The following is a 54973-nucleotide window of genomic DNA, read 5'->3' as shown; positions in this document are numbered from 1 at the left end:
CTGTTGCATTCGCGCCATGGCACGCCGAGCATTTGGCGTCGAATGCCACTTTGCCGACGGCCGCAAATTCGCTTAGCTGGTCCGGCAGAGTGACGTTTTCGATTGGGTCTCCTTGCTCCAGTGCTGACGTATCGGGCGGCGTCATCGAGTGACCTGTTGGTTGCTGATTTAAGTTGTAGACGAACGCGGCGGCGCCTGCGATCACTACTCCGCCGATCAAGAGTGTAAGTTTATCCATCTCTGTTCTTCACATGATTGTCAGTTCTTAGGTTCAACGCGCGCAAAAAAAATCGGCCTGACCAAGGTCAGATCAGTTTTACCTGAGTGCCCACAGTGGCCAGTTCGAACAATTCCGCAATCTGCTCGTTGTACAAGCCAATGCAGCCGTTGGAGGATCTTCTCCCGATCTTGCGCGTGTCGTTGGTGCCGTGGATCCGGTAGTATTGCCAGCTCAAATAAAGTGCATGTGTCCCCAGAGGATTCTCCGGACCCGGGCCCACATAATCGGGCCAAGCGGGGTTGCGCTTTTTCATTGCTGGTGTCGGTCGCCAAGACGGCCCTTCGACCTTGCGAGTAACTGTGGTGTAGCCCAGCCTTGTAAGGTCTTCCGTCAGCGGTACGCTGGTTGGATACATTCGGTAGACGCTTTCGTCTTCCGACCAATATTGCAGGACCTTGGACTGTGTATCGGACAGGATCACACCATTCTTAAGCGTATCAAAGTGGTCCTGCCATTTAGCAACGCGGAATGAGGAAACATTGCGGCGCGTCCCCTCAGTTGCCGTTGATTGGGCCCAAACGGCCGGTGCTGGAAAAAGCGTCGTCGCAGCAAACGCGGCAATCACTCCACGTCGCGTAACAACCTTTCCTTCTTTGCTCCGTTTCATGCCTGCCATCCCAAAGTTTATTCTTTTTTTCCGACTCAAATAACTCGTATGCCCGGTTCCTGCGCTGGAAGGTCAACACGCAAATGACATTTCATATGGGATGTCTCGTCTGAATTGTCGTTGCCGTTGGCGCAGGGATATTTCCTTAGAAGGCGGACCCAAATCATCAAGTCATTGTGGAAAAGCAATTTTTCTTGGACGTAACTCCAGGCTGCTTTAAGCAAAACCTGACTTTCTTGAATCAACCGAACACAAAAAAGCAACGCTAACAATTGCTTAGTTCTTGGTGAATTGATGTGATCACCCGTCGATGCGAGGGTAGCAGGCACTACAAATGACAATCACAGTGGACTAAACACCATGTCCTTCAGGAAAGCTTTCCAAGCACTGGCCGCACTTTTGTTCATCGGCGCTTGTACCGAAACAACGTCAATATCTGCAGATAGCGAGCCCGGAACGCTTTCCCAAGTTCCTGACGCCGTAGCCCAGATTGCTGCTCCGGGCCAGGACCTGAACGCAGTGAAAATCATGCCTGAGGACGGTTGCTATTGGTATCGCTATGTTGGGCCAGTTGAAACAACCTACCTACCACTTAGGACTATTGAAGGGCGCCCAATCTGTACGCGCGCCTGACAAGCGCCTGTCAGCTGGTCGCGGTCAGAAGCCGCTCGGGAGGGTAGAGATGAGCCGTGGACCCTGGCCTGACACGATCATAAAGCCCGATGATATGTGGCATCGCCATCCTTACGCAGCCAGAACTTGCGCGACCTCCGATAGATCTTGGATAAGGCGTTCCGTGAATTCGCAGGTATGTGTCGCGACCACCTTCGAACAGATAAAACGCCCTTGATCCCAATGGGTTTGTCGGCCCACCGGGCACACCATCTGCGAATTGCGCATATTCATCAGGGTCGCGCTCAATCATTTCGGCTGTAGGAGTCCAACGCGGCCATTTGGCCTTTCGCTTGATCGTGTAGACTCCGGGCTCGTAAAGATTGCCTCGGGCAATGGCTACGCCGTAACGCATTGCTGTGCCACCGTCTTCGATGAAATACAGATATCGTGCCACCGCGTCGACATGAATGTCACCCGGAGTAAGTGGTCGATTGGTTTGCACACGCTGAGGCAGGAAACGTGGGTGTAAACCCCAGGGATTGGATGTTGCGGGATCAAAATTGGCTGGAGTTACTTGCGCATCCCACTCCGACCATTGCGAGGCCGCCGCCGACGTCACTCCAAAAACCGGCTGAGAGAAAATGGCGAGCGAGGCTGCAACAAAATGTCGTCTGGTCAGCATTGATAGCGCTCCTATTGGCTGGTTGGTGTCTGGAGTTAGTACCCAGGGGATTAGACAATCCGCGACGGGGGAAGATTTGTCCATTCAATTATTCGTTCGATATCGCTTCGACCCACCCGCGAGTTTTCAAGGCTTAAAGTGACCTAGGCAGCTTCGTGTTTAACCTGAAACTTCACCAGGCGTCGGGACGACAATGCCTGCTGTTCATACCCCTAAAAACTTCCCTGTTCCGGCCGTGTCTATGCACCAAGTAAGGCCCAAGCAAATGCTGGACTGGTTTGACAGCGTCAAATTCGCTTCGCGCCAAAACAGCTTGACCTTCCATCGTGGGAAGGCGTTAGCAGAGGTCTCCAATCCAAATTTTGGAGTTGAATGTGAAAGAAAAACAGACTGCAAACGCGCCGCAGGCGTCAGTACCGGTTAGCGGCGGCAAGATAATGAAATGGGGCATGATGGTATGTTGCATTGCCATGATAACGCCGATCGCTCTCTACTTGATCGCCGGCGGGACGGTTGGTGGGCTTTCTGACTCCTTGGGTCTTTTCGCACCGTTGATCCTGTGCCTCGGAGCCCATTTCTTTATGCACAAGGCGATGGAAAAATCCTGTCATTCGAACAAATCTGAATCGGAAAGACCAAAGGCAACAGACGCCGCGGTCGGACCGAACCCAGTACACCGGCAATAATCTTCAATCATGAAGCTTTGGTGCTCAAGGTTGGCCGCCATGTCGCTGGCCGCTCTTTCGCTGGCGGCTTGCGCACCACGCCCTAAACTATGCCCGCTGCAACCGCCGCAGCCTGAATACGCCCTGCCCCAAGGTTGCCGGGTTCAATGGGAGGGCGCGGATGGCGGGGCCTATTTCATCTGCGAAGACGGGCGCGAAGGTTTCGTGAGCTGATCGTGGGGATGTGACATTCCGGCTCGTTGACCCTCCAGCGCTGGAATCTGGCAGAGACGGGTGCAAAACAACCGATGGCAACGCGCAATGGCAAGAACACTCCTAAATTTATGTATTATGATCTTGGGGTTAATCTTTGGCCAGACTTCCGCCGGGACAAGCCTTGCAGCTACATCCCAAGCGTATGAATCAGAGCCCCTGGTCGCACACATAATTACCGCGCAGGACGGGATCGCGCCTGACGTCAAGACGATCACTGCAGGACTGCATCTGAAACTGGGCGAAGATTGGAAAACCTACTGGAAGTCGCCTGGTGAGGTGGGAATTCCGCCCAAGATCACTTGGAACGGCTCGCAAAACGTCAGCGACGTACAGTTTCACTGGCCCGCGCCGATCCGTTTTCGCGCCTTCGGGATCGAGAATTTCGGGTACAAGGACGAAGTGGTCTTTCCGCTGACCGTCACACTCGAGAACCCCGGAGCGCCAGTTGACTTGAAGGCCGCTGTGACAACGCTGATCTGTTCCGATATCTGTGTGCCGGTCGAGTTTTCGCTGGACTTGTCGCTGACTCAGGGAACGGGTCGGGATCAGGACTCGGCCCGGCTTATAAATGCCTTTCTGTCGCGGGTGCCAACCACGGGAAACACAAGCGGAATGAAGTCCGACGCCGCGACCCTGGATACCGAGTCCGAGATGCTGACGCTGAATTTCACCAGCGACCTGCCCTTTGATGCGCCTGATGTCTTTCCCGACATGGGACGTGACACCGCGTTTGGTGCACCCGACATCCGGCTCGCTGGCGACAGGCGTCAGCTATGGGTGCAGTTCCCGGTCCTCGCTCTGGCACAGGACCCCCCCGCCTTGTCCGTCACGGTTACCGACACCAACCGCGTGGCCGAGTTTTCGCCCCGTACCGACGCTCCCCCTACCCCGCCACCATATGAGATCGCGGCCGCCGAAACTTCAGCCAGCGCGCTGGTCTGGATCATTTTGCTGGCGGTGGGCGGCGGGTTGATTCTGAATGTCATGCCCTGCGTACTGCCAGTGCTTTCGATCAAGCTTTCCTCGGCGGTAAAGGCTCGCGACCGCTCTGCGGCTCAGATTCGCGCCGGGTTCCTGGCTTCGGCAGCCGGAATCCTGACATTCATGTGGCTGTTGGCGGCTATCACCATTGCGGCGCGGTCGCTGGGCTATTCCGTCGGCTGGGGCATCCAGTTCCAGAATCCGCTTTTCCTTGCGGTGATGATCGTGGTGCTGGCGGTTTTTGCAACCAGCCTCGCGGGCTTGTTCGAGATCACGCTGCCGCAGTCGCTGAACACCCGGCTTGCCCATGTCGAAAAGGGCCGCGTGTCGCTGGTCGGGGATTTCCTGACCGGAGCCTTCTCAGCAGTTCTGGCGACGCCCTGCTCGGCCCCCTTCCTCGGCACGGCGGTGGCCTTTGCCCTGACCGGCCGACCGGTGGATATCGTGGCGATCTTCACCGCAATGGGGGTCGGGCTGGCCATTCCTTACCTGCTGGTTGCAGTGCACCCGAAACTTACCGCCGCTCTGCCTAAACCGGGGCGTTGGATGGTGGGATTAAAATGGGCCCTGTCGGCGGCACTGCTGACCACGATCGGCTGGTTGGTCTGGGTGATGGTCGGGGTGGCCGGAGACACTGCTGCAACTGCTACCGTGCTGGCTGCAACTGTTCTGGTCCTGTTGATCTGGAAAAGTACGATGATGCCACCCGTTTTGCGCTGGACAGCCCTGTTGCTGACGCTGACCGCAGCGTTTGCCGCACCGGTTGCGATTGCCGGCAAAGACCGGTCCAGGCTGCTTGAACCAGCCGGAGAGATCCCTTGGATTACCTTCAGCCGCCCCGAAATCGCCCGCCTTGTGTCGCGCGGCGAGGTGGTTTTCGTCGATGTCACAGCCGACTGGTGTCTGACCTGCAAGGCCAACAAAGCGCTGGTGCTGGAACGCGGCGAGGTTCTGGCAACACTGCAATCGGACAAAGCAATTCCGATGCAGGCCGACTGGACCCGCCCCGACGATGTGATCGCCCGTTTCCTTGAGGACAATGGACGGTTCGGGATCCCCTTCAACATCGTCTACGGCCCGTCGGCCCCCGAAGGCATCGCCCTGCCAGAGATCTTGACCACGAACGCCATTCTCGACGCGATGGAACAGGCCGCGCCGATTGCGGGCGGAGCCGTGGAAAGCGGATCCTGACCCCGGAGTTCACATATCCCGGACGCGGTTGCTCTGCTGCGCTAAACGCATGGTCTCGTGCTCTTCCATATCCAGTATCGCCTGAAAGAGTTCGCGTGCCTCGGGTATCTCGGCACGCCCGTGCAAATACCGATATAAGTCGATCACCTGATTGTGAAGATCGAAGACCGCTTCGCAGATCTCATCGACGCTCATCTGTGCGAACGGCCTGTCGCAGGCGCGATGTGGGTCGATCGGCTCATTGCCCAAATAGTCATATACCCAGGTGTTGAGCGCTTTGGGATCGGCTCGTTTCACGAAACCATCGACGATTTTCTCCAGAGCAGCCTCATGATCGGCGAGGTAGGTAAGCAACATCCTGGCCAGCTCCTGCTCTGACTGTGTCGAACAGTGGGCCAAACATTCGGCGAGCCAATGATGCATTTCCCGCGTCCAGACAATTAGATCAGAAAACGTTTCAACTTTCATGGTCTCAACCTCCTAAAGATCGGCATGCGATAGCCTAAACCGGAATTTTCCAGATGGCTCACTGGGCATCAGCGCGAAGTCGGCGCCGGCCCGATCCACGCCGGGCTGCGGGAATCAACCCCCCAGTTCCAGCAATGCCCGGTCGATTGCCACCTTGCGCGGATCCCCCTGCGGCAGGTCATCCGCCAGATCCCTTGCCCTGCCATAGGCGTTCCGGGCGCCGTCGGTCTCGCCCAGCACCGAATAGGCGTTGCCCAGCCGCATCCAGCCGTCCAGATCGCCTGGGTTTTCCTGCATCCGGCTCGCAAGCCGTTCGACCATCGAGCGGATGAAGGCCTGCCGGTCTTCGTCTGACATCTCCTCGGCCGCCGCCACCTGATCGGCAGTTGGGCCGGGCATGGAAGGGGCAAAAGCCGCCAGATTCACCGGAGCCCGTCCGATCGACGGGGCGATGCGGTTAAGCTGGGCCACAAAACTCTCCATCCATGGCCGGAACTCCTCTTCGGCGTCCATCCGCGTCTTCAGTAGGTCATAGGCCTTATCAGGCGATCCAGCCTGCTCCAGACCAATGGCTTTGTAGAATGTCGCTGCTGGGTTCGATGGGTCCAGTTCCAAGGCTCGTTCAAACGCCCGATCGGCCTTGGGCGTAACGACACCGTCATCGGCATAGACCAACGCCTCGCCATATTGCGACACCAGCGCTGAATTCGCATTGGGTCGGTCCAGCAACCCCTCGAACGCGTCTGCGGCATCTCCAAAGCGTCCCATACGCATATAGGTCTGAGCCAACAACACCCATCCCTCGGTTGGCCCGCCGGTTTCATCCGCCTCAAGCCGCGACTTCAGGCGCACGGCAAGGTCGGCGATTTCACGGGCTTCGGCCTGCTCCCCCTCGCGTTGGGCAAATGGCTGGCTGGGGATGTAGGGACTACCCAGTTGCCAATAAAGACCGGCTCCGAGCGCTGGAACTACCAGCGCGGCAAGTAAAATCAGCGCACGCCCGGAATGGCCCATTATCGCTTTGTCGTCCGATTGCCGGTCAATCGCCTTCAGGCGACGTTCTATCTCGGCTCTGGCGGCCTTGGCCTCTTCGGCTGAGATAATTCCTCGTTCCAGGTCCTTCTCCACTTCGCCGATCTGGTCGGAAAAGATGGCAGAGGCGCTTTCGCGTCTCGACAAGTCCGAGGTCTTGCGCCCCAGGCCGGAGAGGGCGAGCGTCAGAAACACCGCCACGGCCATGAATGAAAAGATAATCCAGATCATGCGTGCGGCTCCGTGAGTGAATGGTTTTCGGGATTCCGTTCTTCGCTCGCGCCGCGTTCCGTCTCTTGTTTTCGCGACTTCCGATATCGGCGCGCATTTTGGGTCAATACCGCTGCAGTCGCGATACCACCCAGCCCCAGGATGACGATAGGCGCAACCCACAGAATGTAAGTTGATGGCTTCCATGGCGGGTTGAACAGAACATAGTCGCCATAACGCGCAACCAGAAAGTCCATAACCTGCTGGTCCGTGTCGCCTGCCACCAGCCGTTCGCGCACAAGCAGACGAAGGTCGCGCGCCACGCCAGCGTTAGAACTGTCGATGTCTTGGTTCTGGCACACCACGCATCGCACCTGTTTCGAAATCGCCCGGGCCCGCTCTTCCAATACCGGATCTGCAAGTATCTCGTCGGGCTCAACCGCGAATGCCGGCTGCGACACCAGCATCGCCAGAGTGACCGCGGTAATTACAATGCGACGTATCATGACGCCTCTCCTCCGGCCGCCCGCGCCTGATCCAGCGCGGTGCGCATCTTTGAAATTGCCTCGTCGCCCAGCACCGGGCCGACAAAACGGAATACGACCTTGCCCGCGCCATCAATCACAAAGGTCTCCGGCACGCCGGAAATCCCCCATTCGATCCCGGCTCGGCCGTCCAGGTCGGAACCGATGCGCTCATAAGGGTTGCCCAGATCGTCGAGCCATTTCCGCGCGTCCTGCGGCTTGTCTTTGTAGTTAATGCCCATCAGGCGAATGCCCTCATCGCGTACCATACGCGTCAGCACCGCATGTTCGGCCCGGCAGGGCACGCACCAGGACGCAAACACGTTGACCACGATCGGAGCTGACCCGTCATTTTCCACCAGATCGGTACTGGACAGCCCGTGGGTATCCAGCCCTTCGACCGGCGGCAAGTCGAACTCAGGCACCGGCTGCGAGATCAAAACAGACGGGATTTCGTTTGGATCGCGATCGGGATTCAGTCCCCATAGCAGGAAGGCACCCAGGATGCCGGCAATCGTAATTGGGAACAGTGCAAATAGACGTTTCATTGCCCTACTCCGCCGCCACCGCAACGGAGCTCTGCCCAGTCCGTTTTCGTGGTGCACCGACGCGTAGACGCCGATCGGAGAGTGACAAGACACCACCAAATGCTAACAATCCTGAACCTATCCAGATCCAGACCACCAATGGCTCATACAAGATACGCAGGGTCCATTTGCTCTGTTCTGATTCCGCCGCCGGTTCCGATATTGAGGCGTAAAGGTCCCCTGCCAACGTCGTTCGAATTGCTGACTCGGTCGTACTGGTACCCGCCACGAGATAGGCCCTGCGCTCGGGTTGAAGCGTGGTGACATAAGCGCCATCGCGAAATACCGTCAGTGTGGCCGCGCGAGACAGATAGTTCGGACCGCGAAGCTGTTCCACACCGTCAAAACGCACGTCGAACCCTGCTATCTCAATCTGTGTTCCGGGCTCGGCAAAAGTCACGACCTCGGATTTCCAAGCGCTGGACCCGATAAAGCCGATCATACAGACAGCCAACCCCGCATGGGCCACGACCATGCCGTAATGAGAACGCGGTAGGCTGCGGGCCCGACGCAGGGACTCGGCCAACGGTGCCTCACCCAGCTTAATTCGGCTGGCCCACTCTGTCAGCACAGCGCCCAGCAACCAAACCGCAAGGCCGATCGACACTACCGCCAAGGCTGGGCCGCCGGTATCCAGATACCACACAAGCAACGCTACGAGCAGGCTAACCCCGGCCACCCATTTGAGCCGGGACAGAACACCGCGCAAATCCGCCCGCTTCCATGACAACAGCGGCCCAATCCCCATTACAACGACTAGAACCAGCATGATCGGCACGAAACTGGCGTTGTAATAAGGTGGTCCAACCGAAATCTTTTCACCTGTCACAGCCTCAAGCAAAAGCGGATAAAGCGTACCGAATAGAACCGTCGCCGTTGCGGTGGCCAGCAGCAGGTTGTTAATAAGCAAACCGGCCTCGCGGCTGATCGGGGCAAAAAGACCGCCGCCCTCCATCTCCGGTGCGCGTATGGCAAACAGCGTCAATGAACCACCGATCGCGACAGCCAACAGCGCCAAGATGTAAATGCCGCGTTCGGGATCGACCGAAAACGCATGGACCGATGTAAGCAAGCCTGAGCGGACAATGAATGTCCCCAACAAGGACAACGAGAAGGTCAAAACGGCCAGTAGGATCGTCCAACTTTTGAAGCTGCCGCGCTTTTCGGTCACAATGGCCGAATGGAACAGCGCTGTGCCAGCAAGCCAGGGCATAAACGAGACATTCTCGACCGGATCCCAGAACCACCAGCCGCCCCAACCCAGTTCGTAATAGGCCCACCAGCTGCCCAGAACGATACCAAGTGTCAGAAACACCCAGGCCGCCAATGTCCAGGGTCGGACCCACCGCGCCCATGCCGGATCGACCCGCCCCTCAATCAGGGCAGCCACGGCGAAAGAAAATACGATAGAGAAGCCGACGTAACCCAGGTATAGGAACGGCGGGTGCATAGCCAGGCCGACATCCTGCAACAGCGGATTTAAATCCTGACCATCCAGCGGTGCCGGAAACACCCGGTCAAACGGGTTCGAGGTGAACAGCATGAATGACAGGAACCCCGCGCTGATCCAGGCCTGCACTGCCAGAGTGCGCGCCTTGAGTTTCAGTGGGATGTTCCGAGCCAACAGAGACACACCCAGCCCGAAAATCACCAATATCAGAATCCACAACAGCAGCGACCCTTCGTGGCTACCCCAGGTCGCAGCCACCTTGAAAAGCATCGGTTTCAGCGAATGAGAATTGCTGGCCACATTTAGCACAGTGAAATCGCTGACCACGAAGGACCACATCAGAGCGGCGAAGGCGATAGCAACCAGCGCTGTCAGTAGGACCGAGGTCGCAGATGCCGATCGCATCCACATGACATTGTTCCGTGCTGCTCCAATCAAGGGAAATACGCTTTGCACCAAGGACACGGCCAGGGCAAGCGCCAGGGCGAACTGCCCGATTTCCGGTATCATTCCAATCCCTCCGGATTTCCGGTTTTGCGGCCTTGTCCGACAATCCAGCGCTGGAGGGTCAAGCGCATTATTGCCGCACCCCCTTCGGCTGATGCATGCTTGACGAGCGCAAATCTGGCCGGCGGCCTTGACCTTCCAGCGCTGGAGACCCCCACCATTTCGACTTCACCGATGGACGTACCGAACACTTTGTTTTCAGGGCAGGGACTCAGGAAACAAACGAACACGAGGGCATCATGACACGGAGCAACAGCAAGATTACGTGCGTCTGGCAACGCCTCCAGGCTGTAATACTGGCTGGGGGGCTGAGCCTTGGGTCAACTGCCATGGCCCAACCGGAAACCCGTCCGGCTGACAACGTGGCGATGAACCCGCAAGCCTCCAGCAACATGTCAGGTATGGGAAGCATGTCCAGGATGATGCGCCCCGACGCGGTGCCGCCAACGGGTGTCGTTGGCGGTATGCATCCACCCGAGGGTGTTTTGATGCCTGTGTTCTCTTACATGAACATGGAGATGGACGGAAATCGTACCGGAACGCAGTCGCTGTCTACCTCGAACGTTCTGTCGCAGTATCCGATCGCGCCGCTCAGCATGAGCATGAACATGGCGATGGTCGGCCTGATGTACGGTGTGACCGACGAGATCTCGGTGATGGCGATGCTGCCCTATACCCGCAAGACGATGAAGCACCAGACCCGCATGGGCCAGACCTTTAAGACCAGGGCACAGGGGTTTGGCGATCTGAAGATCATCGGCGGATATGATATCTACAAATCCGACGGGCAGGTGCTGGAACTATCTCTTGGCCTCAGTCTGCCGACTGGCTCGATAGACGAGACCGACACCACGCCAGCTGGGCCGGACCAGCTGCTGCCCTACCCCATGCAACTGGGTTCAGGCACCTACGACCTGCTGCCGGGCGTCACCTATACGGGCCAGAACGCGGATTGGTCTTGGGGCGCCCAGCTGGCCGCCGTGATCCGGATGGGTGAGAATGATGCCGGTTACACCTTGGGTGACGTCTATTCAGCAACAGTTTGGGGTGCACGGCGCTGGAATGACCAGTTCAGCTCCTCGTTGCGGGTGGTCGGCGACATCGTGGAAAACATTGACGGGTCGGATGCGCGCCTGAACCCAGGCATGGTGCCCACCGCTGATCCGACCCTGCGCGGCGGCCAGTTTCTGAGTATCGGAATCGGAGTGAATTACCTTGTGCCGGGGTCGGGCGTTTTGGCGGGCACGCGCCTGGGTATCGAGGGCGTGATCCCTGTGTATCAAGATCTGGATGGGCCCCAGCTTGAACGCGATTACGCAGTCTCCTTCGCGATACGCAGGGCGTTCTGACCCTTCAGCCCCAAACCGACTGTAAACGGACAATCAGCGCCGCCGCGGTGGTCAGAACGACCACTGACACCGCCATCAGTAGCAGGGCCAATGTCACAGGTCCGCCGCGCCCAGGTACGCGACGTGCCAGTTGGGCTGCAAATCCAGTACCGTGGGCGATCTGGCTCTGAACGACGGATAGGTATAGCGGCAGCGCTCCGACCAGCGTGGCGTACAGGTAAACGCCTGAGATGTTCTCGAAGTAGGCGGAGCGTACCAGCGTCGGACCGACTACCCGCAACGCCACTACGGGATCACCGCCGAAAGACCCGAACCAGTCTGCCGAAAGCGCGTAGATCAGCGCGTGCAGCGCGATGAACAGGACGGCCCGTAGCAGCAGGTCAATTAGCAGATACCGGGCCGGGATGGCCCCCCTGCCCCGCGCCCTTACCCCAACGGCGAAAAGAAAAAAGCTGAGATAATTTAAAAGGAAAACGACCGGCAACCCATTCGTCACCACCTGACGCAAAAACCGAACAAACGCGGGACCACTGTTCAGGAGGTGCGTCGCAAAGCCCGGCGTGCGCAAAACGAAGATGGCCAACAGCGGAAACAACGCAAGGCAACTGACGATCAGCGTGTTTCTGGCAAACTTCCAGAAAGGCAATTCAGTGGCAAAATATCTGTTCATTTCATTTAGTTTGCCAACGGTTCCAGCGCAATGTCGATGCCAATTGGTTTACAGACCTGCGACAGAACCTCCGATTTTATTATTCCGCAAGCCCTCTACCTACTTTACGCGCAAAATCTGTTACTTTTGCTCGTTACTTTTGTTGCGCTATCAGTTTCAAGTTACACTCGATAAGTATCCCTTATCATGACTGATTGATTTCGCCGGAAAATGCGCGCAGAATGTGCCTCATGAAGCCCCTTGCGCCTTACCTCCCCAGCCCCTCCCCAGCCCTCTCCGCAGAAGATCAGGAGGCGCTCACCGATCTTTATGTGCGCGGCACGCCAGCCAATACGCTGCGCGCTTATGAGCGCGACCTGCTCTATATCACCGCCTGGAAGTCCGCGCGGTTCGCAGCGACGCTGGACTGGCCGGAATCTGAGGCCACCGCTCTCACCTTCATTCTCGATCACGCTCGCGATCTGAATGACGCACCAGAAACGGATGTGGCGCGCGAAACCGCAGAAGCGCTGATTACTCAGGGGCTGCGGAAGTCCCTCGCCTGTCCTGCCCCTTCGACGCTGGACCGGCGCATCGCCTCCTGGCTTGCCTTTCATCGAATGAAGAACCTGACCAGTCCTTTCGGTGCGCCGCAGGTGAAGCAGGCCCGTGCCAAGGCGCGCCGGGCTACAGCCCGGCCCCCTGCCCCAAAATCGCAGCACCCGATTACCCGCGATGTTCTCGAGCAGTTGCTGACCACCTGCCGGGGGTCGCGGCGCGATTGCCGCGACCGGGCGATCCTGATGCTGGGTTGGGCTTCGGGCGGGCGGCGAAGGTCCGAGATCACCGGATTGATGCGGGAAGATGTGTCCTTGAAAGAGTTCGAGGCCAAGGGTCTGGTGTGGATCTCGCTGCTGGAAACCAAGACCACCCAAAAGAGGGAAACCCCGCGGCTGGTGCTCAAGACCCGCGCGGCACAGGCGCTGGTGCATTGGATCGAGGTGGGCCAGATCAGGGATGGGCCGCTCTTCCGACCCATCTCCAAGGCTGACCGGGTGCTCAAGCGCCGCCTCAGCCCGGATGCGATCTACCAGATTGTTCGGCACCGGTTGAAACTGGCGAGGCTGCCCGAAGGCTTCGCCTCGCCCCACGGGCTGCGCTCGGGTTTTCTGACCCAGGCCGCACTGGACGGTGCCCCGATCCAGGCCGCCATGCGCCTGTCCCTACACCGCTCCATGGCACAGGCGCAGAAATACTACGATGACGTCGATATCGCCGAAAACCCGGCCGCAGACCTGTTGGGGTAAGCTGGTGCTAAACGAAGAAAGCGGTAACCCGTGGGTTACCGCCATTAAAATTAAGAAATCTGAGCATGGGTAACCCGCGGGTTACTACTCGTTCAAAACAGCTTCGAAAGCCTCAACCGCTCTCTGGAGCTTTGACCGGTCAATCGAACTAAAGTCCTGACCAGACAATATCCTGCACTCTCCCTTGCGCGCAGTGATTTTTGAAGCGCCCACGTGGAACTCATACTTCACGCTCTCAACCTTCTCACGCCGCTTGCCGCTAGCTGGTTCAGCATCAGAACTTGCCACGAAAGCATCAAGTATTTCGTTTTGCTCACCGGCTGTGGATGCGCGCACTAACACATCTCTTAATGCAGCAGCTGAAGCCGATGACGCTCGAAGTTTCCGCGCAACCTCAACGCCAAGGTTTCTGGAAACACTCTTTGGAAACGGCAACGCACCCTCAAGTTCACTGAGCAGGTAAACAAAGCTACGAATATAGGAGCGTTTCATCTTGTGCAGGGATGAGTACAGCCTTCCGACCAAAGCTTCTGCATCCCCTGCCCCCAACTCTGAATCTTTAGAAGCAAGAATTGCCACTTGCGCCATCTCAGCAAACGTCAAGTCTTCCCGAACAACGTTCTCTTCAACCATGTCAATATAGAGGTCGATGCGATCACTCTGGGATTTGGCAACTCGCGCCGTAACACTGGAAAAGCGTTCATCACCGGTCTCTTCATAAAGCTGCTTAAGAGCAGTTACTCGTCTCCAACCTTTTTTGAGTTGGAAGCGTCCATCTGAATCCTTATAAAGCTCTATGGGCTCCTTCTGGCCGCGTTCCTGAATTGAAGCCTTGAGTTCATCCATCTCGTCGGAACTTGCGACAGCCGAAAGATCCAAGCGATCTCGTGGCAGATCTGTCGTATGAATTTCATTGATGCCAACCGCAACCAAGACTCGCCCCTCATCACGAGCTTTACGATACTCCTTAGCATCGGAGGCATTTTGCCGTCGCTGTTCGACACGGTTCTCAGTGCTTTCATTTAGGCTGTTTGCTGTCTCGCGAACCGCAGCCCCCATCGGCCCCACTTCGCGGCGGCGTGTTTTCTTGAGGTCATCTTCATCAATTGGAGTGAAGCCAAATTTATTCCCGCTCATTCTACCCGCTCCTCAATTTTAGTACGTGCCTCCCAAGCCCTTAGGACGACATCCCTAAATTCGCTGTATGCATTATCAAATGACTGACGCGCCCGTTTCCATGTGTCCCGAGTCATCTGTCTGTAGTCCTGCTCGTAAACAGACATCTGGAACCTACCAGATTGCTCGACCGCACGTGTCATTTCGATGGGATTTTGACAGACATCGGCGCCGAAGACATTTTTGAAAGCATCCATCATCGCGACGTGCAAAGAGTTGCTAGCCTCGAAGCGAGTCATGAGAACACGTATGTCATCGAACCTTTTAGGAAGCGTGATACCAGCATCCTGTGCAATACGTTCGAACCCGCTGGTTATGTCTTCCAAGGCATCGCCAAGCTGACCAAGATAACTCGTTGTGCTGTCATACTCCCAATAACCAGGACCAGACGGAATATAGAGGATGTCAGCAGCAAAGGCCGCATTCAAAGACTGGTATCCAATTGCCGGCGGGCAATCGAAAACAATCAAATCATATTGGTCGTCAGGCAACTCATCGAGATATCTTGCTACGCATCCAAAAAAACTCCATGCCTTATGAATGGACCTGTACTGAGCGGACGCAAATTCAACGAAGGCCGCGTTCGCACAGCTCGGGATGATGTCGATCGTCGACCAAGAAGTTCTTTGAATGAAGTCTTGTACACGTTGCGCGCCAATCGACTGAACATCTTCAGGCAATTCGTCGGCAGTAGGGTAGGGGCAATCTGCGGGATCATCATATTCGTCCGCGATCCGGTTCGCCTCACGGCAGAGATCGCGGCACATAATGCCCCAGACAGTATTCCACTCTCTAACTTCAGCCAGACCCATCGAATGCGTGAGTGTCGCCTGGGGGTCGAAATCCACCACCAGAACACGGTAACCATCAAGCGCGGCCGCATTCGCCAAGTGCTGGGCAACGACAGTTTTGCCGACACCACCCTTAAAGTTCGAAACCGCTACTCTCATAGCCCGGCCTGCCGGCCTTTGAGGCAGAAGGCTTTTACCTCTAAATCTCAGGCGCCGTCTCAACTCATTTATCTCAGCCAGAGAAAACCATCTTTGCCGCCCATCATCTTCAGTCGCCCCTTGCGGAAGAGACGGATCTTCGGCCAACTTCTTTCTCAAGGTGTCCGCCGGGACATCAAACATGAACTGGCTAATTTCCCAGATCGAGAATGGTCGAAGCACTTTCTCGTCAGCGGGCGAGAAAGTAGCGCGGCGGACGGCAGCCTGTTGGGCCAGGCTTCGTTCGTTCATAGCTTGAAGGTCGGTGTGGTCACGCATGGTGCTGCTCTTGTTATATCACGGATGTCTTCTAATAACGCGATTTTGGAAAACTGCAAAACGTAAAGAATGGAATTTCCGCTTTTTCGCCTCCGACTCGGTAAAAACGGGAGGTATTTCGAAAGCGAAGCTATGTTTTGGTGACAGGCAGCGACCAATTACCAGATATATGGTGACACTCGACCCCCAATATGGTGACAGCATAGTGTCACCTATAACCTATTAACCGAATTTTCTTTTGATTTTGAAGAAAGAGGCGGTCATCCTGTTTTTCAAAGCCCGTTGACAAACTACGGGATTTCATCACACTGAACCCAATTGATGGAATCGGTCAGCGAAACCGATCCGCTCGAGGCACAGTGGCAGTATCAAAATGGAAATAAAACGATTTACAGGATTTCAGGCCGGTTCTCAGAAGTACGATCTTTTGACTGCAATCTCTGTTGCGGGATTGAATGGCACACCCGGTTTTCAATGTTCGATGATGCGGCTCATTGCGTTGATAACGGCCCGATACAACTGGCGCACTGATGAGCTGACGGTCGGACAAAAAGAAATGGCCCGCCTCTGGTCTGTGGACGAACGAACCGTCAAGAGAGAAATTAAGCGATTGACGGATTCAAGTATACTTCTCCAGCTTAGGCCTGGGGTTAGAGGCCGCGTCGCAGCGTACCGACTCAACTACACGGAAATTTACCGTCTGAGCGAACCGGTTTGGCGAAATGTTGGTTCTGATTTTGTATCGCGCATGGAGACACAAACTCCAAAACCGACCGAAAAGGTTGTTCATGTACAATTTGGCCAAGAAAAACCAGAAGCTGTTGAACATGAGGGACAAGACCTTCAGGATCCGTGGGGCAGGGCGCTTCGGCGCCTATCAGAGTCTGAAGCACTATTGTTTAAAAGTTGGTACTGCGATCTCAAATTTGTTGAAATACAAGATCAGACAATCACCTTGCGCGCACCCAGCAAGTTCATCGCACAGTACATTCAATCTCACCATTTGAAACCTTTACTTGGAGCGGTCCAGCTCGAGTTCGGGCGAATTCAGAAAGTGTGTTTGCTCGGCTAACAATCCAGATTTGTAAGTCGCACGCTGTGCCGTGAGACAACCGAAATTGCTGATTTCAACCGTTGAGTTTGGCCTCGAACATCCCGATGGTTTTCAGAATGTTGTCGAACAAGGGGGGATCCCCGATGATCATTTCTTGCATCCCCACATAGTCCCGGCGCAGCGCTGCTTTCAGCTCAGGGTTCGGTAGCAATCTTAGTGATCCGGGCCTGGCATTCTCGTAGTTAGCCCAAGCCGCTTTGAAGAAGACGGACTTATGGTGTGCAACCTGATCCAGCAAATCGATCTGTTCGATAGCGCGAGAATGGGTCTCGTGTTTGATCAACTGAGCCATGTCGTAATAATGGCGCGACATACGGTCAGCCAGAGGTTTGGTGATGTCCTGATGATAGAGCATATGCAGGATCGTGGCTTTCTCCCAGAATGTGCGTTCAACACCCAAGACCTTCACATCGACGTCGCTCGCCTCCAACAGGTCTGGAAATGCCTGATGCACATAAGGTGATATCCTGCGGGACTCGGCTGGAAGGTGAACCCCACGGGCGCCAAATTCGAACCGCACTACCGGCTGGATGTAGCCGCTGGCCGCACTTGTCTCGGATGGATAGGCGAAAAGCAAGGTTTGTGCATCATTAGGATCGACCGAGAGGGAAAAGTGCTGATCAAGCACGGCGCCAAACTTGATCTTGGTTTCTTTCAGAAGCGGTCCTGAGACTACTTTGGTGGCCGTATCCTGAAGCTCCTGCAGCAGTTGCTTTTGTTTTTTGCCTGAAAGGGCAGGGTGCTCGGGGTCACGTGTGCCGTCGAAACCGAGCTGTGCCCGGTCGAGAGACAGATCCACGTCTTCTGAGAACCGATGGATGATGTCATAGACCTTGGATAGCGATGTCCCACCCTTGAAGATCATGTGAGTGCCAAAAGAGGGCAGGGCGAATAGATGTTTCAGCGACCAGCAGACCCAGAAATCCTTCTCAACGATTGCCTTGGAAATGCCAAGCTTTGCGGCCGTTTCCTGAAACGCTTCTTCACGGTTCTTTGGAGTATCGTTGGCAAACTGGTCCAAGATCAGACCCATGCCACGATTTGCTGCACTACCGGGTGCATCCAGGCCGGAACATATCTACTTTGTCTTGCGAGCAATGCGCGGTCCTTAACATCCAGATTGCGGGCCAGCGTGTCGACAACACGGCTATCCACCCGGTTTTTGCCAACATAGCGTAACGCCTGAAATACGGCGCCGGTTTTCTGGCCTGCACCAACTAGCGTTTTGGATGATGCATTCCGGAACTGGATGACTTGTCGACCAACTGTCTTGGTGCGGGTCGGGCCGTCGGTCATGTAAGTCGGCTTGGACGGCACTTGGGTCGACAGCCCCAACTGGTTGGCTGCCATGGCAGGGGAGGGCTGTAGAACCTGATTGTCTTTGCGTGCAATCGCTTTGGCAATGTCATCGGCTGACGGAGACAACAGCCCTAATCGGGCGCTCTTTCTCGGATAGTCATAAAGCCCACGCGTTAACCGTCGGATCATCCCTTGATCTGCCAAACGCGACAATGCCTGATCCACACTTGCGCGGGAGCCAATATCCAGAAAGTCGGTTGGCGCAAAGATTGCGCCCCGGCCTTTTCCGATGATGCGTTGTCTAATCGATGAAGTGATCATAGTTTTCTCCTTGTCAGAAAATATAATACTTTTTTCTGACTTACAAGTTAGCAGAGTATCTGGGTGATTTTGTAAGTTGAGCGGGAAGTGGAAGTTCGCTGCAGTCGCTACGCATGCTCGCAGGAAATGCGGAAGCTGACGTTTAGATAGCTTCCCAAGCGAGCATCTTTCTGTCCCGCCGCAAGGCGGCTCCGAGTTCGTACTTCATATGAATGGTCCATGCCGAAACTGGCGCAATGGGCGGGAAACGAACCTTCGTCGTGTCAATCCCGAACTCCGCTATGCGGCCTAAGCCGAGCTAGAGCTTGTCCACGCCGGTCATATTGATTGAATTCCGAAAGTGTGGAAACGTTCATATGGTAGACGCGTTAACGGCGATATTTCACATGAAGCGTATCCTGTTCTCAGTTGTGTTTTGTTTTCTGCCTGCGATGGTGCTGGCGGACAAAGTTGCCTTGGTAATTGGCAATGCGAACTACCAACATGTCAGCAATCTCAAAAACCCGTCGAATGATGCGATCGACATTGCAGAGGCATTGCGCAGGATCGGGTTTGAGGTCACAACAGGTCTTGATCTGGATTACCGCGACATGCGCCTTGCCATACGTGACTTTGGAGAAAAGGCAAAAAACGCCGAGTCGGTCATCGTATACTTCGCCGGCCACGGCATCGAGTTGGACAACACGAACTTCCTGATCCCTGTCAGTGCGGAACTGCGGAGCGACCGTGACATCGAACTCGAGGCAATCCGCCTCAACACATTGATTAGCTCCATCGCGGGCGCACCCGGCTTGAAGATCGTGTTGGTTGACGCCTGCCGCAACAATCCATTCCTCGCGACTATGGAGCGCACAAACAGCACCCGCTCAATTGGACGCGGACTTGCACGTATCGATCCGGGAGGTGTGTTGGTTGGATATGCTGCAAGGAGCGGAACGCTGGCGCTTGACGGCGATGGCCGCAACAGCCCCTATGCTCAGGCTCTGCTCAACCACATCGAGGAACCCGGACTTGAGATTGGCAAGTTGTTTCGGCGAGTCCGCGACAGGGTTTACACTCTGACAGAAGGCTATCAGGAGCCATTTACTTATGGCTCGCTTCCCGCCAGAGACATTTTTCTTGTTCCAGATGCGGCTGCAGGCTCGACGCCAGAGGAAGAAATTGAGCGTGTCGAAGACCAGATTTATGCGGACTTTGAACTTGCGCGTTCGCTCGGAAGGCTTGATGCGATCGAGATGTTTCTGGAGCGATACGAAGGCGAAAGGGATCATTTTGCAGTCGCGCTCGCCCTTTCGTTGCGGGACGACTTGCTTGCTGAGCACCAGAAGGACGAAGTGCCGGGCAACAGTAGTACTGCGCGAGACAAAGTAGCAGCTCTTGTGCCGACATCGCCTCAAAGCGCGAAGGATGATACAGAGACGCGCAGCCTGATCCGTGATATACAAACTGAGCTAAATCGCGTTGGCTGCAGCGCTGGCACAGCGGACGGTGTTGCGGGCCCACGCACGAGATCTGCTTTCTCTCGGTATATCAGCGCTAGAGAGAATCTTGGACTGACGCCTGAGAGCCTCGAGACCAGTGAAACTCTTGCCGCACTTCGAGGAGAGCAAGGAAGAGTCTGTAATCAGTTGGTCGCGCCGTCTTTCGCGACTTTTGATGGTGACTACATTGTCTTAATCAGACGCAGATGGGACGATGATTATTGGCAAACAACCAGTCGGCCCGACAAGGCCTATTTCCCCGGAAAAATCGAGCCACTTGCAGCCTTGCGCATCAATCGCAATGGAGACAAGCTGACCTTGCTATCTGCCCAAGGCTTTGCGGCCGAAGGGCCTTGGTTTAGGGACTTCACTGGCAAATTCGATGACTCCGGTCAGTTGAAATTGCGCTTCACATTGAGTTCGCATTTCGGGCAGGCGACACCCTATAAGGTCAATATAAGCGTCAAACTGCCCGAAGGACTTTCGCCAGGAAGAAGGCTTGTCTACGAGCCGCGCAGGATTGACGGGCAGTTTTTTCTGAATTTTCTAATACGCCGTGTCAGTTGAAACTTTAAAGCGATGTCCTTGCCTGCTCCGCAAGAAGACCGTCGCTCTGGGCTCCTCGTCGCTGTTCGCCGCAGATTTCGCCAAGGTCTTGTTTGGGCCGTCCGCGAAGACGGCCCAAGTTGTTAGATTTCAATGGCCTCTGCGATCGCAAGCGCATCTTCCAGCTCAACACCGAGATACCGGACGGTGCTGTCCATCTTGGTGTGCCCAAGTAGCAGCTGGACCGCCCGCAGGTTGCCGGTCTTCTTGTAGATCTGTGTGACTTTTGTCCTCCGCATCGAATGCGTTCCGTATGCACTGGCCTCCAGACCGATCGACGTGACCCAATCCCGGACGATCCGGGCGTACTGGCGTGTCGAGATGTGCAAGCGTTCATGGAAACGACCCGGCCATAGGTACTCCGAGCCGACCATGAGCTCATCTTCCATCCACTTTTCAACCGAGGCGCGTGTGCCTTCGGAGATTTCAAAACGAACCGGCTTCTGCGTTTTGCTTTGCAACACCGAAGCTCGTTCCTTGATCTGGCCGGACGCCATCACGTCGACGACTTTCATCTTCACGAGATCGCAGCCACGCAGTTTGCTGTCGATTGCCATATTGAACAGCGCCAGGTCCCGATGGTTCTCGGCGAGTTCAAGTCGAACACGGATTGCCCAGACGTGTTTTGGTTTCAGTGGCCGTTTTTGCCCAACGATGCGCCCTTTGTTCCAAGCCGGGCGAAGCGCACGAATGGCCGGTAAGTTTGGTGTTTCCATGACTGATCCTCCGATCCGCCATGCCCTCCCACAACGACAACCTGACGTTGACGATGCCTCCATATCACGGGATGCTGCGTCGCATCCGAGGTCGGGGCTGAGCCCAAATTGACCAATTCTGTCGTCAGGATCAATTGGCGCATACTGTCAAGAAGCTGCCACTCAAATTCGCGGATCAACGCAAAGCGAGTGAGAGTTTGCGGTCCGCACGTTCCACCAAATGCTTCAATCGGTGGCAGTTAACTTCGGGTCAGACGAAGATCGCTTCAGACGCCATATGTGCAAGATCGAACCCAGATGAATGCTGCACCAATGCGCGAATTGCGAGATTTTCCAGGCTCTGATGCTCAGGAAACGGGAGTGTGAATCCTACGGGGCAAAAGAATCCTTGACCAATTCCAACATCAGCTCTAGTAAAACTGAAATGACGTTTTGCTAGATGAAACGATTGCGAATGATTATGTGGAGCCGCGCATGTCGCGAAGCCACAAACCAACCAACAGTTCGGGAGGAGCCTGACATGATGAAAGATAACCAAAAACTGAAGCTCACCACGGCGCTAGTGGCAGGTGGCCTGGCCATTGCTTCGCCTGCCTTTGCCGAGGGAGAGGTCGTGTTTGCGTCCTGGGGAGGCTCGTTTCAGGATGCCTTGCGCTCAGCCATGCTGGAACCTGCCGCTGGTGCGCTGAATATCACTGTCAAGGAAGATACGACAAACGGCATTCAGGACGTGCGCGCGCAGATCACGGCGGGTGCCGTTGCATGGGACGTTACAGAACAGGATTTGCCTTCGTGTGAAACCCTGAGCCGGGAAGGCAGCCTTGAGCCGATCGACTATTCGATTGTTGACACCACAGGCATTCCGAAAGAGCTGATCCATGACAATTACATCGGCTTCATCAACTTCACCAAGGTGATTGCCTATCGCAAGGATGCATTTGGCGACAATGGCCCGTCCAATTGGGCAGAGTTCTGGGATCTGGAAAACTTCCCCGGCAAGCGCGGTATGCACGGCAAGGTGAACTATAACCTCGAAGCCGCGCTCATGGCGGATGGTGTGCCGATGGCCGAGATCTATGACACGTTGGCCACGAATGAGGGCAAGGCGCGCGCATGGGACAAGCTGGGTGAGATTGCCCCCGAAGTTACCGTTTGGTATCGCGGCGGGTCGCAATCGGCGCAGTTGCTGCGTGACGGCGAAGTGGACGTGATCCATATGGGCCATAACCGCGTAGAAAGCGTGATCGCGTCGGGCATTGATGTGGCCTATGCCTTTGATGGCGGCACGATGGACGTGGACTGCTTGTTGGTTCCCAAGGGGGCTCCGAATAAAGACAACGCGATGCGCCTTATCAACGAATTGCTGAGCGCCGAAGCACAGGCGAGGCTGGCGGTGACCATGCCGTTGGGTCCGGTGAATTCGGGTGCCTTCGGCACCGGGATAATCTCGGATGAGATGGCAGTGAAGGTCAACACACATCCCGACAACTATGGCAAGCAGCTTCTGGTCGATCCGAACTTTTACATCGGCCAGCTGGGCGAGTTGACCGAAGAGTTTGACACGCTGATCCAACAGTAAAAAATATCTGGGCGCGGCACATCTTGTGCTGCGCCCATTTTTGTCAGGTTAGGAGCCCCCATGTCACCTGCAGCCCACTCCCTTCCCATCGATATATCCAACCTGTGCAAGGCCTACGGATCGGTCAAAGCGCTGAATGACGTGTCTTTGAACATCGCCGCGGGCGAGTTCCTGACATTGCTGGGGCCATCAGGCTCCGGCAAGACGACGCTTTTGATGGCGCTGGCCGGATTTGTGCGTCCTGATGGCGGGTCGATCCGGTTTGGCGAACAGGAAATGATTGCAACGCCGCCCCACAAGCGCGGCCTTGGCATGGTGTTCCAAAGCTATGCGTTGTTTCCGTTCATGACGGTCGCAGAAAACGTGGCTTATCCGTTGAAAATTCGCGGGGTGTCCAAAAGCGATCAGAAGGCCCGCGCCGAGCGCGCGCTGGAGACCGTGCAGCTGGGCGGTTATGGCGACCGGCGCATCACGCAATTATCCGGGGGACAAAGACAGCGCGTGGCCCTTGCCCGCGCCATGGTTTTTGAGCCGCAGATCATTCTGATGGATGAGCCGTTGTCAGCGCTCGACAAGAAGTTGCGCGAACATATGCAAATCGAATTGAAGGCGCTGCATGAAAAGCTGGATGCAACTGTCGTTTACGTGACCCATGACCAGCGCGAAGCCCTGACGATGTCGGACCGGATTGCAGTGGTCAATCATGGGCGGATCGAACAGATCGCGACGCCTGAGCGGCTCTATCGCCAGCCGCATAGTTTCTTTGTGGCGGATTTTATCGGGGAATCCATTTCCCTGCCGGTTAGTGTAGCGAATGACACGGCGCAGCTTGGCGAGCGCGTTCTGAAATCCAATACGCCTATTGCGCTGGGCAGCGGAGGCCATCGTCTGATCATCCGGCCCGAGTTGCTGGAAGTCACAGCAGGCGCGGTGCCAGACGCCGCCAATGACCTGTCCGGCCAAGTGCATGACATCATTTATCAGGGCGACAGCGTTCTAGTGATCGTTCAGCACGACAGCGCTGGTCAGATCAATGTGCGTGTGCCTGCCAATCGCGCGGGCCAAACCGGGTTGCCGTCGAAGGGAGAGCAAATCGGCCTTGCCCTGCATCCCGAAGATACGATCATCGTACCGGAACATGTGGCATGAGTATCGCCGAGACGTATGAAGGTGCTGGGACTCTTCAGAATGCCAGCACGCTCAAATCCGAAGAACGCCGCGAAAAACTGACGTTTCTTGGGCTTTCGATGCCTGCGGTTTTGACGATCTTGATCGTCGTCTTCCTGCCGATTTTCTGGCTGTCTTCGCTGTCGTTTTTCAATGCGGCAGGCGAACTGAGCACGGAAAATTACACGCGCATCTTTAGTAGTGCTCTCTATCGGCGAACCTTTGTCGTCACGTTTCAGATCAGCATTGCCGTGACGGTGATTTGCGTCCTTCTCGGCTACCCGCTGTGCTACTGGCTGACAAAGATGCCGAACAAAACAGCGGCCATTCTGATGGTGTTTGTGCTGGTCCCCTTCTGGACCTCGGTTCTGGTGCGGACCTATGCGTGGCTGGTGCTTTTGCAGCGCAATGGGATCATCAATTCGTCGCTGATGTCACTTGGCATTATCGAAGAACCGCTGCAACTGGCGCACAATCTGACCGGCTCCATCATTGGCATGGTGCATATCATGCTGCCTTTTTTGGTTCTGCCGCTCTACGCCACTATGCGCAATATTGACGGCGACCTGGTCCGAGCCGCCGTGGGCCTTGGTTCCAGCCCGCGCGGGGCCTTTTGGCGGGTATTTTTCCCAATGTCCCTGCCGGGCCTTTTTGCCGGCATCGTGCTGGTTTTCATCCTGTCGCTTGGGTTCTTTGTCACACCGGCTTTGCTGGGCGGTGGCCGGGTTCAGATGCTGGCGCAGCGTATCGAAAGCACCATCACAGTCTATTCGAACTGGGGGGCCGCATCAGCCCTGGGCGTGGTCCTGCTGTTGCTGGCGCTGGCGATGATCTGGCTGATGAACCGTGTCTTCGGGCTCGACAAACTGTTTATGCGCTGAGGATCTGAAAATGGAACAAGTCGGACAACGTAAAATCGACGGCCTGTGGCTGACAGTGGTCGGCATTGCTGTGCTGTTCTTTCTCATCCTGCCCACGCTGATCGTTATCCCGATGTCGTTTTCGGGGGCATCCTATCTGGAATTCCCGCCGACATCGCTCTCGTTTCGCTGGTACGTGGCCTATGTCACGTCGCCGGAATGGATGAGCGCAACAAAGACCTCGCTGATCGCGGCGGCGCTGACCACGGCAATCGCGACGCCCCTGGGCTCACTTTGTGCCTATGGTCTGCATTGCTCTGCGCCTCGTATCAGGAGCGCGGCTCAAATCCTTGTGATCATGCCGATTGTCGTGCCAGTGATCCTGATCGCTGTTGGAGTGTTCAGCCTCTATGCCAAGCTGGGGCTCAATTACACACTGACCGGGATCGTGATCGCCCATACTGCGCTGGCGCTGCCATTCGTGATCGTGACGGTGATGTCGGGATTGCAGAATTATGATTTCGATCAGGAGCTTGCAGCGCGCAGCTTAGGGGCGTCCCGTGCATACGCATTGTGGACAATCACCGTACCGCAGGTGAAATTCTCGATCCAGACAGGGGCTTTTCTGGCATTTATCACGTCGCTGGACGAGGTTGTGATCTCGATGCTGGTCTCGGGCGGGGAAAACGCCACAATCACCCGGCGCATGTTCAATTCACTGCGTGATCAGCTTGATCCGACAATCGCGGCGATCTCGACCTGTCTGATTGTCGTGTCCATCACGGCGCTTATCGGTGTGCAGATGATCGGGCGTCGGAAAGACAAGGCACAATGATGCGGGTCTTATTTTTCGCCAAACTCCACCCGAATCTGGCGGGCGGCATCAAGGACCGCCGCGCGATACTTTTCGACGGCTGTGTCATTGAAGCGGACGCGCAGGCCGGACAAGCTGATCGCGCCCAGCAATTCATCTTCGAACCCAAGAACAGGAACCGACAGTCCGGCGACGTCAGGATCGCGTTCACCAAGGCTGAGATAATACCCGGCCTTTCGGATGCTGGCCGCCTGTTTTCCCTGCCGGATGGAATAAGCATCCAGCACCTGACCCGAAGAGCCCATGCTCAGCGGAATGATCTCGCCCTCCTGAACGTGATCCCGCGCAAGCCTTGGCGAATTGACCCGGTAGAGGCACACGCCAGAGTTGCCGCGTTGCACATAAAACGACGCACTTTCGCCGGTCGCATTCACCAAATTCGCAAGCACCGGTCGCACAATTGGCCCCATCCGCAGGTTTTGGCGAAACACGGATCCAAGACGCCACAAAGACGGCCCGAGGTGAAACAGACCCTCGGCGTCTCGCGTAATATGACCAAACTTTTCAAGCGACACGCTCAGACGCAGAATTGTCGCCTTGTTGACCCCGCTGCGGTCCGCAACCTCCTTCAAAGAGAGGCCTGCATCGCCCGGCTCAAAGATGTCCAGCACACGCAATGCGCGCTCTACCGCTTCGACACCACCATTGGCGTCAGGGGATCGGGGCTTGTCGGGCATAGGCAGACCTTTCGACGCAAATCCGTCGCTTTTTATAGCCGGTTTGAGCGCAATTGGAAATCGCAAATAACGAAGGCGTCTGGCAATGAATAGCGCGCGGAAACAAATGATAACAGCTGGTTATGCGGACCTTCCTTTTGGCATTCATTCGCAATGTAAGGCTGATTGTGTTGGGGTTATGGGCGTTCCGAGCGAAGTTAACACCGGGCCCCGATCCGGCACCTCTCTGGCACCCGATGCGCTGCGCAAAATGACTGCCCAACTTGGGATCGGACTGCCTGTAGATGGTCGGGATCTTGGCAATCTGGACCTGTCAGGGGATTGGCCTGCCGCGTTGGAACAACTTGTGACGCAAATGGTGGATCACGGTGTTGTACCCGTTGTCTTGGGTGGCGCGTCTGATGTCGCCTCGGGTGTGCTGGGGGCCTTGCCTGATCTGCCAGTTGTCGCGGCCATGCCGTTGGCCCGGCGTGATATCGCGACGCGAACAGCCAACACGATCTGGGTGGGATTGAACGGCGATCAACCTGCTGGTGTCTGGGATCTGATCAGCCAGCGCAAGATGGATTGGCGCACCGCGCGGCAGTTGGATGAAGGGCACGGCGACTATTCTGACACGCCCGAGCGCGCTGTCTTGTGGATCGACATATCGGTCATTGATCTGGGGCATGCAGCTGGCAGCGTCGGCCTAAATCCCGGCGGGATGAAACCTGAAACGCTGGTTTCCGTCATTGGTGCCATGTCCTGTAAATGGCAGGCGATTGTGATCACCGGCCTTGCGCCTGCGCGCGACACCAGGGGAATGTCGGAACTGGCGGCGATCGAAACCCTGAACGCGGCGTTGCACAATGAGTGAAGCGGCGCAAATACAGTTTGACGCGATCCCCAGTTTTCTGGGCGCATCCATTGGCGATCTGGAAGATCTCGTGCCCGGTCAGGTCGCGATTGCAGGCTATTTTTGTGACAATCTCGCCCGGCCATCGGCAGGGCAACGCTATCTCGCGCGCCAGCTTCGGTATGCGTCCTGCCCCACAGTAACACCCGCGAATGCAATTGACCTTGGGGACGTGAACGTCTTTCCGCTAGAACCTGACAAGCATTTTCTCGCAGTTGCCTCGCAATGTGAATCGGTTCTTGAAACCGGTGCCCGCATGGTGTTGGTAGGCGGCGATTCCAGCGGTTTGGAAGCGCTTGACGTCGCCGCAAGACAGGTCACAGGTGCGGATGTTCCCATCATTGGGGTCAATGGCGGCGCAGTGAGCCATTTGCCCCGCACCCAACCGGTCATCCTGTCTGTGGATTTACAAGAGCTTGCGGGCAAATGGGTATCGCACCCGCATCGCCTGACGGGAATGTCACCAGCACAAATGATCGCGCAAATTGACGCCACCCCGGGCGATACCATCGCGGCTGCGGTTTTTGGGCTTGCCCCGGAACTGGACAACCGTGGCAAGGCTGAAACCCGCGCTGCACTGGCGATCCTGCAAGCGGTCACAGCTCGTCTTGAGAAAGGAGCAGGCTGATGCCTCTACGTTCGGCCCCGTTGCCGCGCATGGCAGGGCATCTGTCGTTCATGCGCTCTCAGACCAAAGCAATCGGCGACGTCCGGTCTGGAGATCTGGCCGTACTGGGCATCCCGTTTGAAGATACAAACGCACCTCATGCAGGGCAATCTCTGGCGCCGCGTGCATTACGCGAAACCTCGGTCTATTTCGGTTGGCACGCAAATCCACAATTCAGTCACCCCGTAGATATCGATGCGCGTCAGGATATCAGTACCGATGGCCTGCACGAGCGGCTTTGTGATCTCGGAGATATTGCACCGGGGTCCGAAGATGCGATCCACGCGGCCTTGAAGGCGGCCATGCGTCAGATCAGCGACAATGGCGCCTGTGCAATCTTTTTGGGCGGATCAGATCGCATGTCCGAGACGGCGCGGAGCGCGCTCCCTCATTGTCAGACAGTGCAGCTTGGCGGTACACCAGCCGATGCGCGCGATTTTCATATTGCGCCCTTGCCGAACGGAACGACCACGCCGGTAAATAGAGATACTGCCGCGCAGCGTGCCGCGTTTTCAGAGTGGCGGGATCCATCAAAGCCGTTGTTTGTTCGGTTTGATCTCTCGGTGTTTGAAACATCGCTCAGTGCGCTTTGTGATCGGCCCCGTTTGGGGGGCTGCGATCTTGCGACGGTGGTGCAATGGCTTGAGCTTTTGGGACGGCACGAGGTCAGCGCCATTATGTTGACCGGTCTGAATCCGAACCGTCCCGGAATGGGTGTCGTGAAGGTTGGCCAACGCCTGATGGTCACGGCTCTTCTGGCGTTTATCTATGCGCGCCTCGGCTTTGGGATTGATTTTCCGCGCCGCCAAACTTCCAAGGAAAAAGTACTGACATGACTGCAGCGATAACGACATTTCTCCCGCCTCTGGCACAACCGGGGTATCGGCTGTTTGATGGGCCTCTGCTCGATGCCGCCGACGTCCGTCCGGGCCAAATCGGTGTGGTGGGTATGCCCAGCGATTGGACACATTCAAGCCGGCTCGGAACCAGGTTTGGTCCCGAGGCGCTGCGTAAGGCAACGACGGTATTGCAATCCATGCGACCGCAGGGGGTCAGTTTTGATCCAGATACGGGCCAAAGAAGCGCAACGGCCAGCGACTGGCTCGTGGATTGCGGGGATGCAGTGATCACCCCTGAGGATGTAGACGCAACCACCGAGGCCATTGCCGCAATGACCGAGGCGCTGAGCGTTGGAGGGGCGATCCCTCTGGCACTGGGCGGTGATCACTATAATAGCTTCCCGGCCTGCCTTGGCTATTCCCGTGGGTTGGCCAAACGCGCACCAAATGCACGTTTTGGGTATATCCAGATCGACGGTCATCTGGATTTCTCTGACCGGCTTGGCGCGTGGGGCAGCCATAACCACGCAACCAATGCCCGTCGGATTTCCGAACTGCCCAATGTCGACGTGTCCAATATGGTTTGGGTCGGGATCACCGGTTGGGTCGACAGCGGTGAACTCGCCTTGATCGAAGAGCAGGGCGGTCGGGTGTTTTCGGCTGGCGACGTACATAAATTGGGGACGGCAGAGGCAATTCGTCAGGCGTTGGAGCATGCCATGAAGGGATGTGACGAACTGTATCTGTCAATCGACATCGATGCGATGGACGCTGGCTACCTCCCCGGCACCGGCTCAATCGTTCATAGCGGTATTACACCGCGTCAGTATTACGATCTGCTGGATGGGCTGGCCGAGGCCCCGTTGGGTGGACTGGATATTGTTGAGGTGTCCCCTCCTCTTGATCCGTCGGAGCGTACCGAATTTCTGGCTGCAGAAATGTTGTTCCGGATCCTGCGTCGCTTCCGCACACAACCTGTGACCGGGGCGGTGACAGAGCAATGATGGACTACAAAGGAACAGAGCAGCTGGGTGGGTTTTCCCATGCAGGAAAAACACTTGCGCCCGCGACACGGCCCTGGATCACAGACCTGTCAGCGCTTTGCCCTTACGAGGGCCTGCAACCCGGGAACCTACCGGAATTTGAACGCGACCCGAATTGGGACAACTGGGCGCTCACCGACAGTCCCAAAGACCCGAACCTGCGCCTGAACTGGCATCTATTTGAGGACGGTGGAAGAAGATTGATGGTCGCCGACCGGATGCTTATGAGCCGCGTCAGCTGGCAGGATCTGGATGATGCGGGGTATGTCCATGGCACAGAGCTGTCGATTGATGGACGCCTGTTTCGCTGCCGGTTGCTTACGGGGGGGGATACGCCCTGTAGTGACCCTTTTCAGGGGGCGACGCGCCCCAATGAATGGGATGCGCTGGTGGGGGGCAGCGGGGCGTTGAACGCTCCGCAACCGGACCCGGCCAATAGTACAGCACCGCTTTGCCCGGATCATCTGACCTCGCCTCATAACCGTTTGTGGAACTGGTTCGGCGCGGTCAGCTGGACCGCCGAACCGGTTGCCAGACGGGCCGATGGGCGGGTGTGCAGGGGCTATCATGGCCCGACCTATTTTTACGTGAATACTGTGGACCACCGGCATGAAGATATCGGGTGGCGACCAGTTCTTGAGGAAGCGCTATGACTGCAAACCCCTTTGCCAACTTTATCGCCGGATCATGGGTTGCTAGCAGCGACGCGGCCCCCAATGTCAACCCGTCCGACCTGAACGACACGATCGGCGAGTATGCCCGGGCAAGCGCCGATCAAACGGTTGACGCAATCGAGGCCGCGGCCGCGGCCCTGCCGAATTGGCGCAAGACATCGCCTCTGGTCCGGTTCGAAGCGCTCGACCGGATCGGGTCGGAAATCCTCGCCCGTGTAGACGAGCTGGGCGATATGCTGGCCCGCGAAGAGGGCAAAACCTTGCCCGAAGCCAAGGCCGAAGCGCATCGCGCCGGGCATTTGTTCAAATATTTCGCGGCTGAGGCGTATCGTGCGACCGGCGACACCTACCAATCTCTGCGCGAAGGTGTGTCGCTAAATGTTGTACGCGAGCCAATCGGCGTTGTGGGCGTAATCACGCCCTGGAATTTCCCACTGGCGATCCCCGCATGGAAAATCGCACCCGCTCTGGCCTATGGCAATACGGTTGTGTTCAAACCTGCCGAACTGGTGCCCGGATCGGCATGGATGTTGTCCGATATTATTGCCCGTGCGGGCGTGCCTGAGGGGGTGTTCAACCTTGTGATGGGAAAAGGCCGTGAGGTTGGGGAGGCAATCGTTACGCACCCCAAGGTGTCCGGGGTCACATTCACCGGTTCCACACCCGTCGGTCGCCATATGGGGGCGGCGCTGTTTGCGCGAGGAGCGAAAATGCAGCTGGAGATGGGGGGGAAGAACCCCTTGATCGTGCTGGATGACGCCGATCTGGATCTGGCGGTGCACTGCGCCGTTCAGGGCAGCTTTTTCTCAACCGGACAACGCTGCACAGCGTCTTCCCGCCTGATTGTGACCGAGGGCATTCACGACGCATTTGTTGACCGTCTTTGCGCGGCAATGAAAGACCTTCGGATCGGTGATGCGCGCGCTCCGGAAACCCAGATTGGTCCGGTCGCCAGTGAAGCGCAGCTCGCCATCGACAAACGATACGTGTCTCAGGCTGTGGATGACGGTGCAACGCTTGCCGCAGGTGGTGGCGAGGTCAAATCCAAAACAACCGGCCATTACTTTGCGCCTGCGTTGTTTACGGATGTGTCACCCGACGCAGCCGTGGCACGAGACGAAATCTTTGGGCCCATCGCCGCCGTGTTACGCGTGCCGGATTACGACGCCGCCCTGGCCACGTCCAACGACTGCGAATTTGGATTGTCCGCAGGAATTGTCACGCGGGATCCCGCCAAAATCGATCACTTCTCGCAGAACGCCGAAGCAGGCATGATACAAGTCAATCTGCCCACCGCCGGCATGGATTTCCACGCACCCTTTACGGGCCGAAAGGGATCCTCTTATGGTGCACCGGAAAAAGGCAGCTATTGCCGCGAGTTTTTCACGGCGGCCAAGGTTGTACACGCGGGGCGCGGATAATGTCGCAGACACCTTTGAAGGGCATTCGTGTTCTTGATCTGACCAATGTCCTTGCCGGTCCGTTCTGTTGTCATCATCTGGCGCATCTGGGCGGCGAGGTTATCAAGGTCGAAGCCGTCGGTCGGGGCGATCTCGCCCGCCAACTGGGGGCCGACCCAGAGCTGAACAAAGTCAACATGGGCGTGTCCTTTCTCGCCCAGAACGCGGGCAAGAAATCGGTCACGGTCAACCTCAAGAACCCACGGGGTCGAGAGATTTTTCTGAAACTGGTCGAAACTGCAGATGTCGTGGTTGAAAACTTCCGGCCCGGCGTCATGACGCGCCTCGGCGTGGGCTACCAGACCCTGAAAGAGGCCAATCCGACCCTCATCTATTGTGCTATCTCCGGCTTTGGCCAAGAGGGCCCGTGGATACGCCGCCCGGCTTATGACCAGATCATACAGGGAACCTCGGGTGTGATGTCGATCACCGGGGATAGCGACAGCGCGCCGCTGCGCGTTGGATATCCGGTGGCAGACACTGTGGGGGGCATCACCGCAGCCTTTGCGATTTCATCTGCTCTGAACGCCAATCCGCGCGGCACCTTTATTGATGTGTCGATGCTGGAATCGGTGCTGGCGACAATGGGCTGGGTGGTGTCGAACTATCTGATCGCCGGCGTCAATCCGACTGCCAATGGCAATGAAAACCCCACTTCGGCGCCTTCCGGTGCGTTTGAAGCGAAGGGCGGGTTGATCAACATTGCCGCAAACAAAGACCAGCAATGGGAGCTACTGACGGACCACCTGGGATTGGCCGCGCTGCGCGAGCGGCCTGAATATGCCACGCGCGAGGATCGCAAACGCAATAGGCTGGCTCTGAAAACTGAGCTGGAGACCGTGTTGAAGACCCGGTCACCGCGCGACTGGGCCAAGGAACTCAATAGCATTGGTGTGCCATCAGGAGCGGTTTTGACAGTGCCGGAAGTATTGGAAATGCCGCAGGTTGCAGACCGCGGTTTCCTCGACCAGTTTGAAAACGTCCCCGGCGTCGGACGCGACATTCAGGTTGCCACGACCGGGATCAAATTGGACGGCAGCGCGCCCACCGTCGATGCACCACCGCCCACATTGGGGCAGCACAACTCTCAAATCTGGAGCGAGTTAGGTCTTTCACCGGAAGACATTGAAAAACTGGCAAAGGATGGCGCGATATGACGGACCCCGCAGGACGCAATGACGCCGATGCCATTTGCCACTGGTGGCGCACCGAAATTATCGACATGGCTCCGGGGCGGATCGCCTTTCGCGGCCACCCGATCCAGGACCTGATCGGAAACGTCAGCTTTGCTCAGATGATCTGGCTCATGGTGCGCGGCAATTTGCCCACGCCAGAACAGGCGGCGCTTTTTGAATGCGCGCTGGTGGCGGGCGTGGATCATGGTCCGCAGGCGCCATCGATAGCCGCAGCGCGTATGGCCGCGACCTGTGGGCTGGGGCTCAACAACGTCATGGCCACCGGGGTCAACATGTTGGGTGACGTGCATGGCGGCGCCGGTGAACAATGCGCCGAGCTTTATTTCGACGTCGCCAAACGGATGGATGACGGCGCTGAACAGGAAGTTGCCGTCCGCGACGGTATCGCCGCCTGGTGTGAGGAAAATGGCAAGATCGTCTCGGGTTTTGGCCACCGTTTCCACAAGCCCGTCGATCCCCGCGCACCGCGATTGATGGCGTTGGTACGCGAGGCCGCGATGTCAGGCACTGTAGAAGGGCGATTTGCCGATATCGGTGAAGCTATACAGACGGAAATCGGACGTAAGCGCGGTGCCGATATCGCGATGAATATCGATGGGGCCACGGCTGTTATCTTTTGCGAATTGGGGTTCCCGGCACCGCTTTCCCGGGGATTGTTCTGTCTTTCCCGCTCGGTTGGCGTCTTGTCTCATGGCTGGGAACAGATTCAACAGGGCGGGCGGAACAAGGGGCCAATGCCGCCGCGTTATCTGCCGGAATATATTGGTGTCAAATCGGAGCGCTAACCCGATGACCATTGATGGTGCGAACGCCTAAATTCACACCGAACTTGGCATTGAAGCGCCACTGGCGTGTGGACTGTTTTGCCGGTCTCGGTCATTGGGCATCCCCCCCTAGAAGCAGACCCAACATGTTAGTCTGAACAAAGATTCACTTCTTTGGTGTTGTCTTTGAAGGTATTTCAATCCAGGCGAGAATCGATACATTTTCACGCTTGTTCTGACGTCAGCGAAGCGCACCGAGCTGCCATCGCGACAAGCGCGGCGAATTCACACTTGGTCCGCGATGCGTGAGTTTGTCGATCGCTGGATTTCGCAGTCGCAGCTAAAGTCCGGTCTGGTGGGCCGCACCGCAGCGATGCGCGCCCTCGGTCAACGGCAGCAAAGGGCCGATCTCCTAACAAGTTGTGGAAAGAAATTACGGGATCACCTTAGATCTCAGCGTTATCGCTCAGATTGAACCAAGTTGGCTATGCTAGTTCGCTGATCATCGATTTCAGATGGCGCATGTCGGTACCGCAGCATCCTCCAAATACTTGGATCGACGGATTCTGCCTCGCAATCGCGGCAATCTGTTTACCAAGTTCAGCTGGATCGCCTTCGTCCAGCTCATCTGCTTCGTCAAGTTCCGCATGCGAGCAACTCGAAGCGTTCGCCACAAGGCCTCTCAGCCGGGGGTGGTTGCCAAGCGCTCCGGCGAAATGGGTAGGGTGAGCGCAGTTGACCATAAAAAACAGCGCCGCCGAGTCGGTTGCTGCGTCGATCTGGTCAATTCCGTCCACAAGTTTGGTCCCGTCTGCCAGGCACCCGTCTGTCTCAACAACCAGAGACATGATGATCGGCAGTTCAGCGTCCCGGGCGGCGAGGATGCATCCCGCTGCCTCGCTTGGGCGGTTGAATGTATAAGCGGTGACCAGATCGAGGCTTGTGTCTTTCAGGCTGTGCATTTGAGCGGCGTGGTATTGACGTGCATCTTCGACGGGTACCGGCGGGATGTCGGCGTAAGGATCATGGCGCGGGCCGATGCAGGCCGACACCAGTACATCATCGCGAGCGGCAGCTTGGCGCACGTCTTCCATTAGACTGACCGCATCTTTGTTTACTTCGGCGAGCCGCTCTGCATCGTACCCCAAGGGCGCTGCCCGGTCGGCGTTCGCCATCCATGTGGGCGCATCAAGGATGCATCCGACATTCATTTCACGGGCCAGATCGACAAGAGCCTGCATTTGACCGGCCAGTATCACCCTGGTGCCAGGTTCTTCCAGCAATGGAAACGACGCGAAACCGGGAAGCTCAATTCCATGATTGAAAATCAGGTCGGTGCCAGTGCCGGCGTAAACCAGAAAGGGCTTGTTACCTTCGAGTGGGAGCTGTCGCGCCATTCTGATCCACGCCTATTGCCGTTACCTCTGCACAAGAAACCTACTTTGTCTCGGGCCTCCTGTGAACCTTAGGACTGCGACAGGGTGTATTCCGTCACTCTGATCCCCACGCCAGGCCAAACACCAGGTCATGTCTCGGTCGAAATCACCAGTGGCGACCGGCGCGCTCTGATTACAGGTGATGCAATCCATACAACCGCCCAGTGCTGGCATCCCGAGTGGCATTTTATGTTTGATTCCGATGCTGAGATGGCCGTGACATCCCGTCGGAAACTGTTGGAAAGCGCCTCGGAAACGGGATGTATTGTGCTGGGAAACCACTTCGCTTTGCCGTCTATTGGTCGGGTGAAGGCGGACAACGACGCGTTTCGCTGGGAGGACTAGCCCAGGTTGTATTTTGATGTGCGCGGGTCTGTTGTGGGATGGCGGCTGACGTGAAAGTTCGACGCGCCGCGCAGCTTACAGGCAATGATCGGCGAAACTAAATCTCGAACCCATTGGGCTATGTCACATTCCCTTGAATTCTTGTTTCACAAGCTTTCTCTCTTCACCATTTTGTGAAAGCCTGAAGCAGTTATGAGTGACAGAGTGTGCAATTTTCAGAAAACAGTGGTTCTTTCTGAACTCCAATCAGCTCTCTTGGACGGAATTTGTGATCACTGCGAGGTGACAAGTTCGGAACTGGCCAAGAGTGGAGAGGTGCTGGAAATATGTGGACAAGAGTACTGTTTCGATTATGAAACCGGTGTGTCCACGGAGACTGAAATTTTGTTGTGCCCCAGCTGTCACGAGGCAAACCATCTGGACGCGCAGCGACAGCATAACCCTTGCCACATCTCTGCAAGACGCAGCCGGGAAAACATGGGTTAGTCGATGGGTTCAGGAGGCGAAGCTTTGGAACGGTTTTTGCAAGAACCATCGCTGGTCCAATTTCGGTAGTCTGACAGACCAAGCTCGTCCCACATCCAGCCGAAATCATACTCAGCCACCGGAGAGCCGGTCTGGCGCGCGCTGCGGTTTTCGATTGTCTTCAGCCAGTCTATGACTTTCTTCCTGCCCGCCGTGCTGCGAACGGCCTGGCGCGGGGTCTTGCCATCCAGGGCAGGAATCGGCTGGTCAAGCGTATCGCGGTAATGCTGTTCGAGATATTCGTGGGCCATCTGACGGGCAAGGGCACGGGGGATGTCCTCTTCTTCTGCCACTCCGTTACTCGTGCTGTCATCCGCCATCATCTGTTCGGCGGTCTGGATTGATGTCAGCGGAGATTTCACCAGGTCGCCCAGGAGGTCCCGGACCAGGGCTTCGCCGCGTTCAGCGCGCGCTGTAGAGCTCACAGAAAGTGTGAGTGTCCGACCTTTCAGATCTAGGGACCCAAGCACGGAGGCCCCTGACATTGATTTGTCCAACACGAGGCCGGTGCCGTGCTTGGTGCCGGACGGGGTGTCGAGGTCAAGCCAGGTCCAATCCTTCTGGCCTGAGATCACGAGTTCTGCGGACTGTGTTAGCTTTTCAGATACCTGGCTTTGCGTCACTTTGCTGGCGAGGGGGAAGCGCATGTCGTGAAAGAGCAGGTTGTCGCCATCGCTGTTGCTGATTTGTGGTGGTTCCGGATCCAGTAGGTTCGGCAGATGTGCGAAGAGCCAGGCATTGGTGAAGAGGGGTGCGGAACGGTGTAGCTGATCCTGTGTCAGCCTCAGTTCAACGTCGGGGTTCAATTTCAACACGGAGCGGAGCCCGTCTTCAAAAAACGCGACGGTGTCGGGGTCGAATGGGAGCAGCGCCCCCGAGATCACGTTATAATCCCCCTGTGCGACAACCCGAGCTGCGATGCGATCCCATCGCTGCAGCATCTGCGTCGCGCTGTGTTCCCGGACGGTAACCGGCTCTGCGTCCGAAAGCATGTTGCGCAAGACCATGGATCTGCCGGGGTCTACCTCGCTCACCTCATAAAGGCTGACCGACGCGTCCCGCAATCCTTTGATATAGGCGCGGGTCTGCGCACTCTCCTTGGAACCGCTCCCTTTCAGATAAGCATCCGCAGCGTTTTCGGCGTCCGCTCCGAATGTCCTGCCCAGCAAATCTTCCAGGCCACCACCCCACAGGACCATCGGCCAATCCTCGCCCAGCAAGTCGCCCAGATCCTCGAACTCAAGATCGAAGGCCTCGAGCGCTGGCAGAAAATGCTCGTCCAACACATCAGCGAGCCGCTCATGCCAAATCTCGTCACGGGTGATAAACCCGATGAGCCCACCAAGATCGTTCCCCGTTGTCATCTTCAGCTTCTCCCTGTTTGCCGGACAGGGGCGATTTAGCGCAGATTGCAACCGCCAGCCAGCCCACACGCGTATGCAGACCTGCGTTACATGGAGGGACTTGTCATGGCGAATGCTATGTCTTTGGCTCCCGCCCAAAAAGCTCTGTGAAAAGCTTTTCGGAGCGGCGCAGGCCTTCATCGGTCAGTACCACCGATTTTGCCTTTCCAACCGGGTCCAGGATCAATCCGTTACGGTGCAGGCGATCAAGCGCTCCCCAGTCAAAGCCTTAGGGCCGTCCTGAACCCAGCGAATTCGGGGATGTTGCGAGCCGCTTCGACGACGGGTGTGAGCCCAACTAGTGGATTCGTCAGGGCGTTTCCGCCGGTATTCTATGATTGCTAAAAGATGGTGGTGCTGATCGCTGTCGTATTAGATTTTCCGCAAATATGCCCAAGAGACGTATCCCTTAAGCTTGCGCGCGCGCTCCAAAGAGACGCGGCACCAACGGGTGCCACCGGTCTGCTCACAGCCGTGAACTCGTAGTGCGGTTCCATTTGGAAGACCAACGATCACATTGAACCCTGTTCCAGGCCCACTGCGCATTTTTAGCATGTCACCGTCTTCGACGCCAAAAACCTCATATGTTCCGAGTGACGCGGCCGCCGCCGGTTTAACGTCCATGACGACCCCCAGGAACAAAGCCATTAGGGGTAAAAAGATTGCATTGCGCATCGCGATGTCCTGCTTATTGCCTCAACGACAATCGTAGCAACTCGGGTCACCAAGAGGAACAACTCCAAGACAGAAATGTAGGTGATACCAAAGCTTCAAACGCTACATTTCTTCCAAATGGTGGGGAACCCTGGCCCAGTTGGGGGCATCTTTCACAAAAACCTTGCTCGTTGGCTTGAAGTTGTTTGGCTCATCCAATGTCCCAGCCGCAATGCTCGTCAATCCGAAGGCTGTCACGCCCCACAGGCCTGATCCGCAGGTGCCACAAAAATGCTTGATGACAGGTCGACCTTCCTTTGAGGTCTTCTCAAAGGTCCGTGGTTTGCCTTTCAGCAGCTGCAGGTCTTCCGACTTTATCATGTACCCGGCATAACCGTCCGTTCCGGTCATCGATAGGCAATCACTGCAAAAACACATGAGTTGCATTACTGCGCTGCCAGTGACCTGGTATCGAACCTCACCGCAAAAACATCCGCCTTCCAAGATTTCAGCCACGTTGCCTTCATCCTTCTATTTCGTTTTGCAAGATATGAGAAAACCGTACCTACTCTGGCCAGTGGTCACAACGGTTCCAGCAGCGGAATGTGGAATGGTGCCAATATGAGCTCCTGTACCTGGATGGGTACGAGGCAAGCATCAGACAGATTGAGTTGTCGAATGTTTTCATCACGGTTCTGAATCCTTGCCAATTGACTGTTCCAGCAAAGTCATTGGACAGACGAGCTTTATTGATCGACAATCGCGTCATGGAGCTGACAGACACCACACCTGTGCACCTGATCCATGTGGACCCTGAGATCAACATGGCGCGGTTCTATGGCATCGAGTTGCAGCCGACGTTGTTTGGGGAGGTTTCAGTGCTTCGTACCTGGGGGCGTATTGGCACGAACGGGCAAGCCATGATGGTGACGTATGATGACGAAGCCCTGGCTAGTGAAGCGCTCCACAATCTCGAAAAGCAAAAGCTCCGTCGAGGGTATGTTCCGGTCGGTGAGTGACTTCGGGCTGCAGTCTGTTTCTGTGGCAAATCCCGAGCCTTTCGGCTCGTGAGCAGGCTCTAGGTTTCAGCCGACGTATCGGCTTCCACCCAGAACACCCCAGAATGATCTCCCTGTCCCAGTAGCCCCTGACCCGTCTCTTGCGAGCCGGGGCAGGGGCTTTGGGTCATGGTCGGTCCATGCCGTGGTGATCTGCCCATTCGGGTGACGGTCCCTTTTGCGCTCACGCAGGATCAGAGATCCTTTGTCCTTTCCTTGTGGGTCAGGCGGGATTTGGACAAGCCAAACGCTACCTTCCGTAAGGGGGAAGGCGCGGCCTCCCCCCTCGGACAAGACAAATAGACAATACCGTGTCCTCGCGCGCCTGCGCTGCGGGCCGCACCACTCTTGTCGATTGGTCCTGTCTCGCCCCTCTCCGCGTTCGCCACGGGGCAGGTTTTAGAGACGACGCCCTTTCAGGGCTCGGCTCAAAACCAGCACCAAAGGGGATCAACCCCAGAGGTCGCACCACAAAAGGAGAGACGGTTTTGGACATTGAAAAGACAAAAGACATCGACACTGACACCAGCCTGCAGGCGGCAGAGATTGCGACCCAGAATGACCTATTTCGGAAAGCGCTGATCGATCCGACTGCGGCAATCGAGATGCATTCTAAGGGAATTCAGGGTCAGGTATTTGTCACGCCCGGCGTGTCAGGTGAAGGGATGGAGTTCCAGACTGCAGCTTTGGCAGCGGTGGCGTCGGATGACCAGTTTGACGAGGGCAATGACCCCTATGGCGATCACACCTTTGGGGCGGTGACAGTCCGTGACCAGAAGCTGTTCTGGAAGATCGATCTTTACGACACGGACTACACGTATGGGTCCGACCGGCCGTTTGACACGTCAGTGACGCGCCGCGTTCTGACCATCATGTGCCCCAGCGAATACTGATCTCAATCCCAAACCGGAAAGGAGGTGAACACCATGAGCAATGAAATCTTGCAGCAACGTATCGCAGAAGCGTGGGCGCTAATCAGGAAGGGCGACAATTTCCACATCGCGCGCCGCTTCCTGATCCAACACGCAGCCATCTAAACGGCTCCGCTCTACCCCGGAAGGGGTAGGGCACCCTTAACACGATCTCAAACACTCAAACAAGGATTTGCCCCATGAGCAAAGTCGAAACATTCACCGCACCGGAAACCATCGAAACCGTATCCCTGTCCGATCTCTACCTGTCTGACATCAACCCACGACAGGAGGTTGGTGAGGAAGGTATTGCACTTCTGGCCGACAGTTTGGTTATGTGTGGCTTGATCCAGAACCTCAGCGGGTTGCGCGATACCGATGGCAAAGTCGCAATCGTTGCCGGTGGTCGCCGCCTACGGGCTCTGAACATCGCCGTGACTGAGCGCGCTGATCTGGCACAGGTTCCCGTTAAGGTCACGGACAATCCCTTCGTGGCTGAGCAATGGGCCAATGCGGAGAACACCGCCCGTGAAGAACTGGACCCTGTGGACGAGGTCCGTGCTTATGGCAAAATGGCCGAGAAATCTCTGTCTATTGCCAAGATCAGCAATGCGTTTGGCGTGACCGAATCCCATGTGCGCCGCCGCCTCGCGCTTGCCAGTCTGCCCGCCGCCGTTCTGGATGCGCTCAAAGCCGGTGAGATCAGCATGGGGCTGGCCAAGGCCATGACCGTCAGCACCGAAGAAGAGAAAATTCTGGAGGTTCTGGAACGGGCCAAAGAATGTCGGTGGTTCAGTGAGCATGATGTCAAACAGGCACTGACGTCGGAGGCTGTTAGCAGCACTAGCCGCAAGGCCGTATTTGTCGGGCAGAAGGCTTATGTTGAGGCGGGCGGCACCGTCACCGCTGATCTGTTTGCCGATGAAACCCTATTCAATGAAGGCGCGTTACTGGATCGTCTGTTTGCCGAGAAACTGGCGGTAGAAGCGGAAAAACTGCGCGACGCGGAAGGCTGGGACTGGGTGGACACCCATGAGGAAAGCTACATTCCCTATGGGTTCTCGGGTACGAAAGACATGCACCGTTTGGACATGGTGAGCCGGGACTTCACCGAAGGACAGGCCGAACGGTATGACGAACTTGCCGAACTCTATGAGGGTGAGGCTCTGGACGCGGATGGTGAAAAGGAGCTGGCCGCGCTTGAGGACTATACGGCGCCGTTCTATTCTGACGCGCAGCGCAAGCTGTCCGGCGTGTTTGTCTATGTCACCAACAATGGCGAGATCAAAACATCCCCGGCCTATGTCGCGGCGGAACATGTTCAGGCTGCCATTGAGGCTGGTGTTCTGGCCCCGGTCAAAGAACCGGAGATCAAGGAAGAACCAAAACCAGTTTATTCGCAGAAGTTCATCGACGACATGGTGGCGATCCGGCTGGCAGCGGTTCAAACGGCCCTGCTGGACAAGCCTGATTATGTGTTGAGCCTGTTTGCTTTCTTTGCCACCCCGGCCTCCGGTCTGAGCAGCAATCTGTTTGGGTTTGGCTATGGTGGTGCCGAGCGGAACACACCCGAGATCGATGACCAGTTCATCCTCGACCCGCGTCTTGGCGGAGAACGGGATGAAGCGGCACAGGCAGCCTATGACCAGTTCCACGAGATTGCCGCACAAGGCAGCGTGGAAGCGTTCAAAGCGTTTCGCGATCTGGGCAAGAAGACCCGCAATGGTGAGATCACGGGTTTTCTGGCCCGGCGGTTTCTGACCCAACGCCCGGAGTTCATGGCGGAGATCGAGGCTGAGATCGAGGCTGACATGCGCGCGATCTGGACCCCTTCGGCTGAAAACTGCTTCAAGCGTCTGAAAGGCTGGCAGCTGGATGATCTCTACAAAGACCTGCTGGACCTGCACATCGACGCCGACATGTTCAAAGCCTTCGCGAAATCCAAAAAGGGTGCCAAGAACGAGGCGCTGCACAAGCTCTTCAATGATCCAGAGCATCAAAAGGCACTGGGCGTGACCGAGGCACAGAAAGCCCGGATCGATGCATGGGTGCCGGATTGCTTCTGAAACTGGCAGGGCAGGGCGCAACGCGCCCTGCTTTTCAGCAATGATTTTTGATTTTAGTTCAATGGTATAGGTTGTTTTGACTTGAAAGGTTGTAGCCTGTAGGCTACATATAGGTATGATAGAAATTCGTAAGACGGACCTGTTCGACAAGTGGCTCAAGGGCCTGAAGGACCAAAGGGCGAGAGCCAGGATCTTGGTTCGCATCACGCGGTTGAGCCTGGGCAATCCCGGTGATGTGAAACCGGTTGGTGAAGGTGTGAGTGAACTGCGTATCTCCGAAGGGAAGGGGTATCGCGTTTACTATGTGTCGCGCGGTGACGTTTTGATCGTTTTGCTGTGCGGGGGAGACAAGTCATCCCAGCAAGCCGACATCAAAACCGCCAAGGCGATGGCAAGAGAGTTGGAGTGAAAAACATGGGTGTCAAAACAACGAAGTTTGAAGCGGCTGACTATCTGGACAGCCCGGAAGCCATTCAAGCCTATCTTGAAGCGGCTTTTGAAACCAGCGACACGGCGCTGATCGCGTCGGCACTTGGCGATGTTGCCAAGGCCAAAGGTATGTCGAGTGTGGCCGACAAATCTGGTCTGTCTCGGGAAAGCCTCTACCGCGCACTTAGCGAAAATGGCAATCCCGAGTTTGGCACGGTGCTGAAAGTGCTGAGCGCTGTGGGTGTGACGCTCACCCCGAAAATGCACGTGAATTAACCCACTTTAAAGGCTATCCACCATGTCCACCGATGCAGCTCCGTCTACGGTTGAAAAAGCCGCCCGCCGCGTCTGGAAATCCGCGCAGATGTTCGTCGGGTTTCATACAGACCAGAAGGGCAAGCCGCGCACACAGCCGAAGCTCTGGCCGCCAAAAAACGGGAGCGCGTCGATCCATGGTGATCCCAGCGCGCAGGAGGCCATCGTGGTCGTCAAAGCCGCTGATCCGGACGAGGTACAGGACGTGCAGATCAAGCTGCACCCAAACCGCATTGTTGTGCGCCGCGATGCAGATGCCTGGTGGCAGGGTGTCGCTGTAGATGAGCATACCGTGACGGTCCGAATGGCCGACAACACGATCATCGAAATCCGCCATGACGGATCGGTGAAGCGGCGCTCGGCAGAGGACGAAACCCATGTTGAAGCAGATGGCAGCATCTTCAAGTTCACGGAATTTGCCGAGGCGCATATGACGGGTGACGGGGTGGAAATGACCCGCCGCACAGAGGATCGCATTGCCACGATCACAGCTGACGGTGTTGTCGATCGCGCGCGCAAGCGTTAGCCTGTAAAGAATACCTCCAGATTTTCCTTTGGTTAAACTCGTGGCCCGCTTCGGTGGGCCTTTTTCTTGGCGTACTCATCACTGTATCTGCCCGTGCGCCGGTCTCGCCCCGCGACAGCGCTTGAGAGAGTTCTTGCGGATTACCGGGGCGTCCTACCGAACCCGCCAATCCAAATTGAGTCCGGCTGTTTACCTGATCCGCACAAGCACGGACCAGGGCCGGACCGTCCGGTCTTTGGCCTCCGCCAGTTGGATAGGGCGGTTTGCACCGTCCGTCATTCTTCATCCTTTGCGACGACGGTCATACCGACCCAGAAGGGCAACCCCCAACTTAGAACTGAGCGCCGCGCCTGTGTCGGATCGAGGTGATGTTGCCGCCATCAAAGACATCGTTTTGTTCAGATGTTCCGCGCGCAGCGATCCCAGAAAGCCTTGCCTTTCACCAGGTCTGACAGTTTCAAGTACGTTGCCGGAGAAGATCCTCGGCTGCGGTGTTTCTGAAGGGATGAACATAAGCGGGCAGTCGGGGAAGACGCGCGGCGCCCGGGCCGGGCGCCGCGCTTCAACAAGGAATGTCCCCTGCGCCTGCGGCGCATTCCGCGCGGATCAAATTCCCTGCTGACATCCCCTTGATGCCCGCTTTTCCCTTGTTCATCGAAACACGCCATAGCGAGGATCAAACAATGGCAACTCAAACTCTGAAACTGAGCGTCAAGACCGGTGAAAAAGAAGGCAAGACATTCTGGGATCGATGCGGGGTGCTCTTCGTCAATACCGATGAGACCGGCACCATCACCTCGATCCAGGTCAAGCACAGCATGTTCCCTGGCGTTGAGATGGTGGCCTTCCCGAAGCGCACCGATGACGATCCCGTCACCGAATGACGGGAGGGCAGGGCGGCGCAAGCCGCCCTTTCTTCTGCTCCGGCCGCAGGCCGGACCACATATGCGCCACAGGTGGCGCGCGGTCCTAAGACCGGGCAGGGGTGCCGACCTGCCCCAATGCGGCAGCAGACAACCCTGCCACACCCGCCGCGAAAGCGGCGGGACATTGAGCGCGCTGAGGCGCGCGGAAAATGCCATACTGACCTTGAACGTGCCGGTATGTGACGGGCGCTGTTCGGGCAGCTCCCGCTTTGCGTGATTGCCCTGCGCCGGTCCACCGGCACCCACGCCTGCTGGCTGGAAAAGGGGCAGGACCCTTTTCCCGGCGTGGAGATTGCCTCCAAGAGCAAAACTGTTCCGGGGGCAATTTGAGAAAATACGGATTTCTAAAATCACCCCCGGTTTCCTCTTGGAGAGTATGACAGGATAAGGTAGTTGTGTTACAAGTCATAAAAACAACCAGAGGTATACATTGAGCAAGCCCGGCGACACCACTGTCTTTTCCGTTCGATTGCCGTCAGATGCGTTGGTGCGTTTGGAGGAGGCCGTGCAGTCGCTTGGGGCCAAGAGCCGCAACCAGATCATCCAACGACTGATCTATCGTCTGATCGGGTATCTCGATCCTGACCCGGCCGTTGTCGATCTCTGGCAGACGCACTTGCGGCAGGTTCAGGGTGGATACACCAACCTCAATCAGCTCGCAAAATCGGCCAAACGCGGTTCGGTGATCTGGACCGATGACGACCGGCGCGATGTCGAAAACCTCCATCGTGCGATCATCCAGCACCGGCAAGACCTGAAGGCGCTGATCACCGCGGCCCGCCGAAACCGAGAGCCAGACTCCGCCATTCGCCGAATCTTGCGCGACGATGAGAGGACATCTGAAGCATGAACGTCGCGGCTCACAATTTGACGGCAGGGGACTTTCTGGAGCTAGCCTTCCGGGAAGCGCAGAAGGGTATCGATCGGTCCAAGCAGATCAGCCAGCAGCTGCAAACCGCCAAGCGCATGAAGTTCATGATCTCGCGGGCCTCATCCATCAAGGCGCGGCTTGGTGCTGTGGTTGGAAAGCCCGAGGCGGTTGTGAAACACGTCCGCAAAGGTGGGGTGAAAAAAGCGCATGAGCTGCGCCGCCAGATCAATTACCTGACCGTCAGGGCAGAGGGCGTGTTGGACATCCGCGACAATGGTGTGACCCCGCTCGATGCCGATCAGGTGAGTGATCTGATCGAGACCTGGGCCGAGGATTTCAACGGGAAAACCAACTATGGTTATACCCGTCACATGATCGTTTCTTTTCCCGAAGGCACCTATCCGGATGCCGCGCATGAGGCCGGTTTGGACTTCGCGGATCGCCTGTTTGGGAGCGGTGATTTTGGCGATACCTGGGACTATCTGACCGTGTTCCACAACGACACTGACAACCCCCATGTCCACATCGTTGTGAATAACCGAGGCGTGGAACATGGGCAGTGGTTGGCTATGGGTATGAGCAGCGACATGAACATCGACGTTCAGCGCTCTATCCAGGTTGAGGTTGCCGAAGGATACGGAATTGAGCTGACCGCAACGACCCGCCTTGAGCGCGGTTTGCGGCAGGAAGTTGAGACCGACACGTGGAAGGTTCAGGCCGGACTGTCTGTTGTTGAAAGCACTCCGGAGGTTGAAGTTACGGCCCGCGACATGGCCGGTGATGTGATGACACTCTCCATCGCAAGAATGTCGGATCTGTTTGATGAGCGCGCCAACGCTGTCAAAGACCGGATCGAAGAGTTTGCCATCCAACTCGTTGAAAGTGAGGAACCTATGGTATCGAGAATGGAACATCTGCTGGATCAAGCCCATCATTTTGATGATTACGGCGAGCCAGGAGACCCGTCTTATGTGTCGCCCGAAGTCATGAGCAACTTGCGGCGACACATCGAATTAGGCGGTTCTGAGGAAACAATCGCACCCGAGCTGAAGGCTCAGGTTGTTGCCCATATCAGCGACGTTCGGGACAACGAACAGAGCCATCCGTATCTGTCTGCCCTTGCTGATATTGTCGATGACAAGGCGTTCCAGTCGTCCGCTGATTATGCCCCGGCAGCACGCCGGTACGAGGTCTATATACAGGACACCTTGGGCAAGGGGGCCTATGAGGACTTCCAGACTCAGACCAAAGAATTGCTGCAATCCATCGACAAGATGGAAGGGCTGGCCCGTGAGGTTGACGACCCTCATCTGCGTGTCGCTATGGATATTCAAATTGGCGAGTTGAAGGGCGACGTTGCGGACCTGCGCACCAACGATCCGGACCTTCAAGCCTTCATCATCGAGGACCGCCGCTATTCAACGATGATGGGAATGGGCACTGCCGAAATGGATGTCTTGGATTATTCAGAGGCCGGCAAGTGGGCAGCGATCCGCAAAGAAGTCACCGACACGGCCAGCAGCTACGGCCTCGATGGCGAGGCGTTCGTTGCCCGCTTTGGCGATCATCAGAACGTCACCCTGGGTACAACAATGGGATGGCGCAGCGACGACATTTCGACCGCCGCGGCCCACTTCCAGGCGCAAGGATTACCCGACAGCCACGACCGCGCTGAGGCCGTTGTTGACGAGCTGCACCAGCTTGCGTCTTCCAGGATCATCGCAATCTCAGAAGAACTTTCAGACGTTCACGCCCACGCAACGCACCCGCTCTTGCAGGGGCGCGGTGACGATGACGGGCACAGCTTGTAAGGACTTTAACCGGTCTGCCTGATGCGCGCGCCAACGCCCCAGGCAGACCCATCACAGAGTTTTCCATCAACTCGCAAAGGAAAAACTATGGTTTCGCGTACAGACTATCTTTTGAACGAAGTCGAACACTTCGCACCCTATTCCAGATTTGATCAATCCGCCCCGCGTGAAGATCGCGTTTCAGAGCAGATCGACATCATCAGGAAAGAACAGCAGGCGATGGGCTTTGATCGTGCAGCCATCGCCTCAAACAGCTTCGACATCGAGGACCAGGCCAACCGCCGTGTTGACGAACATACTGCGCAACAAGATCTGGTCGAAGAATTCAAAATCGAATTTGAAGCTGCGGAGCGGTCAGGGGAGCCGGTTGATCTGAACGATATGCAGGCTTTGGTTTCTCAGCACATGAGTGATGCTCAGGAATACGATCTGTATCACCCTTACTATTCGTCCCTTGCGGATCTGAGTGGTGACAAGGATTTTCAGGAGTCCGACGACTACCAGTCGCCCGGTGATCGCTATGTTCAGTATATGCAATCCGCTTTGGGGGAGGCCATCTTTGAGAACTACGAGCAGCAGACCAAGGACATCGTGAACTCCATCGAGAACATGGAGGCTCTTGCACGAGAGGTCGAAGATCCACACTTGCGTGCCGCAATGGACGTTCAGATCGGGGAGTTGAAAGGCGATGTTGCCGAACTGCGCCCATATGACACCGACCTGCAGGCATACACTTTGGCTGATGACAGCTACACCACATCCATGAATGCGGCCGAGTTGGACAACCTGGACCCCACGGAAGCCGAAAAATGGCTGGCTGTGCGTGATGACATTGTGGCGACCGCGCACAGCTTCGGTCTCGACGGAAGCAAGTTCCTGGCCCGCTACAACGATCATGACAGCGTTTCAATCGGCACAACGGCGACTTGGAAAGACGCGGACATTTCCACCGCTGCCGCCCATTTCAACAGCCAAGGCGTTCCGGACAGCTACGAGCGCGCGGAGGCCGTTGTTGGTGAGCTGCACCAAGTTTCATCCAGCAAGATTGCCGCCGTGGTGCAAGAGATTGCCCATACCCGCGAACAGGCTACCCACGTCCATGAGTATGATGGACACAGTCTTTAACCACGGAGGACATGATAGATGATTGTTCGCGCCGGTGAATGTGTTGCCGGGAACAGCGAGACCACCGGGTTGGAGTAATGTGGGGTCTGTTCCGATTGGGACGGACTCTTGTCCTTGGACATTCCGGGCATTCGCTGCACCACGTTTGAATAGGCAAGAAGCGGACAAAACAGTCTTTCGCTGGGACTAAAGCAATGTCCGCTCATAGTTTAGTGATCGTGGTGACAGAGTTTATGATCGGCAAGAGACGCGAGCACATAGCAGTTCTCTGACACTCCTTCGTCATCACAGCCCTTCGAAATCCGAACCAGCTCTTTTTCAAGAGCCCGTAGTCGTTTGATCTTTGCTCTTACTTCGGAAAGTTGTGAGACGGCGATGTCCGTTGCGGCTTGGCATGAACGATCCGGGTGGCCTTGAAGCACAATCAATTCGGAGATCGCTTCAATTGAGAAACCAAGATCGCGTGCATGCTTGATGAAACTGAGACGCTCTAGCCCTGCCACATCGTAGCGCCGTTGGTTGCCTTCGGTGCGTTCTGGTGCGGCAAGCAGGCCCATTTCCTCATAGTAGCGGATAGTCGGAACTTTGACCTTCGTGCGCTTGGAAAGCTCCCCGATAGAAAACATGAAAATACCTCTTGAACCTCTAGTAACTAGAGACACTACACTATGGTCACGACAGATACAAAAAGGGCTTCCCAATGTCAGCATGTTGCGGACACAACGCCAAATTCGACGGCGTATCAGACGACTACAAAAGGAGGCTGTGGATTGTCATTGCTCTGAACGCGGTGATGTTCGTCGTCGAGATGACTGCCGGTCACTATGCAAAGTCTCAGGCACTTCAGGCCGACGCTCTAGACTTCCTTGGGGATGCTTTGACCTACGGTATCTCGCTGGCAGTGATCGGGGCTTCAATCCGTGCACGCACCAATGCCGCTCTGGCGAAAGGGGTGAGCTTGCTGCTGATGGGTCTTTGGGTGTTTGGATCGACCGTGTACCGGGTGTTCTATGTCGGAGTGCCGGAGGCCGAGATCATGGGCATCGTTGGCTTTTTCGCTCTTATGACCAATCTCGCAAGTGTTCTCTTGCTCGTCCGTTACAAGGACGGCGATGCAAATGTGCGCTCTGTCTGGCTATGTTCGCGTAATGACGCCATTGGCAATGTGGCCGTTATGTTTGCAGCTTTAGGCGTCTGGGGCACAGCTAGCGGTTGGCCTGACCTGATTGTTGCGGCGGTCATGGCAACGTTGTTTCTTTCCTCTGCTTTCCAGATCGTGCGCCAAGCGCTCGCCGAGCGTCGGGAAGTTGGCGAACATGAGCATGTTTGACGTGGATTATGACCTTTGATCTCGAATGATACGAAATCGGCTCAATTTAGTTGGAAATACCAAGGACTCTCGCCATGAACCTGAAACGCCGCCAAGTACTGACTTACGCCGCTGGCTTTGCCAGCACAGTACCATTTGCCGCGTTTGCGCAAGACACGCCTTCCGTCCGTGTTCTCAAGGATCCGAACTGCGGCTGTTGCCAGGTTTGGATCGACATCCTGCGGCAGGAAGGCTTTCGCATTACCGAGGAGCGCAGCTTTGGAACACAGCTTGTCCGCCACAAATTGGACAACGGCATTCCCGAAGAAATGATGTCCTGCCACACAGGCGAGATCGATGGCTATATGATCGAGGGGCATGTGCCGGTTGCAGACATTCGTCGTCTGCTGGAGGAGCAACCCAGTGCTGTTGGACTTGCTGTTCCTGGCATGCCCTACGGTTCCCCTGGGATGGGGCCGGAAGATCGTCGTGAGGCCTACGACGTGTTTTTGATCCTCAAGGACGGTAGCACCGAGGTGTTCAAGAGTTACGAAGCGGCCTGAGGCGACGTTCATCGAGCGGAAACAGTAAGGAGGAGAAGATGACGAAGCTTGGATTACGCACTCTTACCTTAAGCGTTCTGTCTATCACCATTGCTACAGTGGGTTGCGCACAACAACAACGAGGAGATTGGTGGGGTCACGGGCCAATGGGATCTAACCACATGAGGTCTGAGCACATGCGTGGTTGGGGGCACGGCAATATGGGGCCTGGCCAGCAGCAGCGCATGCAACGACATTGGACGTATATGAACGAGGACGTGCCCGCAGCCTACCGCGGGGCTCGGAGCACCATTCGTGCAACGCCCGAGAATGTTTCGGAGGGCAAGACGCTATATACGGAAAACTGCGCAAGCTGTCATGGAGCTGAGGGTTTGGGCGATGGTGAAGCCGGACGTTCGCTCGCGCCCTCTCCCGCTCTCCTACGATGGTTCGTTCAGATGCCGATGTCGGGGGACGAGTACCTTCTTTGGGCAATTTCCGAGGGCGGCGAACGCTTCGGAACAGACATGCCAGCCTTCAAGGAAGCGCTGAGCGAAGAAGACCTTTGGAAGATCATCGTTTATATGCGTGCGGGGTTCCCTTGATCTGTCGTCAATCTGTTGGTTTTTGATGAGTGTTTTTGCTGTCGATACTATGACGACAATTCTCAGCAGGCATAAAGCTGACAATGCGCCATTCTAGTAAGCTTCACGGAAGCGGACATATATGTAAGTCGCAGCACGAGCAGGTTAGGGCTCTCTCCTGCCGTTCTCTGCATATTGAAGTAAGGTCCGGTTCGGCCGCGTCCTGTTACCCCCGTCAAGTGAAGGCGCTACTTTCAGCCCGTTTGGCTTTCATTTTCTCCATCGCCATATCTTTCGCTGACCGACTTTTCCGCTTTGCGACCGTGCGCTGCGCATCAAATGCCGCCTGAAGTTCCTGGTCTTTTTCAGAAACCTCTTTCACCGGGGCAGGGGCCGGATTCGCATCCGCCAGAGCCTTTGCCGTGTCCCTGGCCTGTTCTTCAGCAAGATCCAGATGTGTACCTTTGATCTTTGGAGCATCACCCCCAAGGAACTGCATGAAATAGGGATCTTCGAAGTATCGGATCTTGTTTGCAATCACCGGCATCTTGCCTTCGCGGATCAGCACAACTTCATTTTCAGGCAATCGGCCAACGTGTTCGGGCCGGAGCAGGCGAATGCCTTCTTCACGCTCTGATATGCTGCCCATTTCCATCTTGCCGAGTGCTCGAGACTTCGACTTGCTTATGACCGTTTTGTCCCCGATGGACCTGGACACATGTTCGCGTACTTCGGAATCCTCTGAGGCGGCAAACATCTGGGTTCCAGCGTTTGCCAGCATCGCCCGCACACCCTCGTGCCCATAAATGTCCTGTAGGCGCGACAGTGTTTGCGAAATCACCACGAGCCTGCCCCCGAACGATCGCATGGTGTCATAGGCTTCAACAACGCGCTCAAGATGGCCGAGGCGTTGGAACTCATCGAGCAGCATCAAAACCTTGAACGGCTCATCTTCGCCCGGCTCAACAGTTTCGATGGTGTTCACCAGATCGAGGAAGAACAGGCGAATGAGCGTCCGGAACTCTTTGACCTTTTTCCCTGGCACGGAAAAGTAGATCGAGCTGGGGCGCCGACGCAGATCTTCAAAGTTGATGTCATTGCCCTGCGTGGCTCTTGCTACCGACGGGTTGCGCCAGAGCTGCAGGCCGGAGTTCAACATAACCGAAATCGTTGACCGCAGGATTTTGGATTCTTCGGCTGCAAGATTCAGAAACTCATCTGCAGCTCGCGCATATCCAACTTCTTCAGCCATTTTCTCATAGTCCTTTTGCTTGGTCGTTTTGACCAGGCGCAGGACTTCGGAAATGTATGGCCGCTTTCTTTTGATCGCCAGCATCGCCATTGCGCAGAACATGCCTTCAACACCACCCATAAAGCCCTGCGCGGACGAGCTGGGCGTGTCGAACATCTGAGTTGCAACCTGAATCACTTCTTCCCATCGCCGGTCCAGATTGTCGGCACGTGCTGCGCGGCGCAGAGGGTTGTAGCTGTGGCTTTTGTCGGGGTTCTCGGGGTCGAACACAAAAACCTCATCGCCCATTGCTGCCCGACGCGCGCCGGTTGTCTGGAAAATCTCGCCCTTGATGTCCAGGACGACGCAAGACCCATTGAAACGCAGGACATTCGGGATCACAAAGCCGCTGGTTTTGCCCGAACCAGACGGGGCAATGAACATCGCGTGCGGCTTTTGGACACCGGGGCCGGGCTTATAGTAGATCGCGTTTTTGTCCTTTGGCTCACCAAATTTGGCAAACACGATTTCACTATCCAATTTGTCTTTGAGCTTCAGAACCGACGCATAGCCTTCCTGGACGAGCTGAGGGGCCTTTGCAAAGGTCGCATCACCGTATTTCGTTGAGGGACCACGCAGCGCAGCCGCCACAAATGCAAAGGTCAAAACACCCACTGCGACCACCGCCACCAGACCCATGATCTGCTGCGTCTCTGCAGGCTGTGCCATGAACTTCTCTGGGATCGCCCAGATGTCCAGCCCGCGAAAGCCTCTGGTGTTGATGTATTCGAGCGCCAGCCCGACCACCAACACCGCGCAAGCCGAGGTAGCGATAAAGCCCATAGTACCGGCTATCGCGACCTTCTTGCCTTTGGGTAGATCCTGAAACTCAGCCATCGGTCAGCTCGCGTTTGAAGAAGCACACGATGCCAAATTCTGCACGTGCGACACCAACCATTTCCCAACCTTCTTTGCCCAGCTTTGCGAATTTCTCGCTGGCGTCGTCGCATTCCGAAAAAGGCACGTCTCGGTACTCGAATTTCTTCATCTTTGTACTCCTTCAATTCAGTTGTTCAGCAGTCATCAGAGGCGGGAAGATCACGCCGTTGACCTTCCGTTCGTCCCCGATTTTCTTCATGTGAACGATCATGTGAATGGTGGCCCGGATGTCATCGACCACTTCTGACTTTTGAACGGTCGGAGATCCGCGACGCACCATTTTGCTCATCCGTCCAATGGCATCTACGGGCGAGTTCGCGTGCATGGTGCAGACAGATCCATCGTGGCCGGTGTTCACCAGTTCCAAGAACATATTCGCGTCGTCGCCTCGGATTTCACCGCAGACGAGGCGGTCAGGCCGGAGGCGAAGCGCCGATTCCAGCAGCTTTGTTGGTGATCGAGGGCCATCTTCTTCGGAACGGTCGGCAAGCAGATCGACAGAATTGGGTTGCTCGATGTCCAACTCGGCCACTTCTTGAATCGTCACGATCCGTTCGCCCGGATCGACGCGCTTCAGCATTGCATTGAGGACAGTGGTTTTGCCGGACGAGGTGCCCCCGGCAATGATCACGTTCCATTTGCTAAGCATTGCAAGGTCGGCCAGCTCGTCAAAGTTCATTGTTCCGTCAGCGAGAACAGCCCGAGCATTTTCAAGCGCGCTATGATCGTTGTTTTCTGCCAACGCCGCCTCTTTGCTGGCGAAGCTGAACGCGCCCAGATCGACGTTTTTCACGCGCAGGAGACGGATCGCAACGGACCCCACGCCGGTTGTTGCTGGCGGAATCACGACCTGAACCCGCGCTTTACCCTGCTGTGTCGGCACGTTGGCCGTCGCAATCGGCTTCTTTTCTCCGAATGTTACATCGCTGAAACCGGCCACGCAGCGCCCGATGTTTTCTACATCGTCTCTGTTCAGAGTGATGTCTGTCCTGGTCATGTGCGTTGTGCCCATTTCTTCGACCCAGACCGATCCGTCAGGGTTCACAGAAATTTCGCTCAGGCTTTCATCGTGTAACAGATGCTCGATCTTGCCTGTATAGTATTCCAGAAGGCTATTCCCGTTCCGCCCGCTCATGTTCTTGTCCTTGGTAGAGCACTTTTTGGAACACTGGAGGTTGCCTTCGCTGCATCTCGGCTTTGCCTCGAACACGAAGGCATCCACATAAGATTCATTGCTTCCAAAAAGTGCTGAATTTGCTTCAAAAAAGGCCGCTACCGCACTCGATCATGCTGGCAGCGGCCGGAAAGACCGCTGAGGCGGTCGGCTCATTGGCTCGCTCTCAGAAGCTATCGAACACAACGTCGCGCTGCAGGATCGCGTTGATACGACTGCCCTGATCGACAAAGATTGTCGGAGTGATGCGCAGGTATTCATCAAGCGCCGCTGCCGTGGCGTTCTGCAGGTTAGACCCCACTTGGGTTGCCAGATCCGTTCTGACCGAGTTGTTGCTGTCGCTGTCAGACACCAGCGCCACAGGGGCAATACCGATGATGGACAACAACGCAGCCGTGCCGAACCGCTTCCCAAAGTGTGTGTTCACCCTGCCGGTCGCGCCGGTGCGGCCCTGTCCGTCCGTGCCAACTGAGCCGATCTGAGCGGAAAGGCCATCCGGTGTAATGACACGGCTCCAAACAATCATGATGCGCGTTTGCGCCAATGTCGTATCCGCTCGATACTCGCCATAGAGCTTCGATCCACGAGGCAGAAGCAAACGTGTGCCGTCCATCGAGTAGACGCCGCGTGTGATCGTTGCCACGACACTACCGGGCAGTTCCGAGCTGACCGCCCCACCGAATAGCGCCGACAAGACCGTGCCTCGCGTTAAGGACCGCGACGGATCGTCAATGATC

58 protein-coding genes (1 of these 58 cut by a window edge) are annotated in these 54973 nt (G+C 56.3%); 33 read left to right on the top strand and 25 right to left on the bottom strand.

Annotation, left to right across the window (positions count from 1 at the left end; all coding sequences use genetic code 11):
* From ACR0J8_RS19225 to ACR0J8_RS19215, 3 genes are all read right to left on the bottom strand, one after another.
* Nucleotides 1-238: the 5' portion of a c-type cytochrome gene (locus ACR0J8_RS19225; RefSeq protein ID WP_170417891.1), read on the bottom strand. 212 nt of this gene lie to the left of the window's left edge; 238 of the gene's 450 nt are visible here — the first part of the coding sequence; it begins with the start codon at nt 236-238; its stop codon lies beyond the left edge, outside the window.
* A gap of 67 nt (nt 239-305) precedes the next feature.
* On the bottom strand, nt 306-896 hold the full coding sequence (locus tag ACR0J8_RS19220) for a L,D-transpeptidase (protein ID WP_170417888.1): 591 nt from the start codon (nt 894-896) through the stop codon (nt 306-308).
* Nucleotides 897-1530: 634 nt separating this feature from the next.
* Nucleotides 1531-2184 carry a L,D-transpeptidase gene (locus tag ACR0J8_RS19215; protein WP_050605720.1) on the bottom strand — a complete coding sequence of 218 codons (654 nt, stop codon included), beginning with the start codon at nt 2182-2184 and terminating at the stop codon, nt 1531-1533.
* Between the two features lie 374 nt (nt 2185-2558).
* On the opposite strand from ACR0J8_RS19215, the gene ACR0J8_RS19210 reads away from it, so the two are divergent.
* The 3 genes from ACR0J8_RS19210 to ACR0J8_RS19200 all read left to right on the top strand — a co-directional run bounded on the left by ACR0J8_RS19210 (nt 2559) and on the right by ACR0J8_RS19200 (nt 5297).
* Entirely contained in the window at nt 2559-2870 is a 312-nt protein-coding gene (locus ACR0J8_RS19210) for a DUF2933 domain-containing protein (RefSeq protein WP_255612174.1), read from the top strand.
* A 9-nt stretch (nt 2871-2879) separates the two neighbouring features.
* Nucleotides 2880-3083, top strand: coding sequence for a hypothetical protein (locus tag ACR0J8_RS19205; protein ID WP_170602093.1), 204 nt, complete (start codon nt 2880-2882; stop codon nt 3081-3083).
* 117 nt (nt 3084-3200) lie between these two features.
* Nucleotides 3201-5297 (top strand): protein-disulfide reductase DsbD family protein, encoded by a 2097-nt coding sequence (locus ACR0J8_RS19200; RefSeq protein ID WP_170418009.1) that lies wholly within the window; start codon nt 3201-3203, stop codon nt 5295-5297.
* Between the two features lie 9 nt (nt 5298-5306).
* On the opposite strand, the gene ACR0J8_RS19195 is transcribed toward ACR0J8_RS19200, so the two are convergent.
* The 5 genes from ACR0J8_RS19195 to ACR0J8_RS19175 form a co-directional block, all read right to left on the bottom strand.
* Nucleotides 5307-5765: an ATPase gene (locus ACR0J8_RS19195; protein WP_170417881.1), complete on the bottom strand. Its 459-nt coding sequence runs from the start codon at nt 5763-5765 to the stop codon at nt 5307-5309.
* Nucleotides 5766-5879: 114 nt separating this feature from the next.
* Complete coding sequence (gene ccmI, locus ACR0J8_RS19190) at nt 5880-7028, bottom strand: c-type cytochrome biogenesis protein CcmI (protein ID WP_170417878.1); 1149 nt, start codon at nt 7026-7028, stop codon at nt 5880-5882.
* Nucleotides 7025-7513: a cytochrome c-type biogenesis protein gene (locus tag ACR0J8_RS19185; RefSeq protein ID WP_170417876.1), complete on the bottom strand. Its 489-nt coding sequence runs from the start codon at nt 7511-7513 to the stop codon at nt 7025-7027. The genes ccmI and ACR0J8_RS19185 overlap by 4 nt, the downstream gene beginning before the upstream one ends.
* Nucleotides 7510-8079: a DsbE family thiol:disulfide interchange protein gene (locus tag ACR0J8_RS19180; protein ID WP_170417873.1), complete on the bottom strand. Its 570-nt coding sequence runs from the start codon at nt 8077-8079 to the stop codon at nt 7510-7512. The genes ACR0J8_RS19185 and ACR0J8_RS19180 overlap by 4 nt, the downstream gene beginning before the upstream one ends.
* 4 nt (nt 8080-8083) lie before the next feature.
* On the bottom strand, nt 8084-10078 hold the full coding sequence (locus ACR0J8_RS19175) for a heme lyase CcmF/NrfE family subunit (RefSeq protein WP_170417870.1): 1995 nt from the start codon (nt 10076-10078) through the stop codon (nt 8084-8086).
* Nucleotides 10079-10314: 236 nt separating this feature from the next.
* On the opposite strand from ACR0J8_RS19175, the gene ACR0J8_RS19170 reads away from it, so the two are divergent.
* Complete coding sequence (locus ACR0J8_RS19170; protein ID WP_170417865.1) at nt 10315-11424, top strand: transporter; 1110 nt, start codon at nt 10315-10317, stop codon at nt 11422-11424.
* 4 nt (nt 11425-11428) lie between these two features.
* On the opposite strand, the gene ACR0J8_RS19165 is transcribed toward ACR0J8_RS19170, so the two are convergent.
* The gene (locus tag ACR0J8_RS19165; protein ID WP_050605729.1) at nt 11429-12094 is read right to left on the bottom strand and encodes a hypothetical protein; all 666 of its coding nucleotides are present in this window, start codon (nt 12092-12094) and stop codon (nt 11429-11431) included.
* Nucleotides 12095-12324: 230 nt separating this feature from the next.
* On the opposite strand from ACR0J8_RS19165, the gene ACR0J8_RS19160 reads away from it, so the two are divergent.
* The gene (locus ACR0J8_RS19160) at nt 12325-13380 is read left to right on the top strand and encodes a tyrosine-type recombinase/integrase (protein WP_170702624.1); all 1056 of its coding nucleotides are present in this window, start codon (nt 12325-12327) and stop codon (nt 13378-13380) included.
* A gap of 84 nt (nt 13381-13464) precedes the next feature.
* Here ACR0J8_RS19160 and ACR0J8_RS19155 read toward each other — a convergent pair whose 3' ends face one another.
* The gene (locus tag ACR0J8_RS19155) at nt 13465-14517 is read right to left on the bottom strand and encodes a ParB N-terminal domain-containing protein (RefSeq protein WP_170702625.1); all 1053 of its coding nucleotides are present in this window, start codon (nt 14515-14517) and stop codon (nt 13465-13467) included.
* Nucleotides 14514-15824 (bottom strand): AAA family ATPase, encoded by a 1311-nt coding sequence (locus ACR0J8_RS19150; RefSeq protein ID WP_170702626.1) that lies wholly within the window; start codon nt 15822-15824, stop codon nt 14514-14516. Before ACR0J8_RS19150 ends, ACR0J8_RS19155 begins: the two co-directional genes overlap by 4 nt.
* Before the next feature lie 373 nt (nt 15825-16197).
* On the opposite strand from ACR0J8_RS19150, the gene ACR0J8_RS19145 reads away from it, so the two are divergent.
* Nucleotides 16198-16896 (top strand): DnaA N-terminal domain-containing protein, encoded by a 699-nt coding sequence (locus ACR0J8_RS19145; protein ID WP_170702627.1) that lies wholly within the window; start codon nt 16198-16200, stop codon nt 16894-16896.
* A gap of 55 nt (nt 16897-16951) precedes the next feature.
* Here ACR0J8_RS19145 and ACR0J8_RS19140 read toward each other — a convergent pair whose 3' ends face one another.
* The gene (locus ACR0J8_RS19140) at nt 16952-17971 is read right to left on the bottom strand and encodes a nucleotidyl transferase AbiEii/AbiGii toxin family protein (RefSeq protein WP_170702628.1); all 1020 of its coding nucleotides are present in this window, start codon (nt 17969-17971) and stop codon (nt 16952-16954) included.
* Nucleotides 17962-18558, bottom strand: coding sequence for a DUF6088 family protein (locus ACR0J8_RS19135; RefSeq protein ID WP_170702629.1), 597 nt, complete (start codon nt 18556-18558; stop codon nt 17962-17964). Before ACR0J8_RS19135 ends, ACR0J8_RS19140 begins: the two co-directional genes overlap by 10 nt.
* Before the next feature lie 386 nt (nt 18559-18944).
* Between ACR0J8_RS19135 and ACR0J8_RS19130 the strand changes: the two genes are divergently transcribed.
* Complete coding sequence (locus tag ACR0J8_RS19130; RefSeq protein WP_170417841.1) at nt 18945-20606, top strand: caspase family protein; 1662 nt, start codon at nt 18945-18947, stop codon at nt 20604-20606.
* A gap of 122 nt (nt 20607-20728) precedes the next feature.
* Here the strand turns inward: ACR0J8_RS19130 and ACR0J8_RS19125 are convergent, their stop codons facing one another.
* Nucleotides 20729-21361, bottom strand: coding sequence for a tyrosine-type recombinase/integrase (locus ACR0J8_RS19125; RefSeq protein ID WP_093037018.1), 633 nt, complete (start codon nt 21359-21361; stop codon nt 20729-20731).
* A gap of 520 nt (nt 21362-21881) precedes the next feature.
* Here ACR0J8_RS19125 and ACR0J8_RS19120 point away from each other — a divergent pair.
* The 4 genes from ACR0J8_RS19120 to ACR0J8_RS19105 are packed head-to-tail and all read left to right on the top strand — an operon-like array spanning nt 21882 to nt 25802.
* Nucleotides 21882-22940 (top strand): ABC transporter substrate-binding protein, encoded by a 1059-nt coding sequence (locus ACR0J8_RS19120; RefSeq protein WP_170417838.1) that lies wholly within the window; start codon nt 21882-21884, stop codon nt 22938-22940.
* Between the two features lie 60 nt (nt 22941-23000).
* The gene (locus tag ACR0J8_RS19115) at nt 23001-24089 is read left to right on the top strand and encodes an ABC transporter ATP-binding protein (protein ID WP_170417835.1); all 1089 of its coding nucleotides are present in this window, start codon (nt 23001-23003) and stop codon (nt 24087-24089) included.
* A complete protein-coding gene (locus tag ACR0J8_RS19110) occupies nt 24086-24988 on the top strand; it encodes an ABC transporter permease (RefSeq protein ID WP_170417832.1) in 903 nt (300 codons plus the stop codon). The genes ACR0J8_RS19115 and ACR0J8_RS19110 overlap by 4 nt, the downstream gene beginning before the upstream one ends.
* Nucleotides 24989-24998: 10 nt before the next feature.
* Nucleotides 24999-25802 (top strand): ABC transporter permease, encoded by an 804-nt coding sequence (locus ACR0J8_RS19105; protein WP_170417829.1) that lies wholly within the window; start codon nt 24999-25001, stop codon nt 25800-25802.
* Nucleotides 25803-25810: 8 nt separating this feature from the next.
* On the opposite strand, the gene ACR0J8_RS19100 is transcribed toward ACR0J8_RS19105, so the two are convergent.
* Complete coding sequence (locus ACR0J8_RS19100) at nt 25811-26518, bottom strand: IclR family transcriptional regulator (protein ID WP_170417827.1); 708 nt, start codon at nt 26516-26518, stop codon at nt 25811-25813.
* Nucleotides 26519-26603: 85 nt separating this feature from the next.
* Here ACR0J8_RS19100 and ACR0J8_RS19095 point away from each other — a divergent pair, with 85 nt between their 5' ends.
* From ACR0J8_RS19095 to ACR0J8_RS19060, 8 genes are read left to right on the top strand one after another with little or no spacing between them, the layout of a single operon-like run.
* Nucleotides 26604-27374 (top strand): arginase family protein, encoded by a 771-nt coding sequence (locus ACR0J8_RS19095; protein ID WP_170608326.1) that lies wholly within the window; start codon nt 26604-26606, stop codon nt 27372-27374.
* Nucleotides 27367-28041: a hypothetical protein gene (locus tag ACR0J8_RS19090; RefSeq protein WP_170417821.1), complete on the top strand. Its 675-nt coding sequence runs from the start codon at nt 27367-27369 to the stop codon at nt 28039-28041. Before ACR0J8_RS19095 ends, ACR0J8_RS19090 begins: the two co-directional genes overlap by 8 nt.
* Complete coding sequence (locus ACR0J8_RS19085) at nt 28041-28916, top strand: arginase family protein (RefSeq protein WP_170417818.1); 876 nt, start codon at nt 28041-28043, stop codon at nt 28914-28916. The genes ACR0J8_RS19090 and ACR0J8_RS19085 overlap by 1 nt, the downstream gene beginning before the upstream one ends.
* Nucleotides 28913-29923, top strand: a complete 1011-nt coding sequence (locus ACR0J8_RS19080; RefSeq protein WP_170417815.1) for an agmatinase family protein — start codon at nt 28913-28915, stop codon at nt 29921-29923. The genes ACR0J8_RS19085 and ACR0J8_RS19080 overlap by 4 nt, the downstream gene beginning before the upstream one ends.
* Complete coding sequence (locus ACR0J8_RS19075; RefSeq protein ID WP_170417812.1) at nt 29920-30615, top strand: hypothetical protein; 696 nt, start codon at nt 29920-29922, stop codon at nt 30613-30615. The genes ACR0J8_RS19080 and ACR0J8_RS19075 overlap by 4 nt, the downstream gene beginning before the upstream one ends.
* Complete coding sequence (locus ACR0J8_RS19070) at nt 30612-32057, top strand: aldehyde dehydrogenase family protein (protein WP_170417809.1); 1446 nt, start codon at nt 30612-30614, stop codon at nt 32055-32057. Before ACR0J8_RS19075 ends, ACR0J8_RS19070 begins: the two co-directional genes overlap by 4 nt.
* Nucleotides 32057-33253, top strand: a complete 1197-nt coding sequence (locus tag ACR0J8_RS19065) for a CaiB/BaiF CoA transferase family protein (RefSeq protein WP_170417806.1) — start codon at nt 32057-32059, stop codon at nt 33251-33253. Before ACR0J8_RS19070 ends, ACR0J8_RS19065 begins: the two co-directional genes overlap by 1 nt.
* Complete coding sequence (locus tag ACR0J8_RS19060; RefSeq protein ID WP_170417803.1) at nt 33250-34077, top strand: citryl-CoA lyase; 828 nt, start codon at nt 33250-33252, stop codon at nt 34075-34077. Before ACR0J8_RS19065 ends, ACR0J8_RS19060 begins: the two co-directional genes overlap by 4 nt.
* Before the next feature lie 464 nt (nt 34078-34541).
* Here the strand turns inward: ACR0J8_RS19060 and ACR0J8_RS19055 are convergent, their stop codons facing one another.
* Nucleotides 34542-35453 (bottom strand): homocysteine S-methyltransferase family protein, encoded by a 912-nt coding sequence (locus tag ACR0J8_RS19055; protein WP_170417800.1) that lies wholly within the window; start codon nt 35451-35453, stop codon nt 34542-34544.
* 84 nt (nt 35454-35537) lie between these two features.
* On the opposite strand from ACR0J8_RS19055, the gene ACR0J8_RS19050 reads away from it, so the two are divergent.
* The gene (locus ACR0J8_RS19050; protein ID WP_170417797.1) at nt 35538-35837 is read left to right on the top strand and encodes an MBL fold metallo-hydrolase; all 300 of its coding nucleotides are present in this window, start codon (nt 35538-35540) and stop codon (nt 35835-35837) included.
* Nucleotides 35838-36319: 482 nt separating this feature from the next.
* Here the strand turns inward: ACR0J8_RS19050 and ACR0J8_RS19045 are convergent, their stop codons facing one another.
* From ACR0J8_RS19045 to ACR0J8_RS19030, 4 genes are all read right to left on the bottom strand, one after another.
* Nucleotides 36320-37726, bottom strand: coding sequence for a DUF7986 domain-containing protein (locus ACR0J8_RS19045; RefSeq protein ID WP_174819503.1), 1407 nt, complete (start codon nt 37724-37726; stop codon nt 36320-36322).
* 115 nt (nt 37727-37841) lie between these two features.
* Nucleotides 37842-37952, bottom strand: a complete 111-nt coding sequence (locus ACR0J8_RS19040) for a DUF6429 family protein (protein WP_371732129.1) — start codon at nt 37950-37952, stop codon at nt 37842-37844.
* 185 nt (nt 37953-38137) lie between these two features.
* Nucleotides 38138-38440, bottom strand: a complete 303-nt coding sequence (locus tag ACR0J8_RS19035; RefSeq protein ID WP_152460662.1) for an SH3 domain-containing protein — start codon at nt 38438-38440, stop codon at nt 38138-38140.
* A 102-nt stretch (nt 38441-38542) separates the two neighbouring features.
* Complete coding sequence (locus ACR0J8_RS19030; protein ID WP_152460663.1) at nt 38543-38935, bottom strand: GFA family protein; 393 nt, start codon at nt 38933-38935, stop codon at nt 38543-38545.
* A 251-nt stretch (nt 38936-39186) separates the two neighbouring features.
* On the opposite strand from ACR0J8_RS19030, the gene ACR0J8_RS19025 reads away from it, so the two are divergent.
* The 10 genes from ACR0J8_RS19025 to ACR0J8_RS18980 all read left to right on the top strand — a co-directional run bounded on the left by ACR0J8_RS19025 (nt 39187) and on the right by ACR0J8_RS18980 (nt 48457).
* A complete protein-coding gene (locus tag ACR0J8_RS19025; RefSeq protein WP_170418006.1) occupies nt 39187-39438 on the top strand; it encodes a WGR domain-containing protein in 252 nt (83 codons plus the stop codon).
* Between the two features lie 527 nt (nt 39439-39965).
* On the top strand, nt 39966-40370 hold the full coding sequence (locus tag ACR0J8_RS19020; protein ID WP_152460664.1) for a DUF3768 domain-containing protein: 405 nt from the start codon (nt 39966-39968) through the stop codon (nt 40368-40370).
* A 218-nt stretch (nt 40371-40588) separates the two neighbouring features.
* Nucleotides 40589-42454, top strand: coding sequence for a ParB/RepB/Spo0J family partition protein (locus ACR0J8_RS19015; protein WP_170417794.1), 1866 nt, complete (start codon nt 40589-40591; stop codon nt 42452-42454).
* Between the two features lie 115 nt (nt 42455-42569).
* Nucleotides 42570-42863, top strand: a complete 294-nt coding sequence (locus ACR0J8_RS19010; protein ID WP_170417791.1) for a type II toxin-antitoxin system RelE/ParE family toxin — start codon at nt 42570-42572, stop codon at nt 42861-42863.
* Between the two features lie 5 nt (nt 42864-42868).
* Nucleotides 42869-43159, top strand: coding sequence for an addiction module antidote protein (locus ACR0J8_RS19005; RefSeq protein ID WP_152460667.1), 291 nt, complete (start codon nt 42869-42871; stop codon nt 43157-43159).
* A 22-nt stretch (nt 43160-43181) separates the two neighbouring features.
* Entirely contained in the window at nt 43182-43724 is a 543-nt protein-coding gene (locus ACR0J8_RS19000; RefSeq protein ID WP_170417788.1) for a hypothetical protein, read from the top strand.
* 683 nt (nt 43725-44407) lie between these two features.
* Nucleotides 44408-44608 carry a hypothetical protein gene (locus tag ACR0J8_RS18995; RefSeq protein ID WP_170417785.1) on the top strand — a complete coding sequence of 67 codons (201 nt, stop codon included), beginning with the start codon at nt 44408-44410 and terminating at the stop codon, nt 44606-44608.
* 472 nt (nt 44609-45080) lie between these two features.
* Nucleotides 45081-45500 (top strand): hypothetical protein, encoded by a 420-nt coding sequence (locus tag ACR0J8_RS18990; protein WP_170417782.1) that lies wholly within the window; start codon nt 45081-45083, stop codon nt 45498-45500.
* Nucleotides 45497-47332, top strand: coding sequence for a relaxase/mobilization nuclease domain-containing protein (locus ACR0J8_RS18985; protein WP_170417779.1), 1836 nt, complete (start codon nt 45497-45499; stop codon nt 47330-47332). The genes ACR0J8_RS18990 and ACR0J8_RS18985 overlap by 4 nt, the downstream gene beginning before the upstream one ends.
* A gap of 87 nt (nt 47333-47419) precedes the next feature.
* On the top strand, nt 47420-48457 hold the full coding sequence (locus tag ACR0J8_RS18980; RefSeq protein ID WP_170417776.1) for a hypothetical protein: 1038 nt from the start codon (nt 47420-47422) through the stop codon (nt 48455-48457).
* A 209-nt stretch (nt 48458-48666) separates the two neighbouring features.
* Here the strand turns inward: ACR0J8_RS18980 and ACR0J8_RS18975 are convergent, their stop codons facing one another.
* Nucleotides 48667-49083, bottom strand: coding sequence for a MerR family transcriptional regulator (locus ACR0J8_RS18975; RefSeq protein ID WP_170417773.1), 417 nt, complete (start codon nt 49081-49083; stop codon nt 48667-48669).
* A gap of 74 nt (nt 49084-49157) precedes the next feature.
* Here ACR0J8_RS18975 and ACR0J8_RS18970 point away from each other — a divergent pair, with 74 nt between their 5' ends.
* The 3 genes from ACR0J8_RS18970 (at nt 49158) to ACR0J8_RS18960 (ending at nt 50913) form a co-directional block, all read left to right on the top strand.
* Entirely contained in the window at nt 49158-49787 is a 630-nt protein-coding gene (locus tag ACR0J8_RS18970; protein ID WP_170417770.1) for a cation efflux transmembrane domain-containing protein, read from the top strand.
* A 74-nt stretch (nt 49788-49861) separates the two neighbouring features.
* Nucleotides 49862-50329: a DUF411 domain-containing protein gene (locus ACR0J8_RS18965; protein ID WP_170417767.1), complete on the top strand. Its 468-nt coding sequence runs from the start codon at nt 49862-49864 to the stop codon at nt 50327-50329.
* A 224-nt stretch (nt 50330-50553) separates the two neighbouring features.
* Nucleotides 50554-50913, top strand: a complete 360-nt coding sequence (locus ACR0J8_RS18960) for a c-type cytochrome (RefSeq protein ID WP_170418003.1) — start codon at nt 50554-50556, stop codon at nt 50911-50913.
* 214 nt (nt 50914-51127) lie between these two features.
* On the opposite strand, the gene ACR0J8_RS18955 is transcribed toward ACR0J8_RS18960, so the two are convergent.
* The 4 genes from ACR0J8_RS18955 to ACR0J8_RS18940 form a co-directional block, all read right to left on the bottom strand.
* Nucleotides 51128-53020 carry a type IV secretory system conjugative DNA transfer family protein gene (locus tag ACR0J8_RS18955; protein WP_170418000.1) on the bottom strand — a complete coding sequence of 631 codons (1893 nt, stop codon included), beginning with the start codon at nt 53018-53020 and terminating at the stop codon, nt 51128-51130.
* On the bottom strand, nt 53013-53171 hold the full coding sequence (locus tag ACR0J8_RS18950) for a hypothetical protein (protein ID WP_170417997.1): 159 nt from the start codon (nt 53169-53171) through the stop codon (nt 53013-53015). Before ACR0J8_RS18950 ends, ACR0J8_RS18955 begins: the two co-directional genes overlap by 8 nt.
* Before the next feature lie 12 nt (nt 53172-53183).
* Nucleotides 53184-54197 (bottom strand): ATPase, T2SS/T4P/T4SS family, encoded by a 1014-nt coding sequence (locus ACR0J8_RS18945; protein WP_170417994.1) that lies wholly within the window; start codon nt 54195-54197, stop codon nt 53184-53186.
* Between the two features lie 205 nt (nt 54198-54402).
* Nucleotides 54403-54973: TraB/TrbI/VirB10 family type IV secretion system protein (locus ACR0J8_RS18940; RefSeq protein WP_480891688.1), on the bottom strand; the 571-nt coding region annotated here is incomplete at its 5' end.

The sequence above is a fragment of the Ruegeria sp. N11 genome (assembly GCF_056531525.1).
This window is presented reverse-complemented; position numbering and strand designations above follow the sequence as displayed.

Excerpts from the sequence above, each read along its gene's own strand:
- ACR0J8_RS19220 (WP_170417888.1), bottom strand. The coding sequence starts at position 896 with ATGGCAGGCATGAAACGGAGCAAAGAAGGAAAGGTTGTTACGCGACGT.
- ACR0J8_RS19215 (WP_050605720.1), bottom strand. The coding sequence starts at position 2,184 with ATGCTGACCAGACGACATTTTGTTGCAGCCTCGCTCGCCATTTTCTCT.
- ACR0J8_RS19205 (WP_170602093.1), top strand. The coding sequence starts at position 2,880 with ATGAAGCTTTGGTGCTCAAGGTTGGCCGCCATGTCGCTGGCCGCTCTT.
- ACR0J8_RS19200 (WP_170418009.1), top strand. The coding sequence starts at position 3,201 with ATGATCTTGGGGTTAATCTTTGGCCAGACTTCCGCCGGGACAAGCCTT.
- ACR0J8_RS19195 (WP_170417881.1), bottom strand. The coding sequence starts at position 5,765 with ATGAAAGTTGAAACGTTTTCTGATCTAATTGTCTGGACGCGGGAAATG.
- ccmI (WP_170417878.1), bottom strand. The coding sequence starts at position 7,028 with ATGATCTGGATTATCTTTTCATTCATGGCCGTGGCGGTGTTTCTGACG.
- ACR0J8_RS19185 (WP_170417876.1), bottom strand. The coding sequence starts at position 7,513 with ATGATACGTCGCATTGTAATTACCGCGGTCACTCTGGCGATGCTGGTG.
- ACR0J8_RS19180 (WP_170417873.1), bottom strand. The coding sequence starts at position 8,079 with ATGAAACGTCTATTTGCACTGTTCCCAATTACGATTGCCGGCATCCTG.
- ACR0J8_RS19175 (WP_170417870.1), bottom strand. The coding sequence starts at position 10,078 with ATGATACCGGAAATCGGGCAGTTCGCCCTGGCGCTTGCCCTGGCCGTG.
- ACR0J8_RS19170 (WP_170417865.1), top strand. The coding sequence starts at position 10,315 with ATGACACGGAGCAACAGCAAGATTACGTGCGTCTGGCAACGCCTCCAG.
- ACR0J8_RS19165 (WP_050605729.1), bottom strand. The coding sequence starts at position 12,094 with ATGAACAGATATTTTGCCACTGAATTGCCTTTCTGGAAGTTTGCCAGA.
- ACR0J8_RS19160 (WP_170702624.1), top strand. The coding sequence starts at position 12,325 with ATGAAGCCCCTTGCGCCTTACCTCCCCAGCCCCTCCCCAGCCCTCTCC.
- ACR0J8_RS19155 (WP_170702625.1), bottom strand. The coding sequence starts at position 14,517 with ATGAGCGGGAATAAATTTGGCTTCACTCCAATTGATGAAGATGACCTC.
- ACR0J8_RS19150 (WP_170702626.1), bottom strand. The coding sequence starts at position 15,824 with ATGCGTGACCACACCGACCTTCAAGCTATGAACGAACGAAGCCTGGCC.
- ACR0J8_RS19145 (WP_170702627.1), top strand. The coding sequence starts at position 16,198 with ATGGAAATAAAACGATTTACAGGATTTCAGGCCGGTTCTCAGAAGTAC.
- ACR0J8_RS19140 (WP_170702628.1), bottom strand. The coding sequence starts at position 17,971 with ATGGGTCTGATCTTGGACCAGTTTGCCAACGATACTCCAAAGAACCGT.
- ACR0J8_RS19135 (WP_170702629.1), bottom strand. The coding sequence starts at position 18,558 with ATGATCACTTCATCGATTAGACAACGCATCATCGGAAAAGGCCGGGGC.
- ACR0J8_RS19130 (WP_170417841.1), top strand. The coding sequence starts at position 18,945 with ATGAAGCGTATCCTGTTCTCAGTTGTGTTTTGTTTTCTGCCTGCGATG.
- ACR0J8_RS19125 (WP_093037018.1), bottom strand. The coding sequence starts at position 21,361 with ATGGAAACACCAAACTTACCGGCCATTCGTGCGCTTCGCCCGGCTTGG.
- ACR0J8_RS19120 (WP_170417838.1), top strand. The coding sequence starts at position 21,882 with ATGATGAAAGATAACCAAAAACTGAAGCTCACCACGGCGCTAGTGGCA.
- ACR0J8_RS19115 (WP_170417835.1), top strand. The coding sequence starts at position 23,001 with ATGTCACCTGCAGCCCACTCCCTTCCCATCGATATATCCAACCTGTGC.
- ACR0J8_RS19110 (WP_170417832.1), top strand. The coding sequence starts at position 24,086 with ATGAGTATCGCCGAGACGTATGAAGGTGCTGGGACTCTTCAGAATGCC.
- ACR0J8_RS19105 (WP_170417829.1), top strand. The coding sequence starts at position 24,999 with ATGGAACAAGTCGGACAACGTAAAATCGACGGCCTGTGGCTGACAGTG.
- ACR0J8_RS19100 (WP_170417827.1), bottom strand. The coding sequence starts at position 26,518 with ATGCCCGACAAGCCCCGATCCCCTGACGCCAATGGTGGTGTCGAAGCG.
- ACR0J8_RS19095 (WP_170608326.1), top strand. The coding sequence starts at position 26,604 with ATGAATAGCGCGCGGAAACAAATGATAACAGCTGGTTATGCGGACCTT.
- ACR0J8_RS19090 (WP_170417821.1), top strand. The coding sequence starts at position 27,367 with ATGAGTGAAGCGGCGCAAATACAGTTTGACGCGATCCCCAGTTTTCTG.
- ACR0J8_RS19085 (WP_170417818.1), top strand. The coding sequence starts at position 28,041 with ATGCCTCTACGTTCGGCCCCGTTGCCGCGCATGGCAGGGCATCTGTCG.
- ACR0J8_RS19080 (WP_170417815.1), top strand. The coding sequence starts at position 28,913 with ATGACTGCAGCGATAACGACATTTCTCCCGCCTCTGGCACAACCGGGG.
- ACR0J8_RS19075 (WP_170417812.1), top strand. The coding sequence starts at position 29,920 with ATGATGGACTACAAAGGAACAGAGCAGCTGGGTGGGTTTTCCCATGCA.
- ACR0J8_RS19070 (WP_170417809.1), top strand. The coding sequence starts at position 30,612 with ATGACTGCAAACCCCTTTGCCAACTTTATCGCCGGATCATGGGTTGCT.
- ACR0J8_RS19065 (WP_170417806.1), top strand. The coding sequence starts at position 32,057 with ATGTCGCAGACACCTTTGAAGGGCATTCGTGTTCTTGATCTGACCAAT.
- ACR0J8_RS19060 (WP_170417803.1), top strand. The coding sequence starts at position 33,250 with ATGACGGACCCCGCAGGACGCAATGACGCCGATGCCATTTGCCACTGG.
- ACR0J8_RS19055 (WP_170417800.1), bottom strand. The coding sequence starts at position 35,453 with ATGGCGCGACAGCTCCCACTCGAAGGTAACAAGCCCTTTCTGGTTTAC.
- ACR0J8_RS19045 (WP_174819503.1), bottom strand. The coding sequence starts at position 37,726 with ATGACAACGGGGAACGATCTTGGTGGGCTCATCGGGTTTATCACCCGT.
- ACR0J8_RS19035 (WP_152460662.1), bottom strand. The coding sequence starts at position 38,440 with ATGCGCAATGCAATCTTTTTACCCCTAATGGCTTTGTTCCTGGGGGTC.
- ACR0J8_RS19025 (WP_170418006.1), top strand. The coding sequence starts at position 39,187 with ATGGAGCTGACAGACACCACACCTGTGCACCTGATCCATGTGGACCCT.
- ACR0J8_RS19015 (WP_170417794.1), top strand. The coding sequence starts at position 40,589 with ATGAGCAAAGTCGAAACATTCACCGCACCGGAAACCATCGAAACCGTA.
- ACR0J8_RS19010 (WP_170417791.1), top strand. The coding sequence starts at position 42,570 with ATGATAGAAATTCGTAAGACGGACCTGTTCGACAAGTGGCTCAAGGGC.
- ACR0J8_RS19005 (WP_152460667.1), top strand. The coding sequence starts at position 42,869 with ATGGGTGTCAAAACAACGAAGTTTGAAGCGGCTGACTATCTGGACAGC.
- ACR0J8_RS19000 (WP_170417788.1), top strand. The coding sequence starts at position 43,182 with ATGTCCACCGATGCAGCTCCGTCTACGGTTGAAAAAGCCGCCCGCCGC.
- ACR0J8_RS18995 (WP_170417785.1), top strand. The coding sequence starts at position 44,408 with ATGGCAACTCAAACTCTGAAACTGAGCGTCAAGACCGGTGAAAAAGAA.
- ACR0J8_RS18985 (WP_170417779.1), top strand. The coding sequence starts at position 45,497 with ATGAACGTCGCGGCTCACAATTTGACGGCAGGGGACTTTCTGGAGCTA.
- ACR0J8_RS18980 (WP_170417776.1), top strand. The coding sequence starts at position 47,420 with ATGGTTTCGCGTACAGACTATCTTTTGAACGAAGTCGAACACTTCGCA.
- ACR0J8_RS18975 (WP_170417773.1), bottom strand. The coding sequence starts at position 49,083 with ATGTTTTCTATCGGGGAGCTTTCCAAGCGCACGAAGGTCAAAGTTCCG.
- ACR0J8_RS18970 (WP_170417770.1), top strand. The coding sequence starts at position 49,158 with ATGTCAGCATGTTGCGGACACAACGCCAAATTCGACGGCGTATCAGAC.
- ACR0J8_RS18965 (WP_170417767.1), top strand. The coding sequence starts at position 49,862 with ATGAACCTGAAACGCCGCCAAGTACTGACTTACGCCGCTGGCTTTGCC.
- ACR0J8_RS18960 (WP_170418003.1), top strand. The coding sequence starts at position 50,554 with ATGCAACGACATTGGACGTATATGAACGAGGACGTGCCCGCAGCCTAC.
- ACR0J8_RS18955 (WP_170418000.1), bottom strand. The coding sequence starts at position 53,020 with ATGGCTGAGTTTCAGGATCTACCCAAAGGCAAGAAGGTCGCGATAGCC.
- ACR0J8_RS18950 (WP_170417997.1), bottom strand. The coding sequence starts at position 53,171 with ATGAAGAAATTCGAGTACCGAGACGTGCCTTTTTCGGAATGCGACGAC.
- ACR0J8_RS18945 (WP_170417994.1), bottom strand. The coding sequence starts at position 54,197 with ATGAGCGGGCGGAACGGGAATAGCCTTCTGGAATACTATACAGGCAAG.